The following is a 57671-nucleotide window of genomic DNA, read 5'->3' on the forward strand; positions in this document are numbered from 1 at the left end:
ATTTATAAGAGACTTAAATTTATTTAAGATTTTACTTTTTCTTTCTTTTTTATCTCCATCTAATTTATTTTTTTTATAGTTTTTATTAAAGATAATATAAGATTCTTCATACCATTTTGAAGATTGATAATTATAACCTAATAAATTAGCATACTTTTTAGACTCTTCTTTTAAACCTAGAATATAATGAATTTCAACAAGTCTATGTAAGGCTTCCTCAACATAAATTGTAGTATTATAATCATTAATAACTACTTTAAATCTATTTATTGCAGGTATCCATTTTTTTCTCTCAATATAATATCTACCTACATACATCTCTTTAGCTGCTAAAATATCATTGATTAAATCAATTTTAAACCTAGCATCAATAGCATATTCTGTGTTAGGAAAATTATTTACAAGATAATCAAAATACTCTTTTGATTTTAATATTGATCTAGTATCTTTTTTTTCATCGGCGATTTGCTCGTAGTAAGATATTGCTAATAAATAATAAGCATAATCTAAATTTTTATGAAATTTATAAATCCTCAAAAATCTCTCTAATTCTGAAATACAATCAATATAATAATCTTGAGAATAATAAGCGTATGCTGCCATTAAGGATGATTTTGGTGCTAGTTCTGACTGTGGAAAAAGTATTTCAACTTCATTAAATTTTTTTGCTGCAAAAAATATATCTCCTTCCTCTAAAGCTTCCATTCCATCTAAGTAAGCTTCCTTGACTTGAAGATCTAAACTTTTTTCAGTAATCGTAGATGTTTTTACTGCATCTTTTGAGCATGAGATGCTTAATACAAAAAAAAATAACAAACCAAATATTTTTATCATCTTGATAGATTATACTTACACAGAGAAACTTTTTAAAGCTAGCTTTTTTCTTATGCTATAGATCTAAGTAAATTTTTATTAATTAATGTATGTGGAAGATTTTTTTCTTTTATTTCTAATATTGAAAAATTTTCTTTATTTTGAAATACTTTTCTTAATAATTGGTTTGTTAAATAGTGGCCCCCTTGAGAACAAATAATACTTGCTACAATTCTATATCCAGATGTATACAAATCTCCTATACAATCTAAAATTTTATGATTAACAAATTCCTTTTGATTTCTTAGGCCATCATTATTTAATAATTTTTCATCCTTGACCACAATAGCATTATCTAAACTCCCACCTTTTGCTAAACCCTTTTTTTTAATTAATTCGATATCTTCATAAAGACAATAAGTTCTTGAATTGTAAACGTCTGATAAATCATCTTCGTATACTTTGACTTTGTTTCTTTGATTACCAATAAGTTTATTTTTATATTTAAGTTCAAAATCAATATTTAAACTTAATGTAGAAGGTTTAATTAAAATAAATCTTTCGCCATCTGAAAATTTTACCTCTTTATTTATCTTGATTATTTTTATTGGATGATCGCTAGAATTAATTTCAGCTGCAATAAGTTTTTCAATAAATACTTTGGCTGATCCATCTAGAATTGGAACTTCTTCATTGTTAATTTCTATTAATGCATTATCAATTCCTAAACAAAATAAAGCTCCCATCAAATGTTCTATTGTAGAAACCTTAACTCCATATTCATTTTCTATAGTCGTGTTTAATGATGTATTGGTAACATTCATAAAATTTGGATAAACTAAATTATTATTTTTTAAATCAACTCTTTTAAATACAATTCCAAAATTAGGGTCCGCTGGTTTAATAGTGACTGTTGCATCAAGACCACTATGAAGTGCAATTCCAGTAAATGTAGTATCTTTTTTTATAGTTTTTTGAGTTAGGTAGGACACAAGATAATTTAATTTGAAATGTTACAAATTTAAAAACAACTAATGTTACAAGAAAAGACAGTATTAACTGAATAGTTGAAAAAACTTCTCAAATATTCCGTTTTTTTTGTAGTTTTTTGGAATTAATTTTACTTCATTTTCAATATATCCACTTTTAACTTTGTAGGCTAAATCTGAAATAATAGTGAAATTATTTTGAGATAAAGTTTTGATATATTTACCATCCAAGTATTCATTAATATTAATATGATACTTTTGGAACATACTTTCAATTTGAGCAGTCAAATTTATAGGAATAGAAATAAATTTAAGTTCGACACAAAAAGAGTCTCCATGCAAACTTTCTTGATAAGTGGGATAATTTTTTCCATTAACAAGATACTTATTAATTATTATATGCATGATTTTTTCACTTTGAAAATTTTCTTTAAATAAATCTTTGGCATCAATAAGAGTATTTTCAAAATATTTTCTATTTATTATTTTCTCATAATTTTTTCTTTTTATAGCAAAGTTAATATTAGATATTTTTATGTGCTCTATTATTAAAGTAATATTTTTTATAAATTCACCTCTGAATTTTTCTAATTTAAATATGTTTTCAGCAAGAAATAAATCTAAACTTTTAAAATCTATGGAATGAGTATCATTATTTAATTTCAACTCTTTTGAATATAAATTTTTTCGATTCTTTATATCAAAAAGATATACTCCAAATTCTTTTGGTGAAATACTTACAAATGTTTCTAAATCTTGTTCTTCAGCCATTAATTATAATTTTATCATTTATTCTAGCATCTATTATTTTTAAATTTTCAAAACTACTATCATTTAAAAATCTATAGGCTCTATCTAAAGATTTTTTTATATTTTTATTGGATAGCTTGATTACAACATTATTTTTAAGCTTTATATCCCATCGTTTTGACTGAAAATAATAAAAGGAATTTATTTCTTCATAAGAAAATTTTGAGTTATCTAAAAATTTTAAAAAATTTAAAAAGTCTTGAACATTTGGTTTACCAAAAATGTGAGGTAATTCTTTATTTGAAAAATTACTGTTTAAAAGTTTTCCATTAGAACCAATATAATATAATTCTCCTTCCAGATTAATCTTTGCAATTAAATCAGTTTTTTTTATATAAACGGCTAGTGTTGACGGGTATATTTTTATAATTTTATAGTTTTCAACCAAATTATTTGAATTAATTATTTGATTTATTTTATCACTGTTAAGTAAAAAAAAATTTTCTAAATTTAAATTTTGAATTTTTTTTGATAGAATTTTACTCTCCGAAACATCAAGACCTATTATTTTAATTTTTTTAGCTTGTTTGAAATTAATTTTATTAAAGCTAATATTGTTTATAGAACCTAATAAAATTAGTAAAAAAAAATAAATTAAAACTCTTCTACTTTTTTTTATTTGCATCAATTAAAATCCATTCAATTAATTTTAAAAAACTTATTCCTTTATAAGCAGCTATTTCAGGTACTAGAGATAATTTTGTCATTCCTGGCTGAGTATTAATTTCTAATAAATAAAATTTTCCATTGTAAAATTTAAAATCTGATCTTGTAACTCCTTTACACCCAATAATTTTATGAGCTTTTAAAGCTATATCTAATAACTGTTTCATTTTGTTTGAAGTTAAATTTACTGGAATTATATGTTCTGTTTTTGCACTACTATTATATTTTGCTTTATAATCATAAAATTTTCTTTTTGGTCTTAACTCTATAGCGCCTAATTTCTTATTTCCCATTATGGCAACTTGAATTTCTCTACCCCCAATAAACTCTTCAATCATAACTTTTTTATAATTTTTAATTGAAATTAGAGTTTTAGTTATATTTTTTTTATTACAAATATATACATTTACACTAGAGCCCTCATTTAAAGGTTTGACAATTACTGGGAATTTTAACTTTTTTTTTATTTTTTTTATTAAATCAAACGTCGGTAAGTCGTAGGAATATGTAAAATATTTTGGAGTTTTTATTTTATTTTTTATAAATATTTTTTTAGAAATTTCTTTATCCATTGCAATAGAAGATGCAATTACTCCCGAATGAGTATATGGAATTTTAAATCTCTCTAATATAGTTTGAATATACCCATCTTCACCAAACTGACCATGTAACGCATTAAAAATTACACTTGGTTTAAATATTTTAATATTTTTTTCCAAATTATCATCTGGCTCAGAAATTTTAATTTTATAACCGTTTTTTTTCAATTCTTTAGCCACTTGATAACCTGTATCAAGACTAATTAATCTCTCTTTAGAAATTCCACCTGATAAAATAAGTACTTTTTTTTTCAATTTATTCTAAGATTTTTATTTCTGTCTCTAATTTAACCCCTGTTTTTTTAAAGACACTTTCTGATACAAAATTTATTAATTTTTTCATGTCTTCAAACTTAGCATTACCTTTATTTACAAAAAAATTACAGTGTTTTTCAGAAATTGATGCTTCTCCAAAAGATTTTTTAAGTGGTACTGACTCTTTAATTAGTTGCCAAACTTTTTTATCTGACTGATCCACAGGGTTTTTAAATGTGCTACCACTTGTTTTCATTCTTGTTGGTTGAGATTGTTCTTTTTTTTTTTTAAGGTATGTGATTTCTTTATTAATTAGATCCCTGTTCTTCTTAAATCCTTTAAATGAAGCGCTCAAAAAAATAAGATCGTCAGATAATCCACTATCTCTATATTTAAAATTAATATCTTTTGAAGGTATTGTAATAACTTGTCCAGTTTTGTTTATTGCCTGAACAGAAATCAGTATATCTTTAAATTCTCTTTGAAAACAACCTGCATTCATTTTTATACCTCCGCCAACTGTTCCAGGTATACATGAAAGGAATTCAAAACCTCCTAAACTATTTTCCATAGCAAATTCAGATAGCAATTTATCTGAAACTGCACTACCAGCTATAATAATTTCTTTTGAGTGCAAGGAAATATTATTAAAATTATTTGTAAGTTTAATTACTACTCCATTAAATGTTTTATCAGTTATTAGAGTATTAGAGCCGCCCCCCAAAATAAAAATTTTTTCTTTATTATCAATTTTTTTAAGAAATTTAATTAAAGTTTTTAGGTTGTCAGCTTTAAAATATATTTTTGCTTTACCACCAATATTAAACCAATTTTTTTTTTTAAGATCATAATCTAACTTTATATTATTATTAAATTCAGATAATAATTCTCTTAATACTTTACTCATTTTAATAGGTCAGGCAATTCACGCATCCAAGTTGAAATAGTTCCGGCGCCCATACCAATAACTATTTTTTTTCCATAAATATTAGCCTTTATAAATTTTGCTAATTGGAACTTATCATCAACTAAAAATAATTGAACTTTAGAATTTTTAATTATTTCTTTAGCAAAATTTATATAGCTAAATCCAAGTTTAAGTTTTTCTCCAGCAGTATAAATTGGAAATAAAATAACTTTATCTGCATTTTGGAAAGCAAAAGTAAATTCTTTTTTTAAATCTTTTAATCTTGATATTCTATGTGGTTGAAAAATACATATCTTTTCATAATCTTTATAAACATTTTTTACTCCATCCAGTACTTCTTTAATTTCTGTAGGATGGTGGGCATAATCATCATAAAAATTCACATTGTTAAAATGAAATATTTTATTAAATCTTCTTTGAACACCTTTAAAATTTTTAAGTCCTTTTTTTATATTATTAATTGGTAAACCTACTGTTAATGCTAGTGCTGCTGCAGCAGTAGAATTTTTAATATTGTGAATACCTAACAAAGGAATTTTAAATTTTTTAATTAATTGATTGTTTTTATTTGGTAATTTTATCATAAGGTCAAACTCAGAGAATTCTTTTAATTGTTTTATATTCTTAATACAAAAATTTGATTTTACATCCAGGCCATATGTAAAAAAATTTTTGTTTTTTATTTTTTTAATTAAATTTTTATTATTTTGATCATCTAAACAAATAAATGATTTTCCGAATGAAGGAACTTTATTTACAAAATTTTCAAAATATTTATTTAATTTATCCATAGTGCCATAATAATCCATATGCTCTCGATCTATATTGGTAATGATTGAATATGTTGGGGGTATAAAAATAAAACTTCCATCTGACTCGTCCGCCTCTAATATAGACCAATCACTTTTCCCAAGCTTTGCTGAATTATTAATCGAATTTATTACTCCACCATTGATGATTGTGGGATCAATTTTTGTCTCTTGAAATATAGAAGCTATCAATGATGTTGTTGTGGTTTTACCGTGCGAACCAACAACTACAATATTTTTTGTTAAAGAGACAATGTTGGCTAACATTTCTCCTCTTTTATATATAGGTAATTGTTTTTTTTTGGCCGCAAGAAGCTCTGGATTATTTTTTTTAATAGCTGAAGACACAACTAGGATAGTCCCCTTTTCTATATTTTTTTTCTTGTGTCCAATGAAAACTTTTATTTTTTCTTTTCTTAATCTTTCAATATTTTTATTATTTGCAATATCGCTGCCTTGAACTTTAAAACCTTTACCTTTCATTATAAGTGCTAAGCCACTCATGCCTATTCCACCTATTCCTACAAAATGTATAAGTTCTGTTTTTGCTAATTTAATTTTCATTAATAATTTTTAATATTTTTTGATTAACATTATCCCATGTATTTTGATAATTTAATTTCTGTAAATTATTTTTTTTTGTCATGTAATCCTGACTTTTATTTGTCAATTCGAATAAAAATTTCTCAAATTTTTCGTCGTCGAAATTTTTTTGATCAATTATCCAACAACAATCCTGTTCCTCATAATATTTTGCGTTTTCATACTGATGATTATCTTTTGATGATGGAAGTGGTATTGCTATAAATGGAATATTTAAAAAAGATAGTTCAGCTAAACTTGAAGCACCTGCTCTCGTTATGCATAAATCTCCCTGTTTTAAAACTTCATTAAGATTGTGATCAAAACTGAAAACTCTACTTTCAATATTATTTTGAGAATAAAAATTTTTTAAAAAATTAATATTTTTCTCACTTGTTTGATGAATAATTTTTATAGAAACCTTTTTTGCTATACTCACAAAAGATTTATTTAAAAGCTTATCAAAAATTTTTGCACCCTGACTACCTCCTATTATTATAATTGTGAATAAATTATCGTGTTTTTGATACGTAATGGTTTCATAATATTCTTTTCGTATCAAAGGTTTAATAGTAATTAATTTGTGATTAATTCCAGATGGTAAATTAATTAAATTCTCTGAATAACATATTAATTTTCTTGAAAAATTTAAAAAAAATTTATTTGCTCTTCCAAGAACCATATTTGGTTCAATTAAAAAAATGTTTATTCCCAATATTTTTGCCGCTAAACATATTGGCAAAGACATATAACCACCTGTAGAAATTAAAATTGAAATATTATTTTTTTTTAAAAGTAAAAAAGATTTAACGGTTAGAAAAAACATTTTTAAAAATGAGTAAGGCAGTAGAAAATAATTATTTAATTTTGGGGTATCGATTACAAATACTTTGTAATTCTTGTCAAGATATGCAAGGCCTCTCATATCAGAAGAAATAAAGGTTTCATGAGTATTCTTTAAATGATTATAAATTGTAATAGCTGGCAACACATGACCACCAGATCCACCTGTAGAAATTAAAACTTTTTTTGTCATTTATTAATTTATTTTTCTTTTTGTTAAATTTAAAATTATCCCAGCTAGTATTGATGTACTTATTATCGATGAACCACCATAACTTAAAAAAGGTAATGTCATTCCAGTAGTTGGAAATAATCTTATATTAACCCCGACATGAATAGTTGCCTGCATTAATATTAAACTAATAGATCCAATTAAAATTAGTTTAACTTTATCATTTCTCTCAAAACTTATTTTTTTAAAAACCATATAGATTAAGATCAAAAACAATAATAATATTAACATTATGGCAACAACACCAAACTCTTCAGAAATTACTGAAATAATATAATCAGTATGAGCTTCAGGAACCCTATTTTTAAGAACTCCTTCACCTATGCCTTTTCCAAAAAAACCTCCACTTGTAATTGACTCTATTGCTTTATCAGATTGAAAATTATGAGTCCCTGTTTCTCTATTAAAAAATGAAAAAATACGTCCCTGGATATAATCAAACCTAGGAACAAAAATAATAAGATAAGCAAGCAAAGATGCACCAGCAATAAATATTGCTAAAAGAATATATATATTAATTCCTGATGTGAAGATTAGAGCTGCCCAACAAAATATAACTAATAAAGTTTGGCCGATATCTGGTTGAGCTATTAACAATAAAGAAATGAAAGATATCAAAAAAATAGATATCAAATACTTAAATAAAATATTTGATTTTATATCACATAGAATAGTTGCTAAAATTATTATCAAAAATGGTTTTAGAACTTCTATGGGCTGAAATCTTGGTAAAAAAAATAAATCTATCCATCTTTTAGAACCTTTAACTTCAACACCAATGAATGGAACTAAAAATAAAGAAATAAGTGAAACAAAAAAAAGAATAATAGAGTATTTATATAATTGATCTGGATTTAATGATGAAAATATAAAAATAAGAGATATTCCAATTAACACATAAATCAAATGTTTAAAAAAGAAGAAATAACTGTTGGTATCTAACTTATCAGAAGCTATTAGAGAAGTTGAAACTAAAGAAAAAAATAATCCAATAATAAATAATAAACTTACTAGTAAAAAAATAGATTTATCTATGTTTTTCCACCACTGATAATAAAATTTGTAAACAATACTATCGCTTTGCATTTATATATTTTTTAATTATCTGATTGAAATAATACCCTCTATCTTCAAAATTTTTGAAACTATCGAATGAAGCTCCAGCTGGACTGAAAAAAATAATATTTTTTTTAGATTGCTGAATATTAATTTCTGAAAAAATAACTTTAAGAGTTTCTTTTAAATTTTTAAAATTTTTAATTTTTAATCTATTTTTTAAAATTTTTATAAATTTTCTATGATGTGATCCAAAAATATAAGCTTTGATATTTTCACAATTTATTTTTGATAGTTTAAATTTATCTCCTTTTTTAGGAATTCCTCCTAAGATCCAATATACATGATTTAAATTTTTTAATATATTTTCTGAGGAAGCAAAACTTGTAGATTTAGAGTCGTTAATTATTGTGAGATTTTTTTTATCAAATATAATTTGTTGTCTGAAATCTAGACCTTTAAATTTATTAATAGTTTTAATTAATTTTTTGTAATTAAGTTTTAATCTTGGAGCAATTTTTAATATAAATGATAAATTTTCTTTATTACCATCAGATAGGAAATATTTATTAGTAATTTTATTAAACTTTTTATCTATACTTGAAGTCTGTACTCTGTAGATTTCTGAATTATATTTATTTTTATTTAATTTTTTATTTATTAGTTCATCCTCTTTTTTTACGTATGCAAAAGATCCTCTTGTTTGAGATTTTAATAATTTAAATTTTGCATCTACATAATTTTTTAAACTTTTATGTCTTTCAATGTGGTCTGCAGTTATGTTTAAAATTACCGCATATTTTGATCTAAATACGCTACTGTAATCTAGTTGATAAGAAGAAGCCTCTATTACAAAGATTGTTTTTTTTGTAATTTTTTTTTCTGATAATGCTGGATTACCAATATTCCCAATAAGTCTTGAGTCTCTTTTTTGATCGATTAAAGCATCATGTAAAATTTTAGCAGTTGTAGATTTACCGTTAGTTCCGGTAATAGTAATGCTTTCATTGTTATAAAATGAAAACAAAACATCAAGGTCGGTATGAATTTTTTTAAAATTTTTCTTTAAAAATTTTGATAATTTACAATTTGAGACATCAATTCCAGGACTAATGATAATTCTATCAAAATTTATTTTTTGAATTTGCTTTAGTTTAATAATTTTTTTTTTAAGTTTTAATTTAATTTTTTGATTGTCATCAAACAAATATACATCAGACTTGTTTTTTAAAAACTTATAAGATGAAATGCCACTCTTTCCTAAACCATAAATTAATATTTTTTTTCTTAAAAAAATATTATTAAATATTTTCATTATCTTAATTTTAAGGTAGCTAAACCAATCATTGCTAGGATGATGGAGATAATCCAAAACCTAATTACAACTGTAGACTCTGGCCACCCCTTTTTCTCAAAATGATGATGAATAGGCGCCATTCTAAAAATTCTTTTTCCAGTAAGTTTAAATGAAATCACCTGAACCATTACTGAAACTGCCTCTAGTACAAAAAGTCCACCAGTAATAGCTAAAACTATTTCATGCTTTGTGATAATTCCTACTGCACCTAAAGATCCTCCAAGAGATAATGAACCTGTATCACCCATAAAAATTTTAGCAGGTGGAGCATTGAACCACAAGAAACCTAGACAAGAGCCAATAATTGCCCCACAAAAAATTGCTACTTCACCTGTTCCTTCGATGTAGGGAATTTGTAAATAATTTGAGAATACGATATTTCCAGTAACATAACTTATAAATGCAAAACATGCTGCAACTAATATGACAGGCACTGTTGCTAGACCATCTAATCCATCTGTAAGATTAACAGCATTTGATGAACCTATAATTACAAATATTGCAAATGGTATAAAAAACCATCCAAGATTTATGATTAAATTTTTAAAGAATGGAAAATATAAATTATTTAAATTTTGATAATCATTAAAATAAACAAATAAACTTACTCCTATAATTGCTAATATTATTTGTGAAGTTATTTTAAACTTTGATGAAATTCCTGATGAGTTGCTAAATTTAATCTTCTTAAAGTCATCATATGCTCCTAACAAACCAAACGTTATTGCTATGTAGACACAAAATAAAATATTAATATTTGATAAATCTGCCCAAAATATCACTGACACCAACAAGCCAAATAAAATTATTAAACCGCCCATTGTTGGTGTGCCAATTTTTTTAACTATATGATCTTCAGGGCCATCGTCCCGGATTGGACTCAAAATTTTTTGTTTTGAAAAAAATTTAATAAAAGGACCTCCAACAATCAGTACAATAACTAATGAAGTGAAAAAAGATAAACCTGTTCTAAAAGTTAAATATTTAAATACATTTAAAAAACTAAAAGTATCAACGAAATTTAATAAAAATTGATAAAGCATTTAATGCAATCCTTTCAGATCTTTTACTATGTCGTTGAATCCTGTCGCAAGTGAGGCCTTAATCATTAAATAATCATTATTATTTAAATCTTTTCTTATCAATTCAATAATTTGAGATTTGTTTAATAAAATCCTACCTTTTTTGGCTTTTGAGATACCTGCAAATATTATAGATGCCATTTTACCTTTGACAAATACCTTATCTATCTTGGTTTGATTAATTATTGGAGCAATAGATTTATGAAGTTTTTTAGAATGACTACCAAGCTCTAACATGTCACCAATTAATAAATATTTATTTGATTTTTTGGATTTTATTTTATCAAAATTTTTTATTGCTGATTTTAATGATAGAGGATTTGAATTATAGCTTTGATCAATTAAATTAATTTTTTTATTATTAAATTTTATTACAGAATGATCCCCTCTTCCCCCAGGAATTTTGAAATTGAGAAAAATATTTTCATTTAGTTTAAATATATTTTTATAAATACTAATAACTGCTAAAGCAGCAAGTGTATTATATATATTGTTTTGAAAATCGTTTGATAATATAAAACCCTTCTTTTTATTATTTAAATCAATATTAATTTTAAATTTTTTTCCAAAAGTTTTTGTATTAATTAATTTAATATCTGCTCTCTGATTTTTAATACCAAAAGAAACTATATTAATTTTCTTTTCTTTGGCAATTTTTTTATGCAATCGAAAATGACCATCATCTGCATTTAATACAACATAACCATAAGTTTTTATGTTGTTAATAATTTCAGATTTTGCTAAAGCAATTTGCTTAATATTTTTAAAATTTTTAGCATGTGCATAATTTATGTTTGTTATCACTCCAACATCTGGTTCTATAATTTTTGATAAATAATCAATTTCACCTTTTTTATCCATTCCAACTTCTAAAATTCCAAACTCATCATTTTGTTTTAAATTAAAAAGACTCAAAGGAACCCCAAATTTATTGTTATAAGATTTTGGAGAAATACTTACTTTGGTAATTTTACTTAATACATTGCCCAGCAATTCTTTAAGTGTAGTTTTGCCACAACTGCCTGTGATAGCTATAATATTTGTATCAATACTTTTTCTAAAAGTTTTTGAAATATCTGTTAAGAATTTTAAAGTATTTTTTACTTTAATCTGACGACTTTTATTTAAGTTATTTTGAAATCTGTTTACTACAGCCAACGATGCTTTTCTATTGAATGATTGTGTAACAAATTTATTACCATCATTTTTTTTTCCTTTAATAGCAAAAAAAATATCATTTCTGGTAACTTCTTGAGAATTAATTCTTGCTGTTTTTAAAGATGTGGAGGTGGACAATTTTTTAATTTTAGCTGTATCTTTAATTACATTTAATTTTAAATTATTTGATAAATTATTATTTTTATTCTTAATAGTATTTAAAATTACTTTTCTATCTGAAAAGAAAATTTTCTTATTTCCAATATCTTGTGTTTTCTCATGGCCTTTTCCAGCGACTAACAAAATATCACCTGAATTCAAATTATGAATAGCTTTTTTTATTGCTATTGCTCTATTAGAAATTTCTGTAATTCTTTTTTTTTTGATTCCTTTTTTTATATCTCTTCTTATTTTTTGAGGATTTTCAAATCTAGGATTATCATTTGTAAGAATGATACTATCTGCAAAATCACTAGCTATTTTCCCCATTTTTGATCTTTTATTTTGATCCCTATTTCCCCCACAACCAAATAGAACTGTGATTGCTTTATTAGGAAATTGTTCTCTAAGATTTAGAAGACAGGTTTTTAGAGCATCAGGTGTATGAGCATAATCAAGAATTACTTTTGATTGATTTTTTATTTTACCAATTTTTTCGAACCTTCCTTCAACTGGTTTTAATTTTGGAATTGTATTTAAAATTTTATCTAAACTAATACCGCTATGTTTTGCTGCAATTATTGCCATTAAAACATTTTTTAATTGTATTTTTCCAATTAAATTTAAATTTATATCCATTATTGAGCTATTTAATGTAAATCTAAGAAATTGACCCTCTCCTTTAAAATTATGAGATAAAAGTTTTAGATTATTTTTCTCATCATCAAGTGTATGCAATTTTAATTTCTTATTAATTGCGATTTTTTTTATGTTTTTAAACTCAGGTATTAATTTATCTGTAATTACATTTCCTTTTCTTGAGATTAGGTTTTCAAATAAATAAAGTTTTGCATTTAAATAGTTTTTTAAATTTTTATGGTAGTCAAGATGATCCTGGGATAGATTAGTAAATATACCTGAATTAAACTTTAAACCATCTAATCTATTTTGTTTTAAACCATGACTCGAGGCTTCCATAATTACATTTTCTATTTTTTGTTCTTTTAACTTACTTAATATTTTAGCTAATTTGATTGGATCTATTGTGGTATTAGATAAATTCAAATTAATACTTTTTGATTTAACACCTAATGTGCCGATTGAAGCACCTTTTTTATTATTTAATTTTAATATTTGATAATAAAAATCTGCAACTGATGATTTTCCATTTGTGCCGGTAACTGCAATTAAATTTTTTGGTTTTTTATTATAAATTTTAAAAGCTGTTTCAGCTAATAATTTTCTTACATTATTTGTATGGATATACAAAATTCCATTTTGGAATAGATTTGTTTTTGTTTCGCTTACAATAATTTTAGATCCTTTTTTAATTGCTTTAGGTATAAATTTATTACCATCAATACTATTTCCTTTGATAGCAAAAAAAATATTATTTTTTTTAATACTCTTTGTGTTAAATGAAATTCCTGAAAAAGAAAAATTTTTATAGTTTTTATTTATTTTATGAAAGTAGTTTCCTAGAAGCATAATTAATTAACCTCTATATATTTTGTGGCTAAAATAGGCCCAATTTTATCTATGACTTTTCCTACTACCTCTACTGAAGTCCAGCCAGCTGTATTATAAAGTGTACCCTTCCACCCTCCTTTTCGGTGTCTATACTTATAATAATAATCTTTAGATTTTTTTGGAGTATCTAGCATCACAACAAAAACAAATTGTGGATTTGATGTGGGAAAAATGGAGGCAAAAGTATTTATTTTTGCCTCAGAATATGCTCCTCCTTCAGGTTGATCAGCGGTTCCTGTTTTTCCACCAATTTCATAATTCTGAACATCTGCAAATTTAGCTGTCCCTTCCTCAGTATTTACAATTTTTCTTAAAGCGCTAACAACTTGTTCTGAAATACCTTTGTTTAATATTCTTTTATTTTTTTTATTAAAATTATTTTCTTTATAAATTAATGTTGGCTTAATTTCATACCCACCATTAGATAAAACAGAATAACCTTTTGCTAATTGAAGAATTGTAGTAGCTATTCCATGTCCAAAAGAAGCTGTAGCTAACCTGCATTTTCCAAAATCATAATTTTTTTGAGGAGCAACTTCTTCAATATCAAAATCAATATCACTTAACACGCCAACTTTTTCTAAAAATAATTTAAATTTTTCTGAGCCGACCTTTTGGGCAATTTTTACTGATCCAATATTTCCAGATCTAACTAAAATTTGTTCTGCAGTTAAATCTGATGGTATTTCATTGTCGTACTCACCGATTCTGTATTTGTCACATTTAATTGATTTGGGTAAATCTAAAAATTCAGTCTCTGGTTTAATTACCTTTTCATTTAAAGCGCTAGCAAAAGTAAATGCTTTAAATACAGACCCAAGTTCATATGTTCCTTTAGTTACCCTATTAATATAATTCACATCTGTAATATTTTGTCTTTCATTTGGATTAAAATCTGGCAAAGAAACTAATGATAAAATATTGCCATTATTAACATTCATTAAAATGGCTGCACTACCTTTGCTTTTAAAAATTTCCTGATATTTAATTAATTCTTTTCTAATTAAAAATTGAATATCTTTATCTAAGGTAAGTTTAATTGACTCTTTTGATTTTCTAAGTTCATCATTTAAAGATTTTTCTAATCCGGAAATACCATTATTATCATCATCTATCTGACCTAAAACATGACTAAAAAGATTTTTTTGTGGATACATTCTTAAAACTCTTTCTTCTGGAACTAAAGATTTGTCCCCTAATTTCATTATTTTTTCATAATTTTCTTCTGAAATTTTCTTCTCTAAATAAAAAAATTTCTTAGTTTGTATTTTTTTTTTAATTTGATCAAAATTTTTGTCAGGAAAAATAATATTTAAACTTAGAAGTAATTTTTTTTCATTGATTATATCTGAAGTTTTTAAACCAATATCAATCGATTTAACTGTCTTAGCTAAATAATTTCCATTAATATCTATGATGTCTGCTCGATAAAGCTGATTTTTAGATACAGTAAGATTATTGATGTTTTCTAATTTACTTTTTTGTGAACCTAAGTGAACTAGGTGTATTGTGTAAATTAAATATATAATAAAAAAAACAAAGAAAATAAAAGCTACACGATTAAATTGAATATTTAATCCATTCTCTTTTTTCTTAAATGTAAAATCACTTTTGTAGTCCTCTATAGTTAATTTTGATTTATTATCAGCCATTATTCTTTAATAATTTTAAAATTTTTGATTTTATTTCCATCATTTGAAGTATTGTAAACTCTTATGTCGTTTATATTTTTTTGAATTAATTCATCCTCAAAATACTGAGACTGAAATTCAAGTAATCTTTCTGAGGAACTTAAATAATCATACTCTAAGGATACATTCCCAAATTCAGAATTTAAAACTCTAATATTCTCTTTTACTACAAATATTTCATCTTCAATTTGTTTAGTTGTATTTTTTATTATTGCAGTTGATAGAACTAAAAAAAAAATCACTAGAGCTAAAACAAACTTTTTCACAGTTTGTCTCCGTAATTTTCAATTTCAATATAATTTCTGAATTGCTTCTCTATATCGGTATCAAAATTATAAAAATCAGTTTTTTTTATTGCATATCTAAATTTAGCAGATCTAGATGGTGGGTTTTCGCTTACTTCTTCTTCTGAGGGAGTTATTGGTTTTTTTTGAATTAAATTAAATAATGTATCTGCTTGTTTTACAACAGGGCTATATCGTGAAATACTTTTGTTTTCAGAGAGACTTTTAAAAAAATATTTTACTATTTTATCCTCTAAAGAATGAAATGTAACTACGCCTAAAACACCTCCTTTTTTTAAAACTTTAGTGGCATTTATAAGACCATAAATTAATTCACTTATTTCTTTATTTACAAATATTCTAAGTGCCTGAAAAACTTTGGTCGCATTATGAACTTTAAAATTTTTTCTTTTTTTTGATTTATCAATAATTTCAACTAAAGATTTAGTATCAATTTGATTTTTAGATCTTTCTTTTATGATATTTTGTGCAATAAATTTTGCCTCTTTTTCATCTCCAAAAAATTTAAAAATTTTTTCTAATTCCTTTTCGTCAAGTTTATTGACCACATCTTCTGCAGAATAACTATTTAATCCTAGCTGCATATTTAATTTACCAGTATTATCGAATGATAATCCTTTTTTTGGGTCTTTTATTTGAGTGTAGGAATAACCAAGATCAAAAATTACTCCTCTTATGTTTTCGTTTTTAAGTTTTAAATTACTTAATTGACTAAATTTAATATTTTTAAATATAAATCTATCCTCAAAATTTTCTTTTAATTGATTAGCAATTTTTTCACTCTCTTTATCTCTATCGAGAGCAATTACATTTGTATTTTCAAAATCTAGAATCTTTTTGGAATACCCGCCTTGACCAAATGTACAATCAATAAATGTGCCACCATGTTGAGGGGAAATAACGCTAATAATTTCTTTTAGCAGTACCGGATAATGCTTTAGCATTTTCGGTACTATGGTGGCGTCCATTTATTTCTTGGAAGACCATTAATTTTTTTGTCTTCTTAAGAATGCTGGTATCTCAAGATCATCTTCTTCTTCCTCATGCTCAGGAGATAAAAGTTCATCTGAACTTGAGGTTTCTGTTTCTGAACTGAATAAATCTGGCGCATCAGAATCAACTCCAAATTCTTTAAGATCATTAGAAACCTCTTCTTCAGCATTATTCACTTGTGTTTCTTCATGATTGGTTTCCAAAGCCTCTTGTGCAAAAGATTTTTCCATTTCATTAACTGAATTATCTTCAACTATACTTTCACTTTCCATGTTAGTATTTTGAACAACTTCTTCATTCATCATTTGATTATGAGAACTTTCGGTTTGTTGTTCTTGGATAATCTCATTTTCAAGTTTCAAAGCATTGGCACCATGTGTAATGGGGTTTGATGCTGTTGTGTTGGAAAAATTAAAAGATTGAGATGATCCAATATTTGAAAAATCAGAATAACCAGGATTACGGTTTTGAATTCTATGAACCATATTAACTACTGATTTTGACTCAGGTTGTTGTCCATCTAATGATGTTGCAACAATTGAAACTCTCATTTTTCCATCTAGCTCAGTGTCAGTGATTGCACCAATAATTAACTCTGCTTCAGGATCAACTTCAGCTCTTACTTTATTTACAGCTTCATCAACTTCAAAAAGTTTAAGATCTTTACCACCAGTAATATTTACTAATAAACCTTTTGCACCTTTTAAAGTATAATCATCTATTAATGGATTGCTGATTGCCATCTCTGCAGCTTTTAGAGCTCTACCTTCTCCTTCAGCTTCTCCAGTTCCCATCATAGCTTTACCCATTGCTGCCATGACAGTTTCAACATCAGCAAAATCTAAGTTGATCAAACCAGGTCTAACCATCAAATCAGTTATACTTTGAACACCATGCATCAAAACATTGTTTGAAAGGTTAAATGACTCTTCAAAAGTTGTCTGTTCGTTAGCTATTTTAAATAAGTTTTGATTTGGAATAACAATTATTGTATCTACGTGTTTTCTCAGTTCTTCCAAACCTTGTTGTGCTCTTCTCATTCTAGAGGGGCCTTCATATAAAAATGGAAGAGTCACAACACCTACAGTTAAAATATTTAATTCTTTAGCAGCTCTTGCGATGACGTGAGCAGCACCAGTGCCCGTTCCACCACCCATACCAGCTGCAATAAAAACCATATTTGCACCTTGAAGTGTATTTACAATTTCATTTAAAGATTCATCAGCAGCTGCTTGACCGATATCAAGCTTTGCACCTGCTCCTAAACCTTTTGTTAAATTTAAACCAATTTGAATTCTTGTTTTTGCTTTACTTAGCTTTAAATCTTGAGCATCTGTATTTACTGCAATAAATTCTACTCCTTGTAGATTATTTTCTATCATTTCATTGATTGCATTTCCGCCTGCCCCACCAACTCCCAATACTAGTAGTCGTGGTTGCAACTCTTTAATTTCTGGTGCTTTAAAGTTTATTGTCATCTTATTTCCCCTCGTTGTTGTTTAAGTGTTTTTCCCATTTAAGACTTGCTCGATTTATATTTGCTTTTTTTCTCGCAATTACCTTAAATTTTTCAAATGCTGTTGGTTCCCATATTTGAAATGTTTGACCTTGACCAACAAACAACATGCTATTTTTTATTTTTGCATGTTTTAATAATTTTGTTGTAAGTGAAATTCTACCTTCACTATCGAACTGTAAATTTATACTTTCTGATAATATTGAAGTCGTAAAATAATCTCTTTTTTCCTCAAAAGGATTTAAAGAATCAATTGCTGAAGAAATTTTTTCAATTCTATCTTGAGAACATGCTTCTATTGAAGAATTACTAAATGATGGATAACAAATAACACCATTGTAACCTAGGTTGGATAAATGTGACCTAAAACTAGCAGGCACAGACACTCTCCCTTTTTTGTCTAACTTGTTTTCGTAAGTTGATAAAAACATATATTTTTAAATTTTTAAATTCCATATTTGGGAATATATGGGAATATATGGGCATTTAAAATGATAGTCAAACCCTGAATCTGGACTAATTTTCCTTATACATATTGGTCTTTTTTATACCAGCGTTTATTAGAAGAGTATTTTTTTAATGATTATTGATTTTAGATATATAAGTGAAAAAAAAGAACATAAATGATTCAATATTGAATCAAAACAAGAACATTTATGTAATGAAAAATATTATGCTGAGAATAAGTTTGCCAGATAAACTATAAGCCGGGTTCTGTCATTTAAACTTATCATTTGTCTAGGCTTAAGATCACTCTTAAGCTCAAGCAACTAACCCTGATGACTAGCCAAGGACGGCTTTTAGTTTTTCAACAATGTCATCTCTACTTAGTCTTGCTCTCAGTGGGGTTTTCCAGCGTTCATTGTTACCAATAGAACCGGTGTGCTCTTACCACACCTTTTCACCCTTGCCATGTTATGGCGGTTTATTTTCTGTGGCACTGTCCCTAAGGTTTCCCCCGCCAGGTATTACCTGGCACTGTGTCCTTGTAGAGCCCGGACTTTCCTCTTTAAATTAATTTAAAGCGATAAGTCATTTATCTGGCATTTGTAATTTATTACTTAACATTAAATTTTCAAGGAAAATTATTTTAGGATTTTGTAAGATTTTCACTTATTAATAAACACTCCTTATCAATTATTCCATTAATTAACTCTTGTCTAAATCTTCTCTGAAAAGCTTTTATAAGTAATTTCTTATTTTTATGCATATCTTTGGGTAAAAGTCTTAAATAACCAATTTTATATAAATTTTTTAAAAATTTATTTTCATCATTTTTATCTACTTTTGTTTCTCTTATTTTAAAAAGTTTTTTTTCATTTAAATCATGCCATAATCCAACTCTATTTTTTGATAAATATCTCCAAGGAAACTTTTCTCCTGGATCTTTTTTTCTATAAGGAGCGACATCAGAATGTCCCAAAATAAATTTATTTTTTATTTTATATTTTTTTATTAAATATTTACTTAATTTTAATATAGAACGAATTTGTTTTTTTGAAAATTTTTTATATTTCTTTCCATGACCTGGATTGCTTATTTCTATACCAATGGAATATTTATTAATTGATTTATAATTTTTCCATGATGATATTCCAGCATGCCAACTTACATAAAGTTCCGGTACTAGAGTTATTACTGATCCGTTATTTTTTATAAAATAATGACTGCTAACTTTAGATTTACTATCAGTAAGTCGCTTAATCGCATCTTCTTCATTTTTCATTCCAGTGTAGTGAAAAATGATAAATTTAATTTGTTTAATTTTTCTTTTTTTTTGATCAAAATTTGGAGAGTAATTCTGGGTTGTATTTATACTCATTTTGAATGATAAAATTAGCTACTTTGTAGACATTTTATTGTCATTTTTATAAAATAAAACTTAATTTACATTTAATATTTATATATTATACAGGTTGTAATGTTTAGAAAATTAGTTTTAATAATAACCCTAATTTTTGTTTCAGCATTAAATGCAAATGCTGGATCAGATGGTGAATTAATTTTAAAAAAAAATCAACCTGCTGAAGTTAAAGACTGCTTTGAGTCTTTAAATAGAGCTACTTTTTCTTTTAACCAAGCTTTAGATGGAGTATTATTTCAACCAGTTGCAAGTGCTTATAGAATTTTGCCTTCTCCATTAAAAACTGGTGTAAGTAATTCTCTAGAAAATTTATCTACTTTAGTAACTATTCCGAATAATATTTTACAAGGTGAATTAAAAAAAGCTGGTGTAAACTCGGGGAGATTTATTATTAATACAACAGTTGGTATTTTAGGTTTCATAGATGTAGCCCAGCATTTAGGATTTCCTGAATACGAGAAAGAGGATTACGGTCAATCTTTAGCAACAATGGGGGTTGGACCTGGTTGTTATCTAGTATTACCTGTTTTAGGACCAAGCACAGTTAGAGATGCTACAGCGTCTGTTGCAAACTTAATTGGAGGAGATGCCTGGTATAATGTTACTGTTACAAACGACACTCAACACTTTAGTGATTTTGACTATTACGCATCAAGAGTAACCTCTGGTATAGATTTTAGAGCCAAAAATTATGATGCAATTGAAAATTTAGAAAAAAATTCAATTGATTTTTATGCTTCAGTAAAAAGTCTGTATTTACAAGATAGGCAGCAAAAAATACTTAATACTAATAAAATTATTGAAACCCAAGATGATAGTGATTGGGAAGAAATCGAAACTCAGTAATTTTAACTAAAATAATGAAAATTAAAAAATTTTTTTTATTAATATTTTTTTATACATTTGCTTATACAAATTCATATTCAATAGAGCCAGATGTATTTGTTCAATCTACAGTAAATAGAGCGTCTAATGTTCTATCTAAAGACATATCTAAAGAACAAAAAATAAATGAATTAAAGGTAATAGCTAAAGAAACAGTAGACATAAGAGGTGTTGGTTTTTATTCTCTTGGATCTGCTAGAAAAAATTTAGATCAAAATCAAAAAATTAAATATTCAGAATTATTTGAGTCTTACTTTTTAAAAAGTTTTTCAAGTAGACTGGCTGAGTATACTAATCCAGAAATTGAAGTTCTAGGTAAAGAAGTGCTTAATAAAAATTATACTATTGTAAATAGCTTGTTAATTGGAACATCTGATAGGCCTGAAGTAAAAATTGATTGGAGGATATATACTAAAAATTCTGACAATCCATTAATAAGAGATTTGATAATTGAGGGCTTAAGTCTTGCAAGGACTCAAAAAGAAGAGTTTTCATCAATTTTAAATTCAAATGATGGAGACATTAATGTTTTATTTAAAACTTTAAAAGAATTTTCTAATAACTAAAATATATTTTTTTGGTGGGCCCGCCAGGACTCGAACCTGGGACCAATACATTATGAGTGTACTGCTCTAACCAACTGAGCTACAGGCCCTAAATAAAACAACTGTTTTTACTTCTTTTTTATATCTCATTCAAGATTTAAGAGGAATATATTTTCTTAAAAAATAATGAATGATAAAATAGGTATATACAAAATAAAAATTCATGTAATTCTGAAAGTTTAATATATCTAAAAGTCACAAAATCTAGTACTTCGCTAATATTTATATTTACTGAATGGTTTCTATATCCAGGATGTAAACTTAGTTTATCTATTATAAAATCTGGAAAAAAAAACAGAATTATAATAATTGATATATAAATTAAGTCCTTTTTTGGAAATATTAAATTAAGATAATTTGAATTAATTGAGGTATTTTTTAAATATCTGAATATCAAAAATGAAAGGCAGCACCATATTGTTAATAAGCCCCTTGGCAGTTGATTAAGTAAATTCGAAATATTGTGAAAATTTGTTTCTTGCTGATTGTTGTAAAGAATGAAAAAATTCCCAGTCTCCCATTTAAATATATGCTGTCCCCAAGATATTTCTTCAAAAAAATAATAACAAATACAAAGTAAATACATATAAATTACAAATCTAAAAAGTTTTGGAAGATTTTTAAAATTCGGTAATTTAATAGTTTTATAATAAATAATAATTGTAAATAATAAAAATAAGACTTGAATATTTTCTACAATCCCATTTTCATTCCATATAATTGGATTAAAACCACTTAATTCTGGGTCAAAAAAATCAAAAAAATATGCGAGTTTGTAGGAATAATAATAAAAAAAACCTTCAATTAACAAAAAAAAAATAAAAAATAAAAATATTTTAAAATGTAATTTAAAATTTTTAAAAAACATAATAAATCTTCAATAATGGTGGGCCGTGTTGGTTACGCTCCAACTACCCCTGCAATGTCAATGCAGTACTCTACTATTGAGCTAACGGCCCTAAATTAACTTTCTAAGAAACTTTTTAATTGCTTTGATCTACTTGGATGTTTAAGTTTTCTTAAAGCCTTTGCCTCAATTTGTCTAATTCTTTCCCTGGTTACAGAAAATTGCAATCCTACTTCCTCCAATGTATGATCAGTATTCATACCTACCCCAAATCTCATTCTAAGAACTCTTTCTTCCCTGGGTGTTAGAGTTGAAAGAATTTTTGTTGTTGCCTCTCCAAGGTTAGATTTAATTGCTTGTTCTAAAGGAGCTAAAGCTTTTGTATCCTCGATGAAATCCCCCAAACTACTATCTTCTTCATCACCAACTGGCTTTTCTAAAGAGACTGGTTCTTTAGAAATTTTTAATACTTTTCTTACCTTATCTAACGGCATTCTTAATTTTTGTGCTAACTCTTCTGGTGTAGCTTCTCTTCCAAACTCACTTAAAATTAACCTTTGTGTTCTTACAATTTTATTAATCGTTTCAATCATATGAACAGGAATACGAATTGTTCTAGCTTGATCAGCAATTGATCTTGTTATTGCTTGTCTAATCCACCATGTGGCATAAGTTGAGAATTTATATCCTCTTCTGTATTCAAATTTATCTACGGCTTTCATCAATCCTATATTTCCCTCTTGAATAAGATCTAAAAATTGTAGACCTCTGTTAGTATATTTCTTAGCAATAGAAATAACCAATCTCAAATTTGCTTCCACCATTTCTTTTTTAGCAATTCTTGATTCTTTTTCACCTTTTTGAACTCTACTAACTAATTTTTTAAAGTCAGTTACAGAAATTCCAAGTTTATGACTAATTTCAATTAATCTTTCTCTAATATTTTTAAATTCCTCTTTATTTTTACTAAAAAACTGTTTCCAAATGAGATTTGTATCTAAAAATTTTTTAAGATTTGGATTTATTTCATTTCCTATATAAAATTTTATAAATTCATTTCTTGGAATTTTTTGATCCATAGCAAGTCTCAATAAATTACCTTCTAAAGAAATTATTTTTTTATTCTCTAAATAATGTTTTTGAACTAACTCTTCTAAAACTGAAGGTGATAATTGTAATGATTTAATATTTTCTAATATATCGTTAACTATTTTATCATAACCTTTTTCTTTAGCTGGTGAAAAATTTTCTGATTTGAGCAGACAATCTAATTTTTCTTTTTGATATTTTATCAACTTTGAATATTCTTTTGTAAGCATGTTAACTGTTTTCAAAACTTTTGGTTTAATTTCAGTTTCCATTGCAGCAAGAGTTGGATTAAAATCATCATCATCATCTGATGAACCAACTTCTTTATCTGTTTCTCCTGCATTCTTTTGCTTAGCACTAGGACCTGTAGTCTCATCCTCCATATAGTTTGTATCTATATCAATAATCTCTCTAACTAAAATTTCATCTTTTTGTAATTGCTCATTCCATTCAAAAAATTGTTGTGCAGTAATGGGACTTTGAGAGAGTGCAATTAACATTACATCTTTTCCAGCCTCTATTCTTTTTGCTATAGCAATTTCACCTTCTCTAGAAAGTAATTCAACTCCACCCATTTCACGTAGATACATTCGAATGGGATCGTCACTTTTCTCTATTGTTTTGCCTTCTTCTTTATTGGAATTTTCTTTTTTTCTTAAAACTTTAAAGTCTGATTTTTTTTCTACTAAAGAAATATTTTCATCTAAAATATGAATGAATGCTTGAGATAAATTTTCATCAGATAAATTTCTTTTTCCCAAGGATTTGCTTAATTCTTCATAAGTAATAAAACCTCTATGGGTTCCTCGGCCCATAAGTCTTGCAAATGATTTTGTAATAATTCTTTCCACGATAATCTGAATTTAGAAGTCTTATATAATGTCAATTATATAAAAATCTATTACTAATTTGGTCAGTTTAATTGAGATTCTGCTTTTTTTTGAGCTCTTTTAACTCATTAAATGTAGACTCGCTCATATCCACAGAAAACTTCGATTCTAATTCCTGGATTCTGAATTCAAGATCATAATTCATCAAATCTCTAGAGATATCCTCTATTAATTCTATTATTTTTTGATCATCATCAGGTTGATTATTTAAAATATATTTGATTGGAGCAAATTTATTTATTTTTTCTATTAATTGAATATCTAAATTAAGATCTTGAATTGTAATTAGTGAACCAGATTTCAATTTTTCAATAATCATTGAAAATATTTTTTTATTAAACTCAGTAAATAATTTAATATTTTCAATTAAATGAATATTTTCTTGCAACAAATCCAATTTATTTATAACCAGATATAATAAAGAAAACTCTTTTAACTCAATGCCAGTCAAAGACTGACTCTCTTGAAAATATCTTTTTGTACTTTCTAAAGATTTTGTTTTCTTTAAATAAATTCTTTTATTATTTTGCTTAGAATGAGGTGTTAACTCATCAATTTTTTCCAAAAAATATTCCAAAACATATTTTTTTATAAAATCATCTTTTATTGTATTTGCAATTTCTCTCAATTTTTTTTCAAAAACAGCCATAGATGAAGGATTATTTTTCGTTTGTTTTTTATAATGACTAAAAATAAATTGATGAATTGATAATTTTCTCTGCTTTGTAAAGTCTACAAAATTAGCCTTACCATTTTTATTTACATAGCTATCTGGATCTTCTTTATCTGGTAGAAACAAAAATGAAATTTGTTTTTCAGGTTTCAGTTCCTTTATTGAATTTTCAGCTGCTCTAACACCAGCTTTATATCCACTTTCATCACCATCAAAACAAATTATGATATCATCAAAAAATTGGTTTAAAGTTAAAATTTGCTTTTCAGTTAAAGACGTACCAAGATTTGCTACCACATTATCAATTCCATTTTTGCTGAGACCTACAACATCCATGTATCCTTCAACCAGATAAATATGATCAATTTTATTAGAAAGTTTTCTTGCTAGATCTAAATTATATAAATTTGATCCTTTTTTAAAAAAATTTGTCTCTGGTGAATTTATATATTTGGCTAGATAATCTACATTTTCAATTATTCTTCCACCTAAAGCTATTGGTTGACCAGAAATATTATTGATTGGAAATATTAATCGACCTCTAAATCTTTCGACATAAATTTTTTTTTTCTCATCTAAGTAGAATAAACCAGTCTCTATTAAAGTTTGCTCACTATAATCTTGTTTTAATGTTTCGAAAAAACTTGGATTTTTTTCTATGTAACCTATTTTAAATTTTTTTACTTCATTTTTACCTAGTGATCTATTTTTTAAATAATCTCTAGCAATCGAATAATTTTCATTTTTTAAAAGTTCATTATGATAAAAGTCAACATATTGACTAAAAATGGTTTTATACTCATTCCACTTTTTTTCTCTTTCTTCATCTTGTTTTGAAAACATATAAGGTTGCATTCCTGCTAATTGAGCTAAGTATTTAACTGCCTCTCCAAACTTTAAATTTTGAGTTTTCATCACAAAATCAAAAATATTACCGTGCTCTGAAGTTGCAAAACAATGATAAAATTCTTTTTCATCATTTACAGTAAATGAGGGTGTTTTTTCATTTTTGAAAGGTGATAAACCTACAAATTCTTTACCTCTTTTTTTTAATGAAACACTCTTTGATACTACCGTTGAAACTTTCAACCTATTTTTAATTTCATCAAGATACTCTTTTGGGTATTTCATTATTTGTTCAACAATTCTTTGATCATTGATCCTGCTTTAGAAAAATCAATTTCATCTGCATGAGTTTTTTTAAGTTCGCCCATAACTTTTCCCATATCTTTTAATGAATTTGCTCCAATTTTCGAAATAACATCTGCACAAATTTTCTTAGTCTCGTCTTCACTAAGCTGCTTTGGTAGAAAACTTGTTAAAATATCATACTCATTTTGCTCAACCTCTAAAAGATCTGTTCTATTATTTTTTTTATAAATATCGATCGATTCGGCTCGTTGTTTAACCATTTTTTTTAAAAGTTTCTTTATGTCCTCATCATCAGTTTCTTTTTTGTTAGGGCCTGATCTGTTAACAATATCCAAATCCTTAATCGAAGATAATATTAACCTATAGGTTGATATTTTATTTTTATCTTTAGATTTTAAAGCATTTTTATATTCGTTTTCGATGGTCTGTTTTAATGACATAATTTTTTAATCTACTTTAAAGAAAAAATTCTTCAAAAGAAAAATTGTTTTTTTACAATTTTATATTACATCTCTGTTGCGATAATAAAGCAATTATTGTATTAACCTTTAACTCATGAGTTGTAATTGAAGAAAAAAGCAAAAAAAACTAACTCAAAAACAAAATCACAAATCAATACAGGCGTTTTAGTTCTTGAAAATAAAAAAGTATTTAAAGGAATTGGAATTGGATATCAGGGAGAAGCCACAGGTGAAGTTTGCTTTAATACATCCTTAACAGGCTATCAAGAAATCATTTCTGATCCTTCATATGCGGGTCAAATTATCAACTTTACCTTTCCTCATATAGGAAATGTTGGGACCAATAAAGAGGATCATGAGTCTGATAAAATATGGGCAAAAGGAGTAATAATTAACTCAGAAATAACATCTCCCTCAAACTATAGATCTTTTCTACATTTAGACTCTTGGCTAAAGAAAAAAAAAATTGTTGGAATTACTGGCTTAGACACCAGAAGCCTAACAAGTTTTATAAGAGACAAAGGCGCCCCCAAAGGTACTATTAGTTATTCAAAAAAAGGAAAATTTAATATTAATAAATTGACCAACTCTACAATAAAATGGAGTGGATTAAAAAATCTTGATCTCGCGGAAGTAGTTTCAACCCAGAAAAATTATATTTGGAAAGGTCTTAAAACATGGAAAAAAGAACTTGGATATAAAAAAAATAATAAGAACTCATTTCATGTTGTTGCAATTGATTATGGAATTAAAAAAAACATTTTAAGATATTTCTCTGACTTCGACTGTAAAGTTACAGTTGTCTCCTGCAAAACTAGTGCCCAAAGAATTTTAGCTTTAAAACCAAATGGAATATTTTTATCAAATGGTCCTGGTGATCCAGCTGCAACAGGGAAATATGCTATAGAAATTATTAAAGATCTAATTAAAAAAAATTTACCAATATTTGGTATCTGTTTGGGTCATCAAATTTTAGCATTGGCATTAGGTGGTAAAACAAAGAAAATGAAACTTGGTCATAGAGGAGCAAATCATCCTGTTAAAAATTTAATTCATGATAATGTTGAGATAACGAGTCAAAACCATGGATTTGAAGTAGTTAAAGAAACGTTACCTAAAAATATTGAGGTCACCCATAAATCTTTATTTGATAATAGTATTGAAGGTATCAAACTAAAAAATAAACCAGTCTTTTCAGTTCAATATCATCCAGAGTCTAATCCAGGACCTCAAGATAGTGTTTATTTGTTTCAAGAATTTATTAACAACATGAAAAAAAATGCCAAAAAGAAAAGATATTAAAAAAATATTAGTTGTAGGAGCTGGTCCAATAATTATAGGACAAGCATGTGAATTTGATTATTCAGGGACACAAGCATGTAAAGCTCTTAAAGATGAGGGTTATAAAGTAGTCTTAATAAACTCAAATCCTGCAACAATTATGACTGATCCAGATGTTGCGGATAAAACTTATATTGAACCAATTACACTTGATGTATTAGAAAAAATTCTAAAGAAAGAAAAACCCGATGCAATTCTTCCAACAATGGGAGGGCAAACTGCGCTTAATCTTGCAATGGAAGCAGAGAAAAAAGGAATTCTCAAAAAATACAAAATTGAGTTGATAGGAGCAAATTCTAAAGCGATTTCTAATGCCGAGGATAGAAAGAAATTTAGAAAAAATATGATAGATATTGGTTTAGATTTACCAAAATCAGAAATCGTAAATAATAATAATCAAGCATCGAAAGTATTAAAAAAAATTGGTTTACCTGCAATTATAAGGCCTGCTTTTACACTTGGTGGGCTTGGTGGGGGAATAGCCAAAAATAGAAAAGATTATTTTAAAATTGTTAAAAATGGATTGCATGAATCTCCCGTAAGCCAAGTTCTTGTAGAGGAATGTTTAGAGGGCTGGAAAGAATTTGAGATGGAGGTTGTAAGAGATAAGAAAGACAACTGTATCATCATTTGCTCGATTGAAAATATAGATCCAATGGGAATTCATACGGGTGACTCAGTAACAATTGCACCAGCTCTTACACTTACAGATAAAGAATACCAAGTAATGAGAAATGCATCTATTGCATGTTTGAGAAAAATTGGAGTTGAAACTGGAGGATCAAATGTTCAATTTGCTATCAATCCTAAAAATGGTCGAATGGTTGTCATTGAAATGAATCCACGTGTATCAAGATCATCAGCACTTGCATCAAAAGCAACTGGATTTCCTATTGCAAAAGTAGCTGCAAAATTAGCAGTTGGCTATACTCTTGATGAATTAAAAAATGAAATAACTAAAGTTACTCCTGCATCATTTGAACCAAGTATAGATTATGTGGTGACAAAAATTCCAAGATTTACATTTGAAAAATTTTCAACTTCTCCTGCAACTTTAGGGACATCAATGAAATCAGTAGGTGAAGCAATGGCTATTGGAAGAAACTTTAAAGAATCTCTACAAAAGGCTTTGGTGTCTCTCGAAACTGGTTTTTCAGGTTTAGACAGAATTTTTGATTTAAATAAAAAACAAATTGAAAAGAAACTAAAAGAAACAATTCCGAATAAGATATTACTAGTTGCTGAAGGAATTAGAAAAAAAATAGACCTAAAGAAAATACACAATTTATCTAAAATTGACCCTTGGTTTTTAGAACAAATTAAAGAAATAGTTGATTGTGAAACACAGATCAAAAGCAAGGGACTTCCTAAAGAATTTTCAGAATTTAATAGAATAAAATCAATAGGATTTTCAGATAAAAAACTTTCGGAATTAACTAAAACTTCTGAAGACGTTGTTAGAAGAAAAAGATCAGCGCTTAAAATAGTTCCAGTTTATAAAAAAGTAGATACTTGTGCAGCTGAATTTAAATCGTTTACTCCTTATATGTATTCAACGTATCAAAGAAATTTTTCAATTAATTCTGAATGTGAGGCTGATCCATCCAATAAGAAAAAAATAATTATTCTTGGAGGGGGGCCAAATAGAATTGGACAAGGAATTGAGTTTGATTATTGCTGTTGTCAGGCTAGTTTTTCATTAAAAGACGCAGGATTTGAGACGATAATGGTCAATTGTAACCCTGAAACAGTATCAACAGACTATGATACGAGTGATCGATTATACTTTGAACCTTTAAAGGAAGAATACGTTTTTAACATAATTAAAAAAGAACAAGAAAAAGGAAACCTAATAGGTGTAATTGCTCAGTTTGGTGGCCAAACTCCGATTAAGCTTGCTAAATTTTTATATGACAACAAACTTCCGATTTTAGGAACGCAATATACATCGATCGATTTAGCAGAAGATAGAGACCGATTTAGAAATTTATTAAATAAATTAAAACTAAAACAGGCAGATAGTGGAATTGCAAAGACATTTAATCAGGCAATTAAAATAGCAGATAAAATAGGGTTGCCATTAATGGTAAGACCTTCATATGTTTTGGGTGGAAGAGCAATGGAAATTGTTCATGAAAAAAATCAGCTTAAAAAATTTGTTGAGGAGGCTTTTAAAGCTGCAGAAGATAATCCAATTTTAATTGATAAATTTATCGATCATGCAATGGAAGTGGATGTGGATGCTATATCAGATGGAAAACAGGTTCACGTAGCAGGTATTATGCAACATATCGAAGAGGCAGGAATTCATTCAGGAGATTCTGCATGTAGCCTACCCCCTGTATCGATTAAACCATATCTTCTTAAAGAAATTGAAAATCAAACAAAAAAATTAGCGATAGCTTTGAACGTAAAAGGTTTCATGAACATACAGTTTGCAATAAAAAAAGATGAAATTTATGTCATTGAAGTTAATCCAAGAGCTAGTCGAACAGTTCCTTTTGTATCAAAAGCAAAAGGTCTTCCTTTAGCTAAAATTGCATCAAGAGTAATGGCTGGTGAAAAGTTATCTAAGTTTAATTTAAAAGATAAATCTAAAGGTATGTACGCAGTTAAAGAGGCTGTGTTCCCATTTAATAAATTTCCAAACAGTGACTTATTGTTAGGACCTGAAATGAAATCGACAGGGGAAGTGATGGGATTTGATAAAAATTTTGGAATGGCTTTTGCCAAAAGTCAAATAGCGGCAGCCAACTCGTTACCAAAAGAAGGATTAGCTTTCATATCTCTTAAAGACTCACATAAAGACGAAGGATTGGATTTAGCAAAAGATCTTTTAAAACTTAAATTTACATTATGTGCAACTAAAGGAACTGCTGAATATATTCGAAAACATGGAATGAAATGTAAAATTATAAATAAAGTTAGTAGTGGAACTCCTCATATAGTCGATGTTTTAGACTCAAAAAAAATTGCGCTAGTAATAAACACTGGGGGTGGGAATAGTGAACACCGACTGAGTGATGCAATAGCTTTAAGAAGAGCAACATTAAAGAATAAAGTCCCATACTGTACTAATATGTCTACTGCTCAAGCCTGTTTGGAGGCAATTAAATCTCTTAAGACAAAAAGATTGGAGGTTAATTCACTACAAGATATTTAGTAAATTCTAAACATCAACTATCATTGTATCTTTAGATCCTCCACCTTGTGAACTATTTACAATTGTACTCCCTTTCCTTAATGCAACTCTTGTTAAACCACCAGATGTTACGTAAATAGATTTTCCACTTAACACAAAAGGTCTTAAATCAACATGTCTTGGCTCTATATTGCTTTCAGTAATCGTAGGAAGAGTTGATAAAATTTCTAAAGGCTGAGCAATAAATTCTCTTGGTTTACTTTTTATTTTCTGAATCATTTCATCTTTTTCTTTTTTTGATGCTCTTGCACCAATTAAAATACCATACCCTCCAGACGCATTAGCTGGTTTAACAACTAATTTTGAAATGTTTTCAATAACATAATCTCTATCTTTTTTCTCATGACACAGAAAAGTTTCAACTTGATTTATTTTAGGTTGCTCGCCTAGATAATAAACAATCATTTTATTTACATAAGAGTAAATAGCTTTGTCATCTGCTATACCTGTTCCAATTCCGTTTACTATTCCTACGTTTCCTTTTTTCCAACACTTAAAAAGTCCAGGAACTCCAATAAGTGATTCTTTGTAGAATACTTTGGGATCTAAAAAGTTGTCATCCAATCTTCTATATATACAATCTACTTTAAGTTTACCTTTAACAGTTTTCATGTATACAATATCATTTTCCACGAACAAATCTTTGCCTTCAACGAGAGCTATTCCCATTTGTTCAGCTAAAAAAGAATGTTCAAAATAAGCTGAATTATAAATGCCAGGAGTAAGTACTACCATGTGAGGATTTTCAGTTCTTTTCGGTATGCATTCCTCCATACAGTGGTACAATTTATTTGCGTATTGGTGTATTGAGGAAACTTTATATCTCGTAAATAACTCTGGAAAAACATCCCTCATAACCATCCGATTTTCAAGCATATAAGATACACCTGATGGAACTCTCAAATTATCTTCCAAAACCAAGTATTCACCATTTATATTTCTAATAAGATCAATTCCAGAAATGTTTGACCAAGCTTTATACTTTGGAGAAAAACCATCACATTCTTTGATATAATATGGCGAATTAAAAACTAATTCCTTAGGAACTACATTATCCTTAAAAATTTTTTTTTTATTGTAAACATCATCGATAAATAAATTAAGTGCTTTTACTCTTTGTGCCAACCCTTTTGAAATTTTGTTCCATACACGTTTAGGAATTATTCTGGGAATAATATCTAAAGGCCATTTTTTTTCTTCTGCTCTATTGTTAGCTGCATAGACTCTAAAATTAATTCCTCTTGCGCTAATTGTGCTTTGGCAATTTTTTTCAATTTCTTGTAATTTTTTCTTTCCATTCCTCTCTAAAATTCCAGAAATAATTTTAGCATGTTTTCTTATTTTACTATCATCAGATATATAACCGTCATAAGAGGACTTTGAGTCGTAATTTTTCCAGAATTGAGTAACCATAATATTTAATATTTTAATAAATATACAAAATAGACAAATGCGAAGAATGAATGACAGTTATGCTAAAAATAGTTTGTAAAAATGATTATTTTTAAATATCAATTACATCTATGACATATTGTATAGGTATTAAAACTAATGAAGGTCTTGTTTTTGCGTCAGACTCAAGAACAAATGCAGGTCTAGATAATGTAAATATATATTCAAAAATGATGACCCATGATGTTGGTGACAGAACTATTGTAATAGTAACTTCAGGAAATTTAGGAACTTCACAAGCAGTTTATAAATCAATTGAGAAAGATTTAAAAAGCTCAACAGGGATAATGAACTTAAACACATGCTCTGATTTCGAACAAATAGCTTCCTATATTGGTTCACTTAATATTGAGCACTCCTCACCTCAAGGAATTAATACAGATAATGTCTTACTTGGTTCAACATTTATAGTTGGAGGACAAATCAAAGGTCAGCAACACGAATTATATTTAATATATCCTCAAGGTAATTATATAAGACCTGCAGACAGCAAACCTTATCTTGTAATTGGAGAAGTAAAGTATGGTAAGCCAATATTAGATAGGGTAATCAAACCAAACGTATCTATTGGGGACGCATCACGTTGCGCATTAATTTCGATGGACTCAACCTTAAAAAGTGATTTAACAGTAGGCCCACCAATAGATTTTGCTGTACACAAAAAAGATGCTGAAAGATTAGCTTCACTTGAATGTTTAAATCTTTCTGACGAAACTTATTCCCGAGTTTGTAACCAGTGGTCAGAGGGAATATTTAAAGTTTTCGACTCATTTCCCAGATTTGATTGGGAAAAATAAAATTATTTAACTTTCCAATCAGTCTGAAAAGTAACATAGTTTACTTGAATACATCGTCTTTCTTTAACTATTTTTTTCTTTTCCATTCCATGCCAAGTATTTGGTCCACTGGTAAACAGATAACCATAGTTATGTTTATAAGGAAGTGTTTTAACCTTCTCTAATTTTTCATTATAAAAATCTGTTCCTAAGTCCTCAGACTCATTTGTTTTATTAACAAATATCAACCCTGACATAAGTTTTTCTTTTATATCGCAATGAGGTTTAAGCCAAAAACCTTCTCGATCACATATAATTTCAACTCTTACATAAGAATTTGATAAATCTTTATCAATCATTTTAGAAATTGTTTCATATGTTTCTTTAGACTGAAGTTCGTTTATAAATTTTACTAAATTTGGAAATTGAGTGGAGTTCTCTTTATTTATAAAACATCTAAATTTTATTGCTTTTCCACCTGATGCTATTCCTTCTCTAAATTCTGCAGCTCCACCATCTATTGCTCTAGTGCCATCGTAATTAAGATTGTGTTTACTCACATCAGGAATATCTGCTTTCACTATTTCATCAATTGCTTCCTCTGATAAAGCATTGCTATATTCCCAATGATTAAAAGGGAAACTGTATTGTTTCGAATTATTTTTAATTGAATTTAAAAATGACATTAACTTTGAATTTTGCTTTTTAATATTTTTGCAACTCTATTAGTTTCATCAAGTTTTTCATAGTTCCAATTTTCTATTTCTTCTCCTAAATTTCTAATAATATTTAATTCTCTAAATAAATTTCTAAAATTTTGGAATCTCTTATCATTTCTTTTTGGTAAAATATTTGCTACATAAATGGGTTTGCCAGTCAAAGCTGCTTCAGATATCATTGAGCTAGAGTCACATGTAACTACAATATTTTCAGATAAACCAAGTGCTGATAAATAAGCTTTTTTATCAACATTCATTATAATAGTGTGATTTTCTCCAAAAAATTCTTTAGCATAGTGGATCGTATTCAATGGTGTTCTCATTGATGGAATTACAACAAGTTGAAAATTATGTTTTTTTAACAATTTATAAAATATTGAAAAGATATGTTTCATGTTTTTTGTTGAGTAATCATAATATTTCGTAGGCCCACCCAAAATTAAAGACCAAATTTTTCTATCATCTCTTTTTATAAACGAGTTTAAATAATTCTTATTTTCCTCGATTTCATTTTTGGTAAGATAATGTATGGCGCCTTTAGTGGAAATTACATTTGAGCCTTTTATTCCATCGTGTTCAGGAGCTATTACAAAATCAAAATGATTTAAATCTACTTTTGGATCTTGTATGTGAATATTAAATACTTTTTTATTTGAAATACTTTTTAAATGAATTGATGGAATTACACTTTTTCTTCCACAAGATATAATTATATCAAAATCTAAATGATTTAATTTTTTATAAACATTTTGTGAAACAGGAGTAAATTTTGGTGGGAGCAAATTCCAAAAATTATTTAGTTCAACCTTATGGTGTGTGAATTCAATTTCTAGAGCTTTAGCCAATCCCTCAACTTGACTAATCATTCCATGCATGCCTTGAGTTAATAAAATACCTTTTAATTTAGTCATTAATCACTATATAGCTTTCATATGAGTCAAAATCCAACTAAACACACAAAAGTGTTAATAATTGGATCCGGTCCTGCCGGATACACAGCTGCAGTTTATGCTGCTCGAGCTATGTTAAATCCAATTCTAGTTCATGGATCTGAGCCAGGTGGTCAATTAACAACGACAACTGATGTTGAAAACTTTCCTGGATTTGCAGAGGTTATCCAGGGCCCATGGTTAATGGATCAAATGAAAGAACAAGCTAAAGCTGTTGGTACAGAAATGATAGAGGATCACATTAGCAATGTTAATTTAAAAACTTCTCCATTTGAGGCAACTGGAGATAGTGGTCAAAAATATACTGCTGACAGTGTAATAATTTCTACAGGTGCTCAGGCAAGATGGTTAAATTTAGACTCAGAACAAGAGTTTAGAGGATTTGGCGTCTCTGCTTGCGCAACATGTGACGGTTTCTTTTTTAAAAATAAAGAAGTTGCAGTAGTTGGAGGTGGCAATGCAGCTGTTGAAGAAGCAATGTTTCTTACAAAATTTGCATCCAAAGTAAAATTAATTCACAGACGAGATAGTTTAAGGGCTGAAAAAATGCTTCAAAAAAAATTAATGGAAAATAAAAAAATTGAAATTATTTGGGACTCTGTAGTTGAAGATGTGTTGGGTGACAAAGATCCTAAAAATGTTAAGGGAATTAAAATAAAAAATGTCAAAACAAATCAAACACAAGAATTAAAGCTTGATGGTGTATTTATTGCTATTGGTCATGATCCAGCAACCCATCTATTTAAAGATCAACTGGAAATGGATAAAGAAGGATACTTAATCACAAAGGCAGACTCTACTGAAACTAATGTGCCTGGTGTTTTTGCAGCTGGAGATGTAAAAGACAAAATTTTTAGACAAGCAGTTACAGCTGCAGGTATGGGATGCATGGCAGCTCTTGAAGCAGAAAAACATCTATCTCACAATTAAATGTCAGAAAAAGTATTGCTAACTGGAATTAGTGGTTGGATAGCAAAACATACAGCAATAGAATTATTAAATTATGGTTACGAGGTCCTAGGAACTGTAAGAAATGAAAGTTTAATTGAGCAAACCAAAGATACTATTAGTAAATACGCTCCTATAGATAAATTATCTTTTATTAAATTAGATCTTGTTAAAGATGATGGATGGAATGATGCAGCTAAAGGATGTAAGTATATATTTCATATTGCATCTCCTTTTCCAATAAAAGTTTCAAATAATAGAGAAAGCTTATTACCTCCTGCAGTAGATGGTACTTTAAGGGTAATAAATGCAGGGATAAATGCTGGGGTAGATCAAATCGTTAAAACTTCTTCTATTGTTGCTATGTTTAGAAAACCTAACAGAACTAATCCTTATACATTTGGAGAACAAGACTGGACTGATGAAAATTGGGTAGAGGGGGTAAATGATTATTTTTTATCAAAAACTAAAGCTGAGAGAGTTGCTTGGGAATTGATGGAAAGCAAAGGATTAAAAAATAAATTAACAACAATTTGTCCTGGTGGAGTCTTTGGTGATGCTCTAGATAAAAAAGGAGGTACTTCAATTGAGTATGTTAGACAATTCATGGCTGGTAAATTCCCTGGAGCACCTAAATTTGCTGTTCTAATTTCTGATGTAAAAGATATTGCAAAAGCACATGTTGCTTGTATAGGAAATGATAAAGTTGGAGGTAGAAGATTAATTGTTGGAAAAGAAGTAAAAAAATTAGTCGAATTATCCCAATTGATGGCTGAAGCAATGCCTGCTTATGCAAAAAAGCTTCCAAAAAAAGAGCTTCCAAATTTCATGGTGAAGTTGATAAGTTATTTAGACTCAAGCGCTAAAATGATGATACCTGATCTTGGAATTTTAATGCAAACCGACCCCTCTTATGCTGAAGAGTTATTAGGTTTTAAATTTAAAGCTGCAAAAGATTGTATGGCAGAGAATGCAAAATCTGTTGTTAGACTAGGTTTAGTTTAATTATAATTTTAAAATTTCATCAGACTCAAAAGTGATTTTTTGCAAATTTTCTTTAGCAATTTTGATCATTGCCTTTGCAACATTTTCTGAACTGATTGGTCTCATTTTTTTAAATGGCCCAAATAACAAAGGCGACAATGCGGTAAAAGCAAAAATACCTATTTTTTCACCTACTCTGTTCTCTTTTCTTTTCCCCATTAAAAAAGAAGGTCTTAATATTCCTAATTTAGAGAAGTTTAATCTTTTTAATTCCTCTTCGACTAAACCTTTAAATTTCACATAATTCCCGGAACTATTTGGATTAGCATATATTGAAGAAATAAAAATAAATGACTTAACTGAATTAGCTTTTGCAATTTGTGCAATTTCCTTTGGAATATCTAACTCTACTTTTTGGTAATCATTTTTATCAGGAGAATTTTGCTTTGTGGTACCAATACAAAAAAAACAATCATCCCCTGTAATTTCAGTTTTATGATTTGCTAAATTATTAAAATCAATATTTATAATCTCAACTTTTTCATTATTAATTGAAGTTTGAGAGCGAACGAAAATCTTAATTTTAGTGTAATAATTATCTTGAATTAATTGATTAACTAAATGGCCACCAATTAATCCAGTGGAACCAAATACTATGGCTGTTTTCATTAATTTAAACTTTTACAAAAAGAGGAAATTTTTTCTAAAGCTTTTTTTAGATTTTCCATTGAAGTTGCATATGAAATTCTGAAAAATCCCTCTAAACCAAATGCGGAACCCTGAACAACAGCAACACCACTATTCTCTAAAAGAGATTGAACAAAATCAGTGTCTGATTTAATTTCTTTTCCACTAGAATCTTTTTTTCCCATTAACTCTTTACAACTAGGGAAAACATAAAATGCACCATCAGGATTTAAACAATTGATGCCATTAATATCATTTAATGCTTTTACTACAAAATCTCTTCTTTCTTGAAAAGAATCAGCCCTTTTTTTTATAAAATCTTGGGTTCCACTCAGTGCTTCAACTGATGCTGCTTGACTAATTGATGAAGGATTAGTTGTTGATTGTGATTGAATTTTAGCAATAGCTTTAACAATTTCTTTTGGGCCAGCTGCGTACCCTATCCTCCAACCTGTCATTGAATAAGCTTTACTTACACCATTCATTGTAAGAACTCGGTCTTTTAAACTTTCTATTTGAGCAATAGTAAAAAATTTAAACCCTTCGTAGATCACGTGTTCATAAATATCATCACTTAAAATATAAATGTGATTATATTTTTCTAAAACAGCAGCAATTGCTTTTATATCTTTTTCAGAATAACAGGCTCCGGTTGGATTAGATGGTGAATTTAAAATAATCCATTTCGTTTTTGGTGTTATAAATTTTTCTAAATCTGAAGGATTTATTTTAAAGCCTTGTTTTTCGCCACATTCCATTATAACTGGTTTTCCACCAGCCAATAAAACTATATCAGGATAAGACACCCAATAAGGAGCTGGAATTATTACCTCGTCCCCATCGTTAAGTGTTGCCATCATAGCATTATAAATAACGTGCTTTCCTCCTGCTCCAACAGTAATTTGATCAGTGGTATAATCCAAATTATTTTCTTTTTTAAATTTTTCTACAATTGCTTTTTTTAATGCTGGTGTTCCATCAACTGCTGTGTATTTGGTGTCACCTTCATTGATGGCTTTGATTGCAGCTTCTTTAATATTATCTGGAGTATCAAAATCCGGTTCCCCTGCACCAAGACCGATAACATCTTTTCCAGCAGCTTTTAATTCTCTTGCTTTTTGAGTTACAGCAATAGTGGGTGATGGTTTAATCTTTTTTAAACTGTCTGATATTATGCTCATTGAAATAAAAATAAATTCTACTACGTTGTTTAATATATGGAAAATACTTATCAAGATTTAATTACAGATATCCAGAGTAAAAATCCAAAAATAAGTGGGAAACTTGAGGGTGGAAAAAGATTCAAAATTAAGTCTGATTTTAAACCTGCAGGTGATCAGCCTGAAGCAATAAAAAAATTAGTTAATGGCGCAAACAAAGAACAATTTAACCAAGTTTTACTTGGTGTTACAGGATCAGGAAAAACGTTTACTATGGCTAAAGTTATTGAAGCTACTAACAGACCTGCTTTAATATTGGCTCCAAACAAAACACTTGCTGCTCAACTTTATGGGGAAATGAAAACTTTTTTTCCAGATAATGCAGTTGAGTATTTTGTTTCTTACTATGACTATTACACTCCTGAGGCTTATGTACCAAGATCAGATACATATATAGAAAAAGAAGCCTCTATAAATGAACAGATTGATCGGATGAGGCACTCAGCAACAAGATCTCTTTTGGAAAGAGATGATGTGTTAATTGTTGCGAGTGTTTCTTGTATTTATGGTCTTGGGTCAGTTGAAGCATATAGTAAAATGACTTTAACACTTCAGAAAAATTACGAGTATAACAGAGAAGAGATAATTAAGTCTTTAGTTGCACTTCAATATAAACGTAATGATCAAAATTTTTATAGAGGAACATTTAGAGCGAGAGGAGAATACCTGGAAATTTTTCCATCGCACTTAGAAGACAGGGCGTGGAGATTGTGTTTGTTTGGAGATAAACTCGAACAGATAGAAGAATTTGATCCTTTAACAGGTGATAAAGTGAGAGAACTGAGTTTAGTAAAAGTTTATGCAAATAGTCACTACATCACTCCAAAACCAACAATTGAACAAGCAGTAATAAATATAAAAAAAGAATTAGAGATTACTTTGAAAAAACACCGTGCTGAAAATAAATTATTAGAAGCACAAAGATTAGAAGAAAGAACTAAATTTGATTTAGAAATGATTGAGGCAACTGGATCTTGTGCAGGCATTGAAAATTACTCAAGATTTTTATCTGGAAGAAAACCAGGAGAGCCTCCACCTACTTTATTTGAATATTTTCCTGATAATACTTTGATATTTGTTGATGAGTGTCACGTTACAGTTCCTCAGCTCAATGGAATGTATAAAGGAGATAGGTCAAGAAAAAGTACTTTAGCAGAATATGGATTTAGACTTCCATCGTGTATGGATAATAGACCATTGAAATTTGAAGAATGGGATTTAATGAGAACCCAGACTGTTTTTGTTTCAGCAACTCCAGGTCCATGGGAATTAGAACAAACAAAGGGTAATTTTATAGATCAGGTAATTAGACCAACAGGGTTAATTGATCCCCCTGTAGAAATAAGACCTGCAAAAAATCAAGTGGATGATTTAATGCATGAATGTAAGCGAGTAATAGAAAATAATCATAGAGTATTAGTAACAACACTAACTAAAAAAATGGCTGAAGATTTAACTGAATATCTTCACGAGAACGGTATAAAAGTAAGATACCTACACTCAGATATTGATACGTTAGAAAGAATTGAAATCATGAGAGATTTAAGAATGGGCGTATTTGATGTTTTAGTTGGAATTAACCTATTAAGGGAAGGATTAGATATTCCAGAATGTGCTTTAGTTGGAATTTTAGATGCTGATAAAGAAGGATTTCTTAGATCTGAAACATCTTTAATTCAAACAATAGGAAGAGCAGCAAGAAACGTTGACGGCAAAGTTATTTTGTATGCCGACAAAGAAACAAAGAGTATAAAAAAAGCAATTGCTGAAACTGATAGAAGAAGAAAAATTCAACTAGCTTATAACAAGAAACACAAAATAGATGCAAAATCAGTAAAAAAAGATATCAGCGATATTTTAGAAAGTGTTTATGAGAAAGACTACGTCAAAATAAGCGAAGGCTCAAATATTGGTGGAAATCTTAAAAAACATCTCAAAGGTTTGGATAAAAAAATGAAAGAGGCAGCATCAAATTTAGAATTTGAGGAAGCTGCTAAAATACGGGATGAAATTAGAAAGTTAGAAAGTACCGAATTAGAAATTACGTTAAATCCAAAAATAAGGCAGTATGATGTAAAAAATAAGCTTTATCCAAAAGGCAGATCAACTATGGGTATGCCAGGTACTAAAGTCACAAAAAAAAGAGATAAAAAATGGAAGCACGGAAAATAATTATTACCGGTGGGGCAACCAGAATTGGTGCTGCGATTGCAAAAAAATTATCTGGCCCTAATAAAGAAATTCTCATTCATTTTAATAAGTCAAAATTAAAAGCTGAGAAGTTAAAAAAAGAATTATCAAATGATGGTACTAAAGTTTACTTAGTTAAAGGTGATTTGAGTAAAGAAAATGATGTAAATAAAATTATAAAATATGCAAAATCTAAACTTAAATATTTTGATTGTTTAATTAATAATGCTTCTTTATTTGAAAATGATAAATTAGAAAACTTTACAACAGATAGTTGGGGGCAACATTTAAGAACAAATTTAAGAACACCTGCATTATTATCAAAAGAATTTGCGAAAAATGTTAAAGGAAAAAATAACAATATAATTAATATTATTGATCAAAGAGTATTTAAACTAACTCCATACTTTTTTTCTTACACAATTAGTAAAACTGGACTTTATACTTTAACTAAAACTAGTGCTATGAGTTTAGCTCCAAAGATTAGAGTAAACGGTATAGCACCTGGTCCAACTATTAAAAATCAAAGACAATCTGAAAAACATTTTAGAAAACAATACTTAGCAACCCCTTTAAAAAGACAAGTTGATGTAGAACAAATATGTAATGCCGTTGACTTTTTTATAAAAAATATATCTATTACAGGACAAGTTTTAGCAATAGATAGCGGGCAGAATTTAAACTGGCAAACACCAGATGTAATGAGCAAAGAATGAAAAAAAATAATTTGAAAATTGTAAAGATAGACAAGAATAAAAGCCTATTTAATTATGAGAAAAAAATACTAATTAATGAGTTAATTTTAGATTTAAAACTTGGTTATTACGACTCTGAAAAAAAAAAATCACAAAAAGTAAAATTTAGTCTTGAAATAGACTATGAAGATAAAAAACCTTCGAGCGATAAAGATATAAAATCTATTGTAAATTATGGAACTATAGTAAAATTAATTACTAAACTTGTAAAAAAGAAACATTATAATTTCCTAGAAACTTTAGCAGAAGCTGTTTTTGACGAACTATTTAAAGACAAAAGAATCGCTAAAATAATGTTGAAAATTGAAAAATTAGAAATTTTAAAACAATGTTCATCTGTTGGTATTCAAATTACCAAAAAGAGAAGCCATGATAAGCTCTGAAATAGGAAAAGAAGTAATTAAAAAAGAGCTTCCTCTAGTACCAAAACTTCCAGGCGTATATAGGATGCTTAATGAAAAGAATGAAATTCTTTATGTAGGTAAAGCCAAAAATTTACCAAATAGATTAAAGAGTTATGTTGCAGAAAAAAATCATATAATTAGAACTGAAAGAATGTTATCTCAGACAAGAAAATTAGAGATAACAACAACATCTAATGAAAGTGAAGCATTACTTCTAGAAGCAAATTTAATTAAAAAGCATAAACCAAAGTTTAATATCCTTTTACGTGATGATAAGTCATTTCCATTTATATTTATAGGTAATAAAGACAAGTGGCCTCAAATAAAAAGACATAGAGGAAAAAAAACAAAAGAAGGTTTTTACTTTGGACCCTTTGCCTCTGCTGGTTCAGCTAATTGGACAATCAAAATGATCCAAAAAATTTTTCATTTAAGAGTTTGTGATGACACCGTGTTCAAAAACAGAGAAAGACCTTGTATTTTATATCAAATAAAAAGATGTTCTGGACCTTGTGTAGGATATGTAAAAAAAGAGGAATACAGTCAAACAGTAGAAGATGCTATTGAATTTGTTTCAGGAAAATCTAGGAAAATTCAAAAAAATCTTTCTAACCAAATGGAAAAGGCAAGTCAGGATCTTGATTTTGAAAAAGCTGTAATTTTAAGAGATAGAATTAAATCATTAAACATAATTCAATCGTCACAGAGAATTAATGAAGCAAACTTAGTTGAGGCAGATGTTATTGCTGGATACAAAGAATCTGGAAAAACTTGCATTCAAGTATTTTTTTATAGATCAAAACAAAATTGGGGTAATCAAGCTTTTTTCCCAAAACACGATCCAGATGAAAAGTTTAGTGAAATCCTTAATTCATTTGTTTCTCAATTTTATGAAAATAAAAGTGTTCCTTCGTCAGTTATTCTTTCAGAAGAAATAAAGGAAAAAGCACTAATTGAAAAAACACTGACACAAAAAGAAGGTAAACAAATAAATATTTCAATTGCAAAAAAAGGATCAAAACTAAAAGTGATTAATCAAGCAATTAAAAATGCAAAGGATAGTCTAAATAGAAAACTTTATGAGAGTCAAAATAATAAGGAATTATTCGATGCGGTAGCTAAAAAATTTAATTTAGAAACTAATATAAATTTAATTGAAGTTTACGATAATAGTCATATTCAAGGTACTAATAGCGTTGGTGCTTTAATAGCCTACGGTGATGAAGGATTTATTAAAAAAAGATATAGAAAATTTAATATTAAACACAAAAAAAATGAGCAAGACGACTATGGAATGATGAAAGAGGTATTAAATAGAAGGTTCAAAAGAGCTGTTCAAGAAAAAGATAATTACCTTGCTTTTCCTGACTTGGTTCTGGTAGATGGGGGGAAAGGTCAATATTCAGTAGCTAGAGAGAGCCTTAATGAATTAGGACTTCACGACATTCCAATTATTGCAATAGCAAAAGGTAAATTTAGAAATAGTGGAAATGAAACTTTTTTTCACAATGGGAAAGAATATAAATTCACTAGAAATGACCCGACCCTATTTTTTCTTCAAAGAATAAGAGATGAATCACATAGATTTGCTATAAGCGCTCACAGAGCAAAGAGAAAAAAAGGTATTAGTAAATCTTTATTAGACCAAATAGAGGGAATTGGAGCCATAAGAAAAAGGGCCTTATTAAACCATTTTGGATCGGCAAGATCTGTAGAGTCTGCAAGCTTAGATGAAATCAAATCTGTAGAAGGTGTTGAAGAAAAAGTAGCAAAAAAGATATATAACTTTTTTCACGAATAATTATGTTAAAAAAAATTCCAAACATATTAACGATAGGGCGTATAATAATTGTTCCTTTTTTTGTTTTGGCTTTTTATCTTCCAGGATTTTATGGTGATCTTACTGCTTTAATATTATTTATTATTGCATCATTTACAGACTTCTTAGATGGTATGTTGGCTAGAATGTTTGGAGTAGAGTCAAAACTGGGTGAATTATTAGATCCAATAGCTGATAAAATAATTGTTGCCACAGCATTAATACTTCTGGTTATGGATGGAACAATCAGAAATTACGAGGTAATTGCAGCAATAATAATTCTTACAAGAGAAATTTTAATTTCAGGTTTAAGAGAATTTTTAGCAAAGGGAAAAATAAAACTTCCTGTTTCAAACCTTGCTAAACTTAAAACAGTATTACAAATGGTATCAATTGCTCTTTTATTATCTGGAGATACCGGAAATAAAATAATTAATTTTCAAGATTATAACGCACAAACCATAGGTATAATTCTTTTGTGGTTATCTGCTGCTTTAACACTTTTTACTGCATATGATTATATGCGAAAAGGTATTGATCATGCTATGTCTGAAGATAGTAAAGACTAGGCTGCTTTTTTCTTCCTAACTAATACCTGATAACTTTCATTTAAATCAATAATAGTATCACAAACTTTAAATTGATTTTCAGCAATACAAGATACAGGTGTTACTTCTGCTGCTGTTCCAGTTAAAAAACATCCAACAAAATTAGGTAATTCAGTTGGACTAATTTTTCTTTCATGTACTTTTATATTTTTTGACTTTGCAATTCCAATTACAGTTCTTCTAGTAATACCATCTAAAAAAGAATCTGGTATTGGAGTGTGAATTTCCCCATTTTTATCTTTGAAAAAAATATTAGCTCCAGTTGCTTCAGCAATATTCCCTTCGTGATCAAGCATTAAAGAATCTGTATATCCTTGCTTTTCTGCCTCATGTTTTGAGAGTGTACAAATCATGTAAAGACCTGATGCCTTCGTATCCCACGGTATTGTATTTGGTGCTGGTCTTCTCCAATTTGAAATATTTAATCTTATTCCTTCTACTTTAAGTTTAGGATCAAAATATGATCCCCATTCCCATGTTGCAATCGCAACATGTATTTTTGTTTGTTGCGCAGAAATAGCCATCATCTCACTACCCCTCCAAGCAACAGGTCTTACATAACCATTTTCTACTTTTTGAGTTGCTATAATTTTATTGGATGCATTATTTATTTCTTCTTCTGTATATGGAATTTCAAAACCCATTCTTCTTGCAGAATGAAAAAATCTAGCTGTGTGCTCTTCTAATTTGAAAATTGAACCGTCATAAACTCTCTCACCTTCAAATACACAACTAGCGTAGTGCATACCATGGCTTAAAACATGTAGTTTAACGTCTGCCCAATCAACTAATTCGTTGTTGTACCATATTTTTCCAGATCGCTTGTCGTAAGGTATCATGTGTGAAAATTTTTTTAATTTATAAATGAAAAATATCTTTGTATCTTTAATATGTCAATATAACTTACCTATTATGAAAGAACTTTTATATTTAAAAGATGACCAGCTTAAAGATCTAATAGAAAAACTATTCGTAAGCTATAGAGAAACCTTTTCTGACTCTAAAAAAATATTAGATAGATATTCAATTGGTTTAGCACACCATAAAGTAATTCATTTACTGTCAATGTATGAGGGGATCTCAATTTCTGAGCTGCTTAAAAGATTAAAAGTCACAAAACAAAGCTTAAATCGTGTTCTCAAAGATTTGATTAAACTTGAAATCGTCATTTTTAAAAAAGATGACCAAGATACTAGAGTAAAGCATGTTTTTCTTAATGATAAAGGTAAAAAAATTTTTAATGAAATTTTCAATTTACAAAAAAAGAGAATTTATAACGCTTTATTAAATTCAAGTTCTGAAGAAGTTATAAATTTTGATAATGTACTAAGTAAAATAATTAATGGATAAGTTTATTGCACATATACTAGTGGTTGATGATGATGATGGAATTAGATCTCTTGTAAAAAAGTATTTAAATGAAAATAAATTTTTAGTCACTACTTCTGAAAATGCAGAAAATGCATCAGAGAAAATAAAAATAATTAAGTTTGATTTGATAGTTTTGGATATCATGATGCCTGGTAAAAGTGGACTTGAATTTTTAAAAGAAAATAAAAAAAAATTAGATACACCAGTTATACTTCTCACTGCCAAAGGTGAGGCAAGTGAAAGGGTTGAAGGGTTAGAGATTGGTGCTGATGATTACTTACCGAAACCATTTGAACCAAAAGAATTAATTCTAAGAATACAGAACATATTACATAAAACTATTAAGTTAGATCAGAAAAGGGTTATTGATTTTGCAAATGTGAAAATTGATTTGAATAAACTTTTAATATTTAAAAGTGATAAAGAATTTAAGATTAATGCAACAGAAAAAACGATTTTAGAAAAAATGATTAATAACCCAGGCAAAACATTTTCTAGAGAAGATATTGGTCAATTAATCAATTTAGATAAAGAGAGATCAATAGATGTTATTATTACTCGGCTTAGAAAAAAAATTGAAATTGATCCAAAAAATCCAAAGTTTTTGCAAACAATAAGAGGTGCAGGATATGTTCTCTGGATTGAGTAATTACTTAAAAAAAATATTACCAAAAAGATTATTTTATAGAGCACTTCTTATAGTTGCTATTCCAGTTTTGGTTTTGCAACTAGTAATTACAATTGTTTTTTTTGATAGCCTTTGGATTAAAACAAACAAAGGTATGACAAGAACCTTGGTAAATGAAATTAGTACATTTATTGAAGCCTATGAAAATGAGCAAGAAAAAAAACAAGAATTGCTAGATCTTTTTTCCATATTTTTAGATTTAAATATTGAGTTCACGAATAACGAAAAATTACAAAATACAGATACTGAAAGATGGTTTAGTCCTATAGATAGAACTTTAAGAAGAGAACTAAAATCTAAATTTGGATTAGATGAATACTGGTTTGATACAACAAGTTATAAAGAATTAATTGATTTAAGAATTAAATACGAAGATGGATATTTTAAATTTTTAGTTCCTAAAGATAGAGTTGCAAGTTCTTCAGCAAGAATATTTGCACTTTGGATCACAGTACCTGCAATTATAATGGTGATCATTTCTCTAATATTTTTAAAAAATCAAACTAGACCAATAACTAACCTAGCTCGTGCGGCTGAAAGGTTTGGTAAAGGAGAAAATATTGAAGAGTTCAAACCTTCTGGAGCCCTTGAAATAAGACAAGCAGGACATGAATTTGATAAAATGAGAAAGAGAATTGAAAGACACTTAAATCAAAGAACAGAAATGTTATCTGGAATAAGTCATGATTTAAGGACACCTTTGACAAGGATGAAACTACAATTAGCTTTTATAAAAGATAAAGAAACTGTCAATAAATTGACTGAAGACATCAATGAAATGGAGAAAATGCTAAATGAATATTTGCAATTTACCAGCTCATCATATGTTGAAAAAGATGAAATGTTTAATTTATCTGAATTAATTTCAGTCGTTATTGAAAAATATAATAATGAAAATATTTCACAAAACTTAACACCAAGAATTTACTTTAATGGTAGGAAAAATTTAATTAATAGATGTCTAAATAATCTAATTGATAATTCACTGAAATATGCAAATAAAGTTGAAATTAGTTTAAGTAAAAAAAACACAAACTTATTCATTATTATTGATGATGATGGTCCTGGAATACCAAAAGATGAGTATGAAAATGTATTTAAACCTTTCTATAAAATAGATAAGGGTCGAGCAGACTCTAAGTCAAGTGTTGGTCTTGGCTTATCAATTTCATCTGACATTATCAAATCTCATGGAGGAAATATAATTTTAGAAAAATCAAAAATGGATGGTTTGAGAGTTAAGGTTTTCTTACCTGTTTAACTTTTTTATTTTTTTTTTTCTCAAGTTTATTTATTTTATTTTCGAGATTCTCGACACGTTTTGAGAGAACTTCAAACTCATCTTTGCTTGTAAGTTTCATTTTAAAAACAAACTCATCTCTTTTAGATTTGAAGATATTAAATAATTCAGTGGTTAAGTCTTTCGAAGATACTAGTCCCTGCTCTATTAATTTAGCAAATTTATCAATTATAAATTTAGAATTTTTCATATTTAAGATATACATTATAAGTATTATTAAAAATGTTCATTAATAATTTTGACCCAGTAGCCTTAGAAATATTTTCTTTAGAAATCAGATGGTATTCTTTAGCTTATATATTTGGAATTATATTAGGTTGGATTCTTGCAAAAAAATTATTTATCCAAGACATAGAAGTTAAAAATAAATTTGATGATTATTTAACTTATTTAATTATAGGTATAATTTTAGGAGGAAGACTTGGTTATATTATTATCTATAATTTTAGTTTTTATATTAATAATCCATTAGATATATTTAAAATTTGGCAAGGAGGAATGTCCTTCCATGGTGGTTTAATTGGAATTATTTTCGCATCTATATTTTTCGCTAAAAAAAATAATCAAAACCCATTCTTATATTTAGATATTGTCGCTTTAGTAGCTCCAGTCGGAATATTTTTTGGACGAATAGCAAACTTTATAAATTCAGAGTTGTATGGAACTATAACTAATGTACCCTGGGCAGTAATTTTTGTTCAGGTAGATAATCTTCCTAGGCATCCCTCACAATTATATGAAGCACTATTAGAGGGTTTATTTTTATTTTTATTATTAATTTATTTTAAAAACAAATTTTCAAATAAACCTGGTGTAATTTCAGGATTATTTTTAATAATTTATTCAATCTTCAGATTTATTGTAGAATTTTATAGAGTACCAGACGAACAGCTAGGTTATATATTTTTAAACATAACGATGGGGCAAGTAGTAAGTTTAATATTTATATTATCAGGGGTAATCTTATTTTATTTAAAATATGAAACTCGCTAAAACAAATAATTTACCATTAGATCAATTTATAAATTTTGCTCTTTACGATCAGGATAAAGGTTTTTATATGAAAAAGAATCCTTTTGGTAAAGATGGAGATTTTATTACTGCTCCCAATATCACAAGATTATTTTCAGAGATTATTGCAATTTGGACAATTACTTTTTGGAAAAGTTTAGGATCTCCAAAAAAATTTAATTTGCTAGAACTGGGAGCTGGAAATGGCGAAATGATGAAAGTCATTGATGAGACACTTATAAATTTTCCCGAATGTTACAATGCCTGCAGTTTTGTAATTCATGAAAAAAGTGATTTTTTAATAAATGAACAAAAAAAAAATTTAAATTCTAAAAAATTTTTATGGTTAAAAGATATTGAAAAAATAAACTCTAACCCAACAATTTTTTTAGCTAATGAATTCTTTGATGCTGTACCAATCAAACAATTTTTTAAAAAAAAAGATGGTTGGTTTGAAAGATACGTGTTTATGAATGATGCAAAAAAAGCTGAATTTAAAGAAGAAAAAATAGATATAGAAAAAATTGAAAAATATCTAAATTTTGAAATATCAAAAAATCAGAACATGATAGAATATTCACCAGACGCTTTTAAATATTTAAGAACAATTTGCGACCTAGTGCAAAAAAATGATGGAGGAATGTTAATAATTGATTATGGTTATGCAGACAGCAAAATGCATGAAACCCTTCAGGCGGTAAATAACCATAAATATTCTAACATTTTAGAAAATATTGGAGACTCTGATATTACTTACAATATAAACTTTCATTCTTTTGAGAAATTTATAAGTCAGTTTAAAGAAATTAATTCAATTTTTACAAATCAAAAAAAATTTTTAACAAGTATGGGTATTCTTCAAAGAGCAGAAATAATCAGCAAAAATATAACATTTTCTAAAAAAGCAGATTTATTTTATAGGGTAAGACGTTTGATAGATGACAAGCAGATGGGTGAATTATTCAAAGTCATGCTTATAAAAAATAAGAAAAATAATTTTAGAACAGGTTTTCAAAATTGATAAAATCAAAAAAACTCTCAAAAATTAAAACTATTAAACATGGTTTTTTTAATAAAACTGGCGGTAAATCTAAAAAAATTTATAAAAGTTTAAACTGTGGTCCTGGTTCTAAAGACAATCCGTCAAATGTTAAAAAAAATTTAAAAATAGTTATAAAAAAAATAAAAAGCACCGCTAAAAGTATTTTTTTACTTCATCAAATACATAGTAATAAATTTGTTTATATTGATGAAAAAAACACATTTAAATCAAAACCAAAAGCAGACGCAGTAATTACAAATCAAAAAAACATGCCAATTGGTGTTTTAACTGCTGATTGTGTGCCAATTTTAATCTGTGATGAAAGAACAAAATTAGTTGCAGCAATTCATGCGGGGTGGAAAGGTGCATACAAAGATATAATTAGCAAAGTAATCCAATTTATGATCAAAAAAGGATCTAATCCTAAAAATATTACTGCAGCTATCGGACCTGCTATCTCGGCTAAAAATTATGAAGTAAAAGCAGATTTTAAAAGAAAATTTATAAAAAAGGATAAAAAAAATAATAAATTTTTTAAAGTTAAGTACAAAAAGCTTTATTTTGATTTACCTAAATATGTAAAATCATGTCTTTTAAAGAATAAAATAAAAAATATTGAGTCTATGAATATTGATACATTTGATATTAATAATAATTTTTTTAGTGCAAGAAGAGCTTTAAAACTAAATCATGATGATTATGGTAGAAATATTTCAATAATTATGCTTTATTAGGTTTTTTTAATGAAATTATTATCCGGAAATAGCAACAAACCATTAAGCAAGAATATTGCCAAATATCTAAAATCTAAATTAGTAAACTCTAGTATTAGAAATTTTTCTGATGGAGAAATTTATGTGGAAATAAATGAAAATATTAGAGGTAATAGTATTTTTTTAATTCAATCTGTTTCATCTCCTGCAAATGATAACCTAATGGAATTACTACTATGTATTGATGCACTTAAGAGATCGTCAGCAAAAAATATTACTGCTGTTATTCCGTACTTTGGATATGCTAGACAAGATAGAAAAGTTGCACCAAGAACCTCAATTTCAGCAAAACTTGTATCAAATCTAATTACTAAAGCAGGAGCTGATAGAGTTGTTACTGTTGATTTACATGCAGGACAAATTCAAGGATTTTTTGATATTCCAGTAGATAACTTGTTCGCAACACCTATTTTTGCAAGACATGTAAAAAAAAAGATAAAAAGTAAAAATCTAATTTGTGTTGCACCAGATGTTGGTGGTACTGAGAGAGCTAGAGCACTAGGAAAGATTTTAAATGTTGGTCTAGCAATTGTAGATAAAAGAAGACCAAAGCCAGGTCAATCTCAAGTAATGAATATTATTGGAGATGTTAAAGGAAAAACTTGTATTCTTGTTGACGATATAATCGATTCAGGTGGTACAATTGTAAACGCAGCTAAGGCTCTTAAAAATCGAGGTGCCAAAGAAGTTTATGTTTACATTACTCACGGCGTACTTAGTGGAGAAGCTGTAAATAAAATTAAAAAATCAGTAATTAAAAATTTAGTAATAACTGATACAATTGATAACATGAACAGAGTTAAAGGTGCTAAAAACATTGAAGTTCTGTCAATTTCAGGTCTTATGGGTGAAGCAATTAAAAGAATATCTAATTCAACTTCAGTATCAGATTTATTTAAATAAATACCTTGAGTTATTAAGGAACTTGAGCTAAAAACCTTTGTTTTTATGAATTCATTAGACGCTAACATCAGAACTACAAAAACTAAAGGTGAGCTTAATTCACTTAGGGATAACGGTAATGTACCCGCGATAATTTATGGCGGTGAAGCTCAAAATGAAAAGATTTCTATATCTAAAAAGGTACTTAAATCACTTATTGAAAAAGAAAATTTTTTATCAAGTATCATTACTTTAAATGTTGATGGCAAACCTCAAAAAGCTCTTCCAAGAGAAATAAAATATGACATTATTTCAGATGAACCAATTCATGTAGACTTTCTAAGAATAGTTGCAGGAATAAAAGTTAGAATTGAAGTCCCTGTAAAATTTTTGAATCATGAAAAATCTCCTGGTTTGAAAAGAGGTGGGGTTTTAAACATTGTAAGAAGAAAAGTTGAGCTAAAATGTCCAAGCGAAAAAATTCCTGAAAATCTTGTAATAGATCTTGATGGAGTTGATATTGGAGAGAGTTTTAAGATTTCATCTATAAATCTTGACAGTGACGTTAGTCCCACGATTCAAGGAAGAGATTTCGTAATTGCAACTCTAGCAGCTCCTACTGTTATGAAAGAACCTGAAAAACCTGCAGAAGCTGAAGCGGCTGAGGGTGAAGTTGCTGAAGGAGCAGAGGCGGCGGCAGCTGAAGGTGGAGATAAACCAGCAGCAGAAGGTGATAAAAAAGAAGGTGAAGACAAAAAACCTGCTGAAGAAAAAAAATAAGTTAATTAAAATTGAATTTTATCCTCCAATATTAATATTTTATGCTTCTACTTGTAGGATTAGGTAATCCAACCCCAGACAGTGAGAACAATAGACACAATATTGGTTTCAAGATTATAGATGCAATAAATAAAAAATTTGGACTTTCAAAACAAAAACCAAAATTCAAAGGACTTCTTACAACTGGTAATATAGGAGACCAAAAAGTTTACGCTATTAAACCTTTAACTTTTATGAACAATTCTGGAATTTGTATCAGAGAGTTGATTGAATATTTCAAAATAGATGCTGAAAATGTTATCGTATTTCATGACGATCTAGATGTAGAATTTGGGAAAATAAAAGCAAAATTTGGTGGATCTGATGCAGGACATAACGGAATTGCATCAATAGATAAATTTATTGGTAAAGATTATTCTAGGGTGCGAATAGGTATTGGTAAACCAAAAGATAAAATGGAAGTAAGTGATTTTGTTCTTCAAAATTTTGATGAGGATGAAATGCTTGGATTGGAAAAAATTACAAATAACATCACAGATTTTATTTCAATACTTATTGATAAAAAATTAGATTTATTCTCTAGTACAGTAAATAATAAATAATGAGTTTTAAATGTGGAATTGTTGGTTTGCCTAATGTGGGTAAATCTACACTCTTCAATGCTCTAACAAACTCAAGCAAAGCTCAAGCTGCAAATTTTCCATTTTGTACGATAGATCCCAATGTGGGAGTAGTCCCTGTTCCAGATGAAAGATTGAATAAATTATCAGAAGTTTCAAAATCAAAAAAAACAATAAATACAACTATTTCATTTGTAGATATAGCTGGTCTTGTAAAAGGGGCATCTAAAGGTGAGGGATTAGGCAATAAATTTTTGTCCCACATAAGAGAAGTTGATGCAGTTATTCATATGATTAGATGCTTTGACTCAGACGATATTCAAAATGTTAATCCTGACGTAGACCCTATAAGAGATCTTGAGATCATTGAAACTGAGATGATGCTAGCTGACCTAGAATCTATTCAAAAAAGACTTGAAAAAAATAATAAAAAAAATGTTGACGAAGACCAGCTTAAGATTTTAGAGATTGCATTAGACTGCATTAATAATGATAAAGATATATCAATATTAAATTCTCAATTTGACTCAAAACAACTTAATCAAAGTGGTCTTTTATCAATAAAACCAAAGATCTTTGTTTGTAATGTAGATGAGCAAAGCGTAGAGGATGGAAATAAATATACTAAAAACTTCATAGAAAAATTTGGAAAAGATAACACCCTGGTTGTTTCCGCAGACATAGAAAACCAAATAAATGAACTAGCAGAAGATGAAAAAAAAAATTACATGGATATGATTGGTTTAAAAGATACAGGTTTAAGTATGTTAATTCAAAAGGGCTATAGAATATTAGAACTTGATACATATTTTACCTCTGGACCTGAAGAAACAAGAGCGTGGACAATACAAAAAAATTGTACTGCTCCTAAAGCTGCAGGAGAGATTCATACAGATTTTGAAAAAGGTTTCATTAGAGCTGAAACTATATCTTATGAGGATTTTGTAGCAAATGATGGATGGGTAAATTCTAAGGCTAACGGAAAAATGAGATTAGAGGGTAAAGACTATATTGTTAAAGATGGAGATATATTAAACTTCAGATTCAACACGTGACCAGATTCTTTTCATACTAAAATAAACTAAAACAGTTAAAATAATTAAATAAACAATCGCTTTAAAGCCCATCTGATGTCGAGATTCTAAATGAGGTTCAGCTGACCACATTAAGAAGGTCGTTACATCTTTTGACATCTGTTCTACTGTAGCATTTGTTCCGTCACCATACTCTACTAATCCATCTGATAATGGAGCAGCCATTCTAATTTTATTACCATACATATATTTGTTGTAGTAAACTCCGTCATCTAAAGATACGTTGCTAGGAGCTTCTTCATATCCTTGTAATAAGGAATAGATATAGTCAACTCCACCTCCTCTAGCTTTAACCAAAACAGACATATCAGGAGGGTATGCACCTCCATTTGCAGCTTGAGCTGCTTTTACATTATCATATGGCATTACAAATTTATCAGATAATTTACCTGGTCTTGTAAACATCTCCCCATCAGAATTTGGACCATCAGTTACTTCAAATGAAGCTGCTATAGCTTTCGCTTGAGCTTCAGAGAATTCTGGCCCTCCTGGCTCTGCTAAATTTCTATAACTTAAGTACTTCATCGAATGACATGAGGCACATACTTCAATATAAACTTGATAACCTCTTTGAAGAGAAGCTCTATCAAATTTTCCAAATAGACCCCTAAAACTCCAGTCAGTTTTTAGATATTCTACTTTTTCAGCAGCAAAAGAATTTGAATTTGAAGTAATAATAAATATTATTATAGAAAATAATTTAAATAAATTTTTCACCTTATTCTATTTTACTTTCTTTATTTCTGGCGGCAGCTAGATTTGGTGAACCACCAAGAACAGGCTCAGTAATACTTAAAGGCACTGGTAAAGTTTTTTCTTTAAACCCTAAAACAGGAAGAATAACTAAAAAATGTAAAAAGTAATACGCTGTTGCAACTCGTGCTATCAACAAGTAAAGTCCTTCAGCTGGCATCGCGCCCACATAGCCTAGTATCAAAACATCTGCAACTAATATCCAGTAAAATTGTTTATATAAAGGTCTAAATACTGCTGATCTTATTTTTGAAGTATCTAACCAAGGTAAAACTGCCAAGATTAATATTGCAGATAACATAGCCACTACTCCTAACAATTTATCAGGAACTGATCTTAATATTGCATAAAACGGTAACAGATACCATTCAGGAACAATGTGTGCAGGTGTTACCATTGGGTTAGCCTCTATATAATTATCTGCATGTCCTAAAATATTTGGTGCATAAAATACAAAGAAAGCAAACACAATCATGAACATTAATAAGGCAAAACCATCTTTAATTACGATGTAAGGATGGAAAGGCACAGTGTCTTTAGATGGTTTTTTTATATCTATTCCAACTGGATTATTGTTACCAGGAACATGTAAAGCCCATATATGTAAAACAACTAATCCTAAAATTAAAAATGGAATTAAATAATGCAAAGTAAAAAATCTAGTTAACGTAGGGTTGTCGACTGAATAACCTCCCCACAACCAAGTGACAATACCCTCTCCAACTAATGGAATAGCACTAAATAAATTTGTGATTACAGTTGCTCCCCAAAAGCTCATTTGTCCCCAAGGCAATACATAGCCCATAAATGCAGCCGCCATCATTAGCAAATAAATAATTATTCCAATTATCCAAATTATTTCTCTTGGTGCTTTGTAAGAACCATAAAATAATGACCTGAAGATATGAATGTATACTGCTAAGAAAAACATAGATGCACCATTTGCATGAATGTATCTAATTAACCAACCATAGTTAACATCACGCATGATGTGCTCGACACTTTCAAAAGCCATATCTGCGTGAGCAATGTAATGCATTGCAAGAGTTAATCCGGTGACAATTTGAGTGATTAAGCAAAAAGTTAAAATTCCACCAAATGTCCACCAATAATTTAAATTTTTAGGAGTCGGATAATCTGTTAAATGATTAGCAAGAGTTAATAGTGGCAATCGATCATTAAACCATTGTCCTACCTTAGATTTTGGTCTGTAATCGTGGTCACTCATTTTCTTTATCCAATTTTAATTGTGTTTGCATCAACAAATTCATATTTGGGCACTTCCATATTCCAAGGTGCTGGTCCTTTTCTAATTCTTCCAGAAGTATCATAATGAGATCCATGACATGGACAGAACCACCCATTATAATCACCTTTATCATTAAGAGGTACACATCCAAGGTGTGTACATACACCTAACATAACAAGCCACTCAGGGTTTTTTGCTCTATCTTCATCTTTTTCTGGATGAATTAAATCTTCCATCTTAACATTTCTTGCCTCATCAATTTCTTCTTGAGTTCTTCTTCTTATAAATACTGGTTTACCTCTCCATAAAACAGTCAATGTATTTCCAGGTGTTAATGAACTCACATCAACCTCTGTACTAGCTAATGCTTTAACAGAAGCGTCGGGATTCATTTGATCTATCATTGGCCACACTACTGCAGCTGCACCAACAGCTCCTACAGCTGTGGTAGCTGTAAATAAAAAATCTCTTCTTTTTGTTTTTTTTTCAGACACTTTTAATAGCTTTTATTATTATCTCTTTTTGATTTAAAATAGTTAATATACGAATTCATATAATATAAAATAATTATTTTACTACTGAAAGAATGACACAGAATTCAACAATTTTAGGACCCAAAATAGCTTTGTATGAGCCTGATATACCTCAGAATACTGCTGCAATCATAAGAACTTGTGCTTGTTTGGGTGCTAAACTAGAAATAATTGAACCATGTGGCTTTCTATTATCAGATAAACGATTTAAAAGAGTGGTTATGGACTATATGAACTATAGTCAAATAGAATTTTATCAAAGTTCTGAAAAATTTTTTGAGGCAAAGAAGAAACAAAGAATCGTATTGATGACAACTAAGGGTTCAATAAATTATACTAAATTTAAATTTAAGCCTGATGATACTATTTTGTTTGGAAGAGAAAGTGCTGGGGTACCCAAAGAGGTCCATAAAATTATTAAAAATCGTTTAAAAATACCAATGAATAGCCAAGTAAGATCTCTTAATATTGCTTCGTCTGTTGCCATTGTTTTGGCAGAAAGTTTGCGTCAAATAGAATTAATATAAAATGGATATTTCAATCAAAAAAGACTTAGCGAGTAACTGGTTTAAGCTATTACAAAATGCAATATGCGACGACATTTTAAAAATTGAAAAAAATAAAATAAATTTTGAATCAACTTCTTGGAAAAGAAGCAATAAAAAAGATGAGGGTGGTGGT

Annotated in this window: 55 protein-coding genes, 2 tRNA genes and 1 other RNA gene (1 of these 58 running past the window's edge); 24 read left to right on the top strand and 34 right to left on the bottom strand. The window is 28.3% G+C overall.

Going from position 1 to position 57671, the window contains the following annotated elements; translation table 11 throughout:
* The 19 genes from ACTT9Y_RS05345 to ACTT9Y_RS05435 form a co-directional block, all read right to left on the bottom strand.
* A partial coding sequence (locus ACTT9Y_RS05345; protein ID WP_440933358.1) for an outer membrane protein assembly factor BamD occupies positions 1-834 on the bottom strand: 834 nt, incomplete at its 3' end.
* A gap of 50 nt (positions 835-884) precedes the next feature.
* Positions 885-1805, bottom strand: coding sequence for a UDP-3-O-acyl-N-acetylglucosamine deacetylase (gene lpxC / locus ACTT9Y_RS05350; protein ID WP_440933359.1), 921 nt, complete (start codon positions 1803-1805; stop codon positions 885-887).
* A gap of 63 nt (positions 1806-1868) precedes the next feature.
* Positions 1869-2573, bottom strand: a complete 705-nt coding sequence (locus tag ACTT9Y_RS05355; RefSeq protein WP_440933360.1) for a hypothetical protein — start codon at positions 2571-2573, stop codon at positions 1869-1871.
* Positions 2566-3237, bottom strand: coding sequence for a cell division protein FtsQ/DivIB (locus ACTT9Y_RS05360; RefSeq protein WP_440933361.1), 672 nt, complete (start codon positions 3235-3237; stop codon positions 2566-2568). The genes ACTT9Y_RS05355 and ACTT9Y_RS05360 overlap by 8 nt, the downstream gene beginning before the upstream one ends.
* Positions 3218-4132: a D-alanine--D-alanine ligase gene (locus ACTT9Y_RS05365; RefSeq protein WP_440933362.1), complete on the bottom strand. Its 915-nt coding sequence runs from the start codon at positions 4130-4132 to the stop codon at positions 3218-3220. Before ACTT9Y_RS05365 ends, ACTT9Y_RS05360 begins: the two co-directional genes overlap by 20 nt.
* A 1-nt stretch (position 4133) precedes the next feature.
* Positions 4134-5039 carry a UDP-N-acetylmuramate dehydrogenase gene (gene murB, locus ACTT9Y_RS05370; protein WP_440933363.1) on the bottom strand — a complete coding sequence of 302 codons (906 nt, stop codon included), beginning with the start codon at positions 5037-5039 and terminating at the stop codon, positions 4134-4136.
* Positions 5036-6433 (bottom strand): UDP-N-acetylmuramate--L-alanine ligase, encoded by a 1398-nt coding sequence (murC, locus tag ACTT9Y_RS05375; RefSeq protein ID WP_440933364.1) that lies wholly within the window; start codon positions 6431-6433, stop codon positions 5036-5038. Before murC ends, murB begins: the two co-directional genes overlap by 4 nt.
* Positions 6423-7487, bottom strand: coding sequence for a UDP-N-acetylglucosamine--N-acetylmuramyl-(pentapeptide) pyrophosphoryl-undecaprenol N-acetylglucosamine transferase (locus ACTT9Y_RS05380; RefSeq protein ID WP_440933365.1), 1065 nt, complete (start codon positions 7485-7487; stop codon positions 6423-6425). Before ACTT9Y_RS05380 ends, murC begins: the two co-directional genes overlap by 11 nt.
* Positions 7488-7490: 3 nt before the next feature.
* Complete coding sequence (locus ACTT9Y_RS05385) at positions 7491-8612, bottom strand: FtsW/RodA/SpoVE family cell cycle protein (protein ID WP_440933366.1); 1122 nt, start codon at positions 8610-8612, stop codon at positions 7491-7493.
* On the bottom strand, positions 8599-9897 hold the full coding sequence (gene murD, locus ACTT9Y_RS05390) for a UDP-N-acetylmuramoyl-L-alanine--D-glutamate ligase (RefSeq protein WP_440933367.1): 1299 nt from the start codon (positions 9895-9897) through the stop codon (positions 8599-8601). The genes ACTT9Y_RS05385 and murD overlap by 14 nt, the downstream gene beginning before the upstream one ends.
* Complete coding sequence (gene mraY / locus ACTT9Y_RS05395; RefSeq protein ID WP_440933368.1) at positions 9897-10982, bottom strand: phospho-N-acetylmuramoyl-pentapeptide-transferase; 1086 nt, start codon at positions 10980-10982, stop codon at positions 9897-9899. The genes murD and mraY overlap by 1 nt, the downstream gene beginning before the upstream one ends.
* Positions 10983-13826 (bottom strand): UDP-N-acetylmuramoyl-L-alanyl-D-glutamate--2,6-diaminopimelate ligase, encoded by a 2844-nt coding sequence (locus tag ACTT9Y_RS05400; RefSeq protein WP_440933369.1) that lies wholly within the window; start codon positions 13824-13826, stop codon positions 10983-10985.
* 2 nt (positions 13827-13828) lie between these two features.
* On the bottom strand, positions 13829-15520 hold the full coding sequence (locus ACTT9Y_RS05405; protein WP_440933370.1) for a peptidoglycan D,D-transpeptidase FtsI family protein: 1692 nt from the start codon (positions 15518-15520) through the stop codon (positions 13829-13831).
* A complete protein-coding gene (locus ACTT9Y_RS05410; protein WP_440933371.1) occupies positions 15520-15825 on the bottom strand; it encodes a cell division protein FtsL in 306 nt (101 codons plus the stop codon). The genes ACTT9Y_RS05405 and ACTT9Y_RS05410 overlap by 1 nt, the downstream gene beginning before the upstream one ends.
* The gene (rsmH, locus tag ACTT9Y_RS05415) at positions 15822-16832 is read right to left on the bottom strand and encodes a 16S rRNA (cytosine(1402)-N(4))-methyltransferase RsmH (protein WP_440933372.1); all 1011 of its coding nucleotides are present in this window, start codon (positions 16830-16832) and stop codon (positions 15822-15824) included. The genes ACTT9Y_RS05410 and rsmH overlap by 4 nt, the downstream gene beginning before the upstream one ends.
* A gap of 18 nt (positions 16833-16850) precedes the next feature.
* Positions 16851-18335: a cell division protein FtsZ gene (gene ftsZ, locus ACTT9Y_RS05420; protein WP_440933373.1), complete on the bottom strand. Its 1485-nt coding sequence runs from the start codon at positions 18333-18335 to the stop codon at positions 16851-16853.
* A gap of 1 nt (position 18336) precedes the next feature.
* The gene (mraZ, locus tag ACTT9Y_RS05425) at positions 18337-18804 is read right to left on the bottom strand and encodes a division/cell wall cluster transcriptional repressor MraZ (protein WP_440933374.1); all 468 of its coding nucleotides are present in this window, start codon (positions 18802-18804) and stop codon (positions 18337-18339) included.
* 256 nt (positions 18805-19060) lie between these two features.
* An RNA gene (rnpB, locus tag ACTT9Y_RS05430) (RNase P RNA component class A) lies at positions 19061-19417 on the bottom strand.
* Positions 19418-19463: 46 nt separating this feature from the next.
* Positions 19464-20195 carry an N-acetylmuramoyl-L-alanine amidase gene (locus ACTT9Y_RS05435; RefSeq protein WP_440933375.1) on the bottom strand — a complete coding sequence of 244 codons (732 nt, stop codon included), beginning with the start codon at positions 20193-20195 and terminating at the stop codon, positions 19464-19466.
* A gap of 99 nt (positions 20196-20294) precedes the next feature.
* Here ACTT9Y_RS05435 and ACTT9Y_RS05440 point away from each other — a divergent pair, with 99 nt between their 5' ends.
* Entirely contained in the window at positions 20295-21083 is a 789-nt protein-coding gene (locus ACTT9Y_RS05440; RefSeq protein ID WP_440933376.1) for an MlaA family lipoprotein, read from the top strand.
* 14 nt (positions 21084-21097) lie between these two features.
* Positions 21098-21688 carry an MlaC/ttg2D family ABC transporter substrate-binding protein gene (locus ACTT9Y_RS05445; protein WP_440933377.1) on the top strand — a complete coding sequence of 197 codons (591 nt, stop codon included), beginning with the start codon at positions 21098-21100 and terminating at the stop codon, positions 21686-21688.
* Positions 21689-21700: 12 nt separating this feature from the next.
* On the opposite strand, the gene ACTT9Y_RS05450 is transcribed toward ACTT9Y_RS05445, so the two are convergent.
* The 5 genes from ACTT9Y_RS05450 to ACTT9Y_RS05470 form a co-directional block, all read right to left on the bottom strand.
* A tRNA-Ile gene (locus tag ACTT9Y_RS05450) sits at positions 21701-21777 on the bottom strand.
* Between the two features lie 834 nt (positions 21778-22611).
* A tRNA-Val gene (locus ACTT9Y_RS05455) sits at positions 22612-22686 on the bottom strand.
* Positions 22687-22690: 4 nt separating this feature from the next.
* Positions 22691-24514, bottom strand: a complete 1824-nt coding sequence (rpoD, locus tag ACTT9Y_RS05460; RefSeq protein WP_440933378.1) for an RNA polymerase sigma factor RpoD — start codon at positions 24512-24514, stop codon at positions 22691-22693.
* Positions 24515-24581: 67 nt separating this feature from the next.
* Positions 24582-26357: a DNA primase gene (gene dnaG, locus ACTT9Y_RS05465; RefSeq protein WP_440933379.1), complete on the bottom strand. Its 1776-nt coding sequence runs from the start codon at positions 26355-26357 to the stop codon at positions 24582-24584.
* Complete coding sequence (locus ACTT9Y_RS05470; RefSeq protein ID WP_440933380.1) at positions 26357-26818, bottom strand: GatB/YqeY domain-containing protein; 462 nt, start codon at positions 26816-26818, stop codon at positions 26357-26359. The genes dnaG and ACTT9Y_RS05470 overlap by 1 nt, the downstream gene beginning before the upstream one ends.
* A gap of 126 nt (positions 26819-26944) precedes the next feature.
* Between ACTT9Y_RS05470 and carA the strand changes: the two genes are divergently transcribed.
* On the top strand, positions 26945-28141 hold the full coding sequence (gene carA, locus ACTT9Y_RS05475; protein ID WP_440933381.1) for a glutamine-hydrolyzing carbamoyl-phosphate synthase small subunit: 1197 nt from the start codon (positions 26945-26947) through the stop codon (positions 28139-28141).
* On the top strand, positions 28119-31343 hold the full coding sequence (gene carB / locus ACTT9Y_RS05480) for a carbamoyl-phosphate synthase large subunit (RefSeq protein ID WP_440933382.1): 3225 nt from the start codon (positions 28119-28121) through the stop codon (positions 31341-31343). The genes carA and carB overlap by 23 nt, the downstream gene beginning before the upstream one ends.
* Positions 31344-31349: 6 nt before the next feature.
* On the opposite strand, the gene ACTT9Y_RS05485 is transcribed toward carB, so the two are convergent.
* Entirely contained in the window at positions 31350-32795 is a 1446-nt protein-coding gene (locus ACTT9Y_RS05485) for a circularly permuted type 2 ATP-grasp protein (protein WP_440933383.1), read from the bottom strand.
* A gap of 110 nt (positions 32796-32905) precedes the next feature.
* Here ACTT9Y_RS05485 and ACTT9Y_RS05490 point away from each other — a divergent pair, with 110 nt between their 5' ends.
* On the top strand, positions 32906-33631 hold the full coding sequence (locus tag ACTT9Y_RS05490) for a 20S proteasome subunit A/B (RefSeq protein ID WP_440933384.1): 726 nt from the start codon (positions 32906-32908) through the stop codon (positions 33629-33631).
* Between the two features lie 2 nt (positions 33632-33633).
* On the opposite strand, the gene ACTT9Y_RS05495 is transcribed toward ACTT9Y_RS05490, so the two are convergent.
* The gene (locus ACTT9Y_RS05495) at positions 33634-34296 is read right to left on the bottom strand and encodes a hypothetical protein (RefSeq protein WP_440933385.1); all 663 of its coding nucleotides are present in this window, start codon (positions 34294-34296) and stop codon (positions 33634-33636) included.
* The gene (locus ACTT9Y_RS05500) at positions 34296-35240 is read right to left on the bottom strand and encodes a mitochondrial fission ELM1 family protein (protein ID WP_440933386.1); all 945 of its coding nucleotides are present in this window, start codon (positions 35238-35240) and stop codon (positions 34296-34298) included. The genes ACTT9Y_RS05495 and ACTT9Y_RS05500 overlap by 1 nt, the downstream gene beginning before the upstream one ends.
* 21 nt (positions 35241-35261) lie before the next feature.
* Here ACTT9Y_RS05500 and trxB point away from each other — a divergent pair, with 21 nt between their 5' ends.
* Together trxB and ACTT9Y_RS05510 are read left to right on the top strand one after the other, a co-directional pair.
* Positions 35262-36209 (top strand): thioredoxin-disulfide reductase, encoded by a 948-nt coding sequence (gene trxB, locus ACTT9Y_RS05505; RefSeq protein WP_440933387.1) that lies wholly within the window; start codon positions 35262-35264, stop codon positions 36207-36209.
* Complete coding sequence (locus tag ACTT9Y_RS05510) at positions 36210-37232, top strand: NAD-dependent epimerase/dehydratase family protein (RefSeq protein WP_440933388.1); 1023 nt, start codon at positions 36210-36212, stop codon at positions 37230-37232. It abuts the gene before it with no gap.
* Here ACTT9Y_RS05510 and ACTT9Y_RS05515 read toward each other — a convergent pair whose 3' ends face one another.
* Positions 37233-37880, bottom strand: coding sequence for an NAD(P)H-binding protein (locus tag ACTT9Y_RS05515; protein WP_440933389.1), 648 nt, complete (start codon positions 37878-37880; stop codon positions 37233-37235).
* The gene (locus tag ACTT9Y_RS05520) at positions 37880-39079 is read right to left on the bottom strand and encodes a pyridoxal phosphate-dependent aminotransferase (protein WP_440933390.1); all 1200 of its coding nucleotides are present in this window, start codon (positions 39077-39079) and stop codon (positions 37880-37882) included. Before ACTT9Y_RS05520 ends, ACTT9Y_RS05515 begins: the two co-directional genes overlap by 1 nt.
* A 36-nt stretch (positions 39080-39115) precedes the next feature.
* Between ACTT9Y_RS05520 and uvrB the strand changes: the two genes are divergently transcribed.
* From uvrB to pgsA, 5 genes are read left to right on the top strand one after another with little or no spacing between them, the layout of a single operon-like run.
* Entirely contained in the window at positions 39116-41290 is a 2175-nt protein-coding gene (uvrB, locus tag ACTT9Y_RS05525) for an excinuclease ABC subunit UvrB (RefSeq protein ID WP_440933391.1), read from the top strand.
* Positions 41272-42024: an SDR family oxidoreductase gene (locus ACTT9Y_RS05530; protein WP_440933392.1), complete on the top strand. Its 753-nt coding sequence runs from the start codon at positions 41272-41274 to the stop codon at positions 42022-42024. Before uvrB ends, ACTT9Y_RS05530 begins: the two co-directional genes overlap by 19 nt.
* Positions 42021-42446 carry a dihydroneopterin aldolase gene (locus ACTT9Y_RS05535; RefSeq protein ID WP_440933393.1) on the top strand — a complete coding sequence of 142 codons (426 nt, stop codon included), beginning with the start codon at positions 42021-42023 and terminating at the stop codon, positions 42444-42446. Before ACTT9Y_RS05530 ends, ACTT9Y_RS05535 begins: the two co-directional genes overlap by 4 nt.
* Positions 42433-44268, top strand: coding sequence for an excinuclease ABC subunit UvrC (uvrC, locus tag ACTT9Y_RS05540; RefSeq protein WP_440933394.1), 1836 nt, complete (start codon positions 42433-42435; stop codon positions 44266-44268). Before ACTT9Y_RS05535 ends, uvrC begins: the two co-directional genes overlap by 14 nt.
* A gap of 2 nt (positions 44269-44270) precedes the next feature.
* The gene (gene pgsA / locus ACTT9Y_RS05545; protein ID WP_023854813.1) at positions 44271-44855 is read left to right on the top strand and encodes a CDP-diacylglycerol--glycerol-3-phosphate 3-phosphatidyltransferase; all 585 of its coding nucleotides are present in this window, start codon (positions 44271-44273) and stop codon (positions 44853-44855) included.
* Here pgsA and ACTT9Y_RS05550 read toward each other — a convergent pair.
* Complete coding sequence (locus ACTT9Y_RS05550) at positions 44852-45733, bottom strand: branched-chain amino acid aminotransferase (RefSeq protein ID WP_075485315.1); 882 nt, start codon at positions 45731-45733, stop codon at positions 44852-44854. The two genes, pgsA and ACTT9Y_RS05550, sit on opposite strands and share 4 nt — an antisense overlap.
* A 73-nt stretch (positions 45734-45806) precedes the next feature.
* On the opposite strand from ACTT9Y_RS05550, the gene ACTT9Y_RS05555 reads away from it, so the two are divergent.
* The 3 genes from ACTT9Y_RS05555 to ACTT9Y_RS05565 are packed head-to-tail and all read left to right on the top strand — an operon-like array spanning position 45807 to position 48214.
* On the top strand, positions 45807-46244 hold the full coding sequence (locus ACTT9Y_RS05555; protein WP_023854811.1) for a MarR family winged helix-turn-helix transcriptional regulator: 438 nt from the start codon (positions 45807-45809) through the stop codon (positions 46242-46244).
* Positions 46237-46914, top strand: coding sequence for a response regulator (locus ACTT9Y_RS05560; RefSeq protein WP_440933395.1), 678 nt, complete (start codon positions 46237-46239; stop codon positions 46912-46914). Before ACTT9Y_RS05555 ends, ACTT9Y_RS05560 begins: the two co-directional genes overlap by 8 nt.
* Positions 46895-48214: an ATP-binding protein gene (locus ACTT9Y_RS05565; RefSeq protein ID WP_440933396.1), complete on the top strand. Its 1320-nt coding sequence runs from the start codon at positions 46895-46897 to the stop codon at positions 48212-48214. The genes ACTT9Y_RS05560 and ACTT9Y_RS05565 overlap by 20 nt, the downstream gene beginning before the upstream one ends.
* Here the strand turns inward: ACTT9Y_RS05565 and ACTT9Y_RS05570 are convergent.
* On the bottom strand, positions 48192-48443 hold the full coding sequence (locus ACTT9Y_RS05570) for a hypothetical protein (RefSeq protein WP_440933397.1): 252 nt from the start codon (positions 48441-48443) through the stop codon (positions 48192-48194). The genes ACTT9Y_RS05565 and ACTT9Y_RS05570 overlap by 23 nt on opposite strands.
* Positions 48444-48475: 32 nt before the next feature.
* Here ACTT9Y_RS05570 and lgt point away from each other — a divergent pair, with 32 nt between their 5' ends.
* Genes lgt through ychF form a run of 7 tightly spaced genes read left to right on the top strand, consistent with a single transcriptional unit; the run spans position 48476 to position 54416 of the window.
* Positions 48476-49246, top strand: a complete 771-nt coding sequence (gene lgt / locus ACTT9Y_RS05575) for a prolipoprotein diacylglyceryl transferase (RefSeq protein ID WP_440933398.1) — start codon at positions 48476-48478, stop codon at positions 49244-49246.
* The gene (locus ACTT9Y_RS05580) at positions 49233-50285 is read left to right on the top strand and encodes an SAM-dependent methyltransferase (protein ID WP_440933399.1); all 1053 of its coding nucleotides are present in this window, start codon (positions 49233-49235) and stop codon (positions 50283-50285) included. Before lgt ends, ACTT9Y_RS05580 begins: the two co-directional genes overlap by 14 nt.
* Positions 50282-51040 (top strand): peptidoglycan editing factor PgeF, encoded by a 759-nt coding sequence (pgeF, locus tag ACTT9Y_RS05585; RefSeq protein ID WP_440933400.1) that lies wholly within the window; start codon positions 50282-50284, stop codon positions 51038-51040. Before ACTT9Y_RS05580 ends, pgeF begins: the two co-directional genes overlap by 4 nt.
* Positions 51041-51049: 9 nt before the next feature.
* Complete coding sequence (locus tag ACTT9Y_RS05590; RefSeq protein ID WP_440933401.1) at positions 51050-51982, top strand: ribose-phosphate pyrophosphokinase; 933 nt, start codon at positions 51050-51052, stop codon at positions 51980-51982.
* A gap of 45 nt (positions 51983-52027) precedes the next feature.
* Entirely contained in the window at positions 52028-52741 is a 714-nt protein-coding gene (locus ACTT9Y_RS05595; RefSeq protein ID WP_440933402.1) for a 50S ribosomal protein L25/general stress protein Ctc, read from the top strand.
* 41 nt (positions 52742-52782) lie between these two features.
* A complete protein-coding gene (gene pth, locus ACTT9Y_RS05600; RefSeq protein ID WP_440925652.1) occupies positions 52783-53343 on the top strand; it encodes an aminoacyl-tRNA hydrolase in 561 nt (186 codons plus the stop codon).
* Positions 53343-54416, top strand: a complete 1074-nt coding sequence (ychF, locus tag ACTT9Y_RS05605; RefSeq protein ID WP_440933403.1) for a redox-regulated ATPase YchF — start codon at positions 53343-53345, stop codon at positions 54414-54416. The genes pth and ychF overlap by 1 nt, the downstream gene beginning before the upstream one ends.
* On the opposite strand, the gene ACTT9Y_RS05610 is transcribed toward ychF, so the two are convergent.
* The 3 genes from ACTT9Y_RS05610 to petA are packed head-to-tail and all read right to left on the bottom strand — an operon-like array spanning position 54393 to position 56951.
* A complete protein-coding gene (locus tag ACTT9Y_RS05610) occupies positions 54393-55145 on the bottom strand; it encodes a cytochrome c1 (protein WP_440933440.1) in 753 nt (250 codons plus the stop codon). The genes ychF and ACTT9Y_RS05610 overlap by 24 nt on opposite strands.
* Positions 55146-55173: 28 nt before the next feature.
* Positions 55174-56436 (bottom strand): cytochrome b, encoded by a 1263-nt coding sequence (locus ACTT9Y_RS05615; RefSeq protein WP_075536482.1) that lies wholly within the window; start codon positions 56434-56436, stop codon positions 55174-55176.
* A 5-nt stretch (positions 56437-56441) separates the two neighbouring features.
* Positions 56442-56951 carry a ubiquinol-cytochrome c reductase iron-sulfur subunit gene (gene petA, locus ACTT9Y_RS05620; protein WP_023854798.1) on the bottom strand — a complete coding sequence of 170 codons (510 nt, stop codon included), beginning with the start codon at positions 56949-56951 and terminating at the stop codon, positions 56442-56444.
* Positions 56952-57043: 92 nt separating this feature from the next.
* Here petA and ACTT9Y_RS05625 point away from each other — a divergent pair, with 92 nt between their 5' ends.
* Complete coding sequence (locus ACTT9Y_RS05625; protein WP_440933404.1) at positions 57044-57517, top strand: tRNA (cytidine(34)-2'-O)-methyltransferase; 474 nt, start codon at positions 57044-57046, stop codon at positions 57515-57517.
* A 1-nt stretch (position 57518) separates the two neighbouring features.
* Positions 57519-57671, top strand: partial view of an oxygen-dependent coproporphyrinogen oxidase gene (gene hemF / locus ACTT9Y_RS05630; RefSeq protein WP_440933405.1) — the 5' portion only. 675 nt of this gene lie beyond the right edge of the window; the window shows 153 of its 828 coding nt (coding positions 1-153); it begins with the start codon at positions 57519-57521; its stop codon lies beyond the right edge, outside the window.

This window comes from Candidatus Pelagibacter sp. (assembly GCF_052049995.1).
GTDB lineage: Bacteria > Pseudomonadota > Alphaproteobacteria > Pelagibacterales > Pelagibacteraceae > Pelagibacter.

Bases quoted from the DNA above. Each gene is read 5' to 3' on its own strand.
- pgsA (WP_023854813.1), top strand. From the start codon at position 44,271: ATGTTAAAAAAAATTCCAAACATATTAACGATAGGGCGTATAATAATT.
- ACTT9Y_RS05485 (WP_440933383.1), bottom strand. From the start codon at position 32,795: ATGGTTACTCAATTCTGGAAAAATTACGACTCAAAGTCCTCTTATGAC.
- ACTT9Y_RS05380 (WP_440933365.1), bottom strand. From the start codon at position 7,487: ATGACAAAAAAAGTTTTAATTTCTACAGGTGGATCTGGTGGTCATGTG.
- ACTT9Y_RS05580 (WP_440933399.1), top strand. From the start codon at position 49,233: ATGAAACTCGCTAAAACAAATAATTTACCATTAGATCAATTTATAAAT.
- ACTT9Y_RS05535 (WP_440933393.1), top strand. From the start codon at position 42,021: ATGAAAAAAAATAATTTGAAAATTGTAAAGATAGACAAGAATAAAAGC.
- carB (WP_440933382.1), top strand. From the start codon at position 28,119: ATGCCAAAAAGAAAAGATATTAAAAAAATATTAGTTGTAGGAGCTGGT.
- uvrC (WP_440933394.1), top strand. From the start codon at position 42,433: ATGATAAGCTCTGAAATAGGAAAAGAAGTAATTAAAAAAGAGCTTCCT.
- trxB (WP_440933387.1), top strand. From the start codon at position 35,262: ATGAGTCAAAATCCAACTAAACACACAAAAGTGTTAATAATTGGATCC.
- ACTT9Y_RS05490 (WP_440933384.1), top strand. From the start codon at position 32,906: ATGACATATTGTATAGGTATTAAAACTAATGAAGGTCTTGTTTTTGCG.
- ACTT9Y_RS05590 (WP_440933401.1), top strand. From the start codon at position 51,050: ATGAAATTATTATCCGGAAATAGCAACAAACCATTAAGCAAGAATATT.
- ACTT9Y_RS05510 (WP_440933388.1), top strand. From the start codon at position 36,210: ATGTCAGAAAAAGTATTGCTAACTGGAATTAGTGGTTGGATAGCAAAA.
- pth (WP_440925652.1), top strand. From the start codon at position 52,783: ATGCTTCTACTTGTAGGATTAGGTAATCCAACCCCAGACAGTGAGAAC.
- uvrB (WP_440933391.1), top strand. From the start codon at position 39,116: ATGGAAAATACTTATCAAGATTTAATTACAGATATCCAGAGTAAAAAT.
- ftsZ (WP_440933373.1), bottom strand. From the start codon at position 18,335: ATGACAATAAACTTTAAAGCACCAGAAATTAAAGAGTTGCAACCACGA.
- ACTT9Y_RS05550 (WP_075485315.1), bottom strand. From the start codon at position 45,733: ATGATACCTTACGACAAGCGATCTGGAAAAATATGGTACAACAACGAA.
- ACTT9Y_RS05435 (WP_440933375.1), bottom strand. From the start codon at position 20,195: ATGAGTATAAATACAACCCAGAATTACTCTCCAAATTTTGATCAAAAA.
- ACTT9Y_RS05405 (WP_440933370.1), bottom strand. From the start codon at position 15,520: ATGGCTGATAATAAATCAAAATTAACTATAGAGGACTACAAAAGTGAT.
- ACTT9Y_RS05440 (WP_440933376.1), top strand. From the start codon at position 20,295: ATGTTTAGAAAATTAGTTTTAATAATAACCCTAATTTTTGTTTCAGCA.
- ACTT9Y_RS05625 (WP_440933404.1), top strand. From the start codon at position 57,044: ATGACACAGAATTCAACAATTTTAGGACCCAAAATAGCTTTGTATGAG.
- ACTT9Y_RS05615 (WP_075536482.1), bottom strand. From the start codon at position 56,436: ATGAGTGACCACGATTACAGACCAAAATCTAAGGTAGGACAATGGTTT.
- ACTT9Y_RS05595 (WP_440933402.1), top strand. From the start codon at position 52,028: ATGAATTCATTAGACGCTAACATCAGAACTACAAAAACTAAAGGTGAG.
- ACTT9Y_RS05520 (WP_440933390.1), bottom strand. From the start codon at position 39,079: ATGAGCATAATATCAGACAGTTTAAAAAAGATTAAACCATCACCCACT.
- murC (WP_440933364.1), bottom strand. From the start codon at position 6,433: ATGAAAATTAAATTAGCAAAAACAGAACTTATACATTTTGTAGGAATA.
- ACTT9Y_RS05530 (WP_440933392.1), top strand. From the start codon at position 41,272: ATGGAAGCACGGAAAATAATTATTACCGGTGGGGCAACCAGAATTGGT.
- ACTT9Y_RS05355 (WP_440933360.1), bottom strand. From the start codon at position 2,573: ATGGCTGAAGAACAAGATTTAGAAACATTTGTAAGTATTTCACCAAAA.
- ACTT9Y_RS05565 (WP_440933396.1), top strand. From the start codon at position 46,895: ATGTTCTCTGGATTGAGTAATTACTTAAAAAAAATATTACCAAAAAGA.
- dnaG (WP_440933379.1), bottom strand. From the start codon at position 26,357: ATGAAATACCCAAAAGAGTATCTTGATGAAATTAAAAATAGGTTGAAA.
- ACTT9Y_RS05445 (WP_440933377.1), top strand. From the start codon at position 21,098: ATGAAAATTAAAAAATTTTTTTTATTAATATTTTTTTATACATTTGCT.
- ACTT9Y_RS05470 (WP_440933380.1), bottom strand. From the start codon at position 26,818: ATGTCATTAAAACAGACCATCGAAAACGAATATAAAAATGCTTTAAAA.
- ACTT9Y_RS05570 (WP_440933397.1), bottom strand. From the start codon at position 48,443: ATGAAAAATTCTAAATTTATAATTGATAAATTTGCTAAATTAATAGAG.
- ACTT9Y_RS05385 (WP_440933366.1), bottom strand. From the start codon at position 8,612: ATGCAAAGCGATAGTATTGTTTACAAATTTTATTATCAGTGGTGGAAA.
- lgt (WP_440933398.1), top strand. From the start codon at position 48,476: ATGTTCATTAATAATTTTGACCCAGTAGCCTTAGAAATATTTTCTTTA.
- ACTT9Y_RS05400 (WP_440933369.1), bottom strand. From the start codon at position 13,826: ATGCTTCTAGGAAACTACTTTCATAAAATAAATAAAAACTATAAAAAT.
- murB (WP_440933363.1), bottom strand. From the start codon at position 5,039: ATGAGTAAAGTATTAAGAGAATTATTATCTGAATTTAATAATAATATA.
- mraZ (WP_440933374.1), bottom strand. From the start codon at position 18,804: ATGTTTTTATCAACTTACGAAAACAAGTTAGACAAAAAAGGGAGAGTG.
- ychF (WP_440933403.1), top strand. From the start codon at position 53,343: ATGAGTTTTAAATGTGGAATTGTTGGTTTGCCTAATGTGGGTAAATCT.
- ACTT9Y_RS05495 (WP_440933385.1), bottom strand. From the start codon at position 34,296: ATGTCATTTTTAAATTCAATTAAAAATAATTCGAAACAATACAGTTTC.
- mraY (WP_440933368.1), bottom strand. From the start codon at position 10,982: ATGCTTTATCAATTTTTATTAAATTTCGTTGATACTTTTAGTTTTTTA.
- ACTT9Y_RS05500 (WP_440933386.1), bottom strand. From the start codon at position 35,240: ATGACTAAATTAAAAGGTATTTTATTAACTCAAGGCATGCATGGAATG.
- ACTT9Y_RS05555 (WP_023854811.1), top strand. From the start codon at position 45,807: ATGAAAGAACTTTTATATTTAAAAGATGACCAGCTTAAAGATCTAATA.
- ACTT9Y_RS05360 (WP_440933361.1), bottom strand. From the start codon at position 3,237: ATGCAAATAAAAAAAAGTAGAAGAGTTTTAATTTATTTTTTTTTACTA.
- ACTT9Y_RS05560 (WP_440933395.1), top strand. From the start codon at position 46,237: ATGGATAAGTTTATTGCACATATACTAGTGGTTGATGATGATGATGGA.
- rsmH (WP_440933372.1), bottom strand. From the start codon at position 16,832: ATGGACGCCACCATAGTACCGAAAATGCTAAAGCATTATCCGGTACTG.
- ACTT9Y_RS05515 (WP_440933389.1), bottom strand. From the start codon at position 37,880: ATGAAAACAGCCATAGTATTTGGTTCCACTGGATTAATTGGTGGCCAT.
- murD (WP_440933367.1), bottom strand. From the start codon at position 9,897: ATGAAAATATTTAATAATATTTTTTTAAGAAAAAAAATATTAATTTAT.